Here is a 57,671-nt window from a genome sequence, read left to right as displayed (position 1 = left end):
ATTTTTTCTGGCGACTTATTGGAGTTTTGCGGTGAATTATACGGTGGCTGGTGGTTTGTATTTTGTGGTTGCGCTTGCCTCTTTGAAATTGCTTCCGCGCTTATCCAAAAAACAGGTTTCGCTTGATGATAAGCCCGTCCAATTACCCTCGTTAACACCTGCGATTAAACGATCACTAGTGTTGTGTGCGATTGCATTTTCATTGATGTGGGGTGTGAATAACGCCTACCTGATCAGCCTGCCTATTCACCTGAAAGATAATTTGCAGTTTGCACCCCAGTGGATGGGATGGGTGATGGGAACAACGGCAGCGTTGGAAGTGCCTTTTATGTTATTGGCCGGTTATTACGCAAGCCGTTTTCGATTGATTAATTTGATCCGCTGCGCTGCTGTTGCAGCCTTGTTGCTTTATGTGGGGGTCTATTTTGCGAGTGAGTTGTGGCATTTATTCATATTGCAAATTTTCAATGCTGTTTTTATTGGTGTGCTGGCAGGGTTGGGTGTATCTGTCATCCAGGATTTGATGCCAGGCCGATCGGGTGGTGCTTCTGCGCTTTACACCAACACGACACATGCCGGTAATTTACTAAGTAGTTTGATGGTAGGGGTGGTCGCCGATTTTTACGGTTATCATCAGGTGTTTTTAGTTAATATCCTATTGGTTGTAATGGCGTTATGGGTGTTTGGCAAAGTTAAAAGCTCTCGCGATTTAACTCAGGCCGCAACACCATAGGCTTTACAAGTCTTCATCTTCGTTGAGCAGTTTTTCCAGATCCTCGACGCTCATCGCAAATAACCGGTGGCGCAATTCGGATTCGATTTGCGGCATCATTGCGGTTATTACCTCATCGATTAAATGCTGGCGTGGTTTGTTGGTTTTATGTGCGATATTTTTCGTTGCGCTGATAATTTTTTTTGCGGTCTCATATTCAAACAAGGGCGGCGGATTATTGCCGTGTAAACGCTCGCGAATATGTTGAGGTAAAAACGGGTTTTCGCCACTGGCTTTGGCAAGTGGTTTTGTTGTTGTGTTCTGCGCAGGTTTTGTATGGTGATGCTGAGGGTGCAAATGAGATGCAAAACCGTGCCTTTTCTGTTCTGGATGATTACTTTGTTCTTGATGACTGTGGTGTGACTGCGCTGCAGTGGATGCTGTAGTTTTGATAGCAGCATCAGTGTTGTCGAACAAGGATCCCTGACCAGGTAAAACCGATTCGTGTTGAGTAAAAGAAAGGGATGATGGCGCAAATGGATTTTCTTGAGGTTGCGCCTCTACTGGCCATTCATCCGCTTCCAGTTCTTGCAAAATGGGAATGTCATCCTCTTCCAGCAATAACCCTTTTATGGACTCCAGCTCCTGCAAAATTTCAGCTTTGGTTTTATGTGTATTGGTCATCTGATTTGCCTTCCATCACATTTTTTCGCGCGGGTTATTTTGTTATTTTTCGCTCAGCTTGTATCGCATGATTAGATTACAGTTTTCTGGTTTCTATCGGATAGCCGCGACTTTTATAAAAGCTGAAGCGTTCACGGCTGGCAGCTAACATAGCTGGTTCCTGTATAACAACCTCTGCCAGACGCGCAAAGCGGCTGAAATAGGTTGGTGTTGTCTTGCTCAAGTTAAGCAACAAACCTTGATGATCGCCAGCTTCAGCGTTGTAGGTGATCTCTACCGGTGAGGGTTTACCTGAATTAATCAGCTGGTGAGGGATAAAACTTTCAGGTTTGAACGTCCACAGCAACTCATCAAACTGGCGCGCTTCCGCTTCGGTATCCATGGCAACCAATACTCGCATTCCCATGCGGTGGGCTTTGTCAGCCAAACGGCAGGCGAACAACCAGCGTGCATCGCTGGTTGTTTCCGGCAGGATATAAAAATCAACTTGCGTCACAGTCAAACCTGATTCATTAAATATTGCACAAGCATGGAAACCGGGCGGCCAGTCGCACCTTTGGCACCACCGGAGCGCCAGGCTGTACCTGCGATATCCAGATGAGCCCACGCGAATTTTTTGGCGAAACGTGACAGGAAGCAAGCTGCTGTCACGCTACCTGCTTCGCGGCCGCCGATGTTAGCCATGTCGGCAAAATTGCTGTCGAGTTGTTTTTGATAGTCGTCCCACAATGGCATATGCCAGGCGCGGTCGGCCGCTTCCTCACCCGCTTTCAACAATGCTTTGGCAAGCTCATCATTGTTGCTGAACAGGCCGGTAGCGTGATTGCCGAGTGCAATTACACAAGCGCCTGTAAGTGTTGCAATATCAACCACTGCTTTGGGCTTGAAGCGTTCGGTGTAGGTGAGCGCATCGCACAGCACCAGGCGACCCTCGGCATCGGTGTTCAGAATTTCAATGGTTTGGCCCGACATAGAGGTCACTATGTCTCCGGGCTTGGTTGCACTGCCGTTCGGCATATTTTCAGATGCTGCAATAACACCAACAACGTTGATGGGTAATTGCAACTCCAGCAGTGTTTGGATTGTGCCCAGTACACTGGCCGCGCCACACATATCGTATTTCATTTCATCCATGCCTGCGCCAGGCTTGAGGCTGATGCCGCCAGTGTCAAAGGTGATGCCTTTTCCTACCAAGGCGACAGGCGCTTGCTTCTTTGTGCCGCCTTTGTACTCCAATACGATGAGTTTGGCAGGTTGGTCGCTGCCGGCTGCAACGGACAAGAGTGAGCCCATGCCAAGCTCTTTCATTTGTTTTTCTTCAAGTACATTCACGCTCAACTTTGCTTGTTTGTGAGCGAGACGCTTTGCTTGATTGGCAAGATAAGTCGGGGTGCAGATATTGCCGGGCAAATCGCCCAGTTCACGCGCAAGATTAACGCCTTTTGCGATGGCTTGGCCAAGTAGCAATCCTTTCGTTGCTCCTGTTGTTTGTGCTTTGGTGGCACCAAAGATGACCTTTTTCAGTTTCAGGCTGATATCGGTCGGTTTGCTTTTTAGCTTGTCAGCACGGTAATCCAAAAGGCTCAGATTTTCCGCAATCTGGCGGGCTTGCCACTCAACAGATTGATCGGTGACGCTGATTTCAGCTAGTGCCAGGGTAACTTCGCTACAGGGCGTTGGGCGCAAGGCTTCGCTTATTTTTTGGATAGCTTTGCGGAAATTCTCAACACTGATGTTGCCATCTTTCGGGGCTCCTACACCCAGAACCAGCAAGCGTTCTGCAGCAATGCCCTGTGGGTTTAATAGCAACAGGCTTTGTCCGGCTTTGCCTTGAAAACCTTCTCGCTTCAGTAGTGCCTCCAGTTGTTGGGCGTCGGCGCTATTGATTGCGCTTGCGGAGGGCGACAGCTTCACCCCTTCATAGCATCCAACAACCAGACACTGGGTAGTGTGTTTTACCGGGTCAAGTACTTTGCTAGAAAACTGGATGACGTTGTTTTGGGTATTGGCTGGTTTAGTAGACTTTTCTGAGGCTTTTTTGGTGGTGGCTTTGGCGGAAGTCATAAGTAATCCTTGGTGAAGAATACAGGGGAAAATTCGCTCAAGACAAAACGGGCGCTGTACGTGATAATGCCACAATTCGCATAGGGGATGGCGGCAAAATTCAACCTGAATCGGAACCATGCCGTCTGGTTTGTGTCACTTTCCCTGTATGTTTTTATCTCGGTCAATATTTTTCAGAACGCTTATTGTATTGCTGGATAACTTTTGAGCAGTGCAGCGTTTCAGGTTTCATATCAGGATTATTATTTTGATTATTTTTCGTTATCTCTCACGGGATTTATTGATTACCAGTCTGGCAGTGACAGCTGTTTTACTGACGATTTTTTTATCAGGTAAGTTCAGCGATTATCTTGATGATGCTGCTCAGGGCAAGTTGGCGGTAGATGTGTTATTCACGATTATTGCCTACCGTATGCCTAACTTGTTGGAATTGATTTTACCTTTGGGGTTTTACTTGGCAATTCTGTTGACCTATGGACGAATGTACATTGAAAGTGAAATGGTGGTGCTATCAGCAACAGGCATGAGTCAGTGGCAGCTAGTGCGTATTACCCTCATACCGGCTGCACTCGTTGCGATTATTGTTGCTGCGTTTAGTTTCTGGGTAAGTCCATTGGGCGCGCAACTCACAGAACAAACATTGGCAGAGCAACGCAATCGCAGTGAATTTGAAAGTCTGCAAGAAGGGCGTTTCCAGTCGATTGGACAAGGGCGCATCATGACGTATGTGGAGCAAGTGAGTGATGACAATAAGCGTCTTGAAAAAGTATTTGTTGCACAGCAAGACGGCCAGGCAAGTTCTACAATTGTTATTGCAGAAACCGGTGCACAGGCCTACAAGCCCGACTATGGTCAGCGTTATTTGGTGCTACACAACGGGTATCGGTATGAAGGTCGTCCGGGGACCAGCGAATTTAAGATAACCCGGTTCAGTGAATGGGGGCGGTACTTGCCTCCGACAACCAGCGTGGCGGAGTTTGAAAGTGAGGCGGATGCCAAAACAACAGCACAGCTGTTGGCCGCTGACGACATTGAAAGTAAAGCGACTTTGCAATGGCGTATTTCTATGCCATTGATGGTGTTGATTGCCACGTTACTTGCTGTTCCGTTGAGCAAGACCAATCCGCGTCAGGGGCGTTATTTAAAAATGCTGCCTGCTATTTTGATTTATGTTTTTTATCTTTCGTTTTTAATCAATGCGCGCGGAGCAATTGCTGAAGGTGATCTGCCCGTATGGTTAGGCGTTTGGGTTGTACATATTCCATTTTTATTGATCGCACTATTAATGCTTAATTGGCAGGTGTTATTGCAGCCTCGCACTAAAGCAACGAGGTCTGCCCATGCGTAAAATTACGGCTTATATCTCGCGTACGGTTTTTTTCGCAATCGCGCTAACGCTCTTGGTATTTATTTCATTGGATTTTGTGTTTGGCTTAATTGGCCAACTGGAAAAAGTCACTGAAACCTATACAGCATTGGAAGCTTTTTATTATATGGCGTTGACAGTGCCACGTCGTCTGTACGACCTGATTCCTTATGCGTGTCTAATTGGTTGTTTAGCTGGATTAGGTCTACTTGCTAGCACCAGTGAACTCGTCATCGTGCGTGCAGCGGGTGTATCGGTAAGGCGCATTGCCTGGATTGCACTTCGTCCAGCTTTGGTTTTCATTATGATTGCATTAATGTTGGGTGAGTTTGTTGCCCCTTATACCGAACAAATGGCGGATAACCGTCGGCATTTTTTGAAATACAACGTAACCCAGCAGGCACCACAAAAAATGTGGAACCGTGAAGGCAATGAATTTATGTACGTGAGTGCGGTACTGCCTAATGGTGTTATTTATGGTTTGACGCGTTATCACTTTAATGATCAACACCAATTGGAATCAGCAAGTTTTACAAAAGAAGCGGTTTATCATCAGGGATATTGGCAGGAAAAAGACATTTCTATTACCCATCTTGAGCAAGATTCAATCCGGATAGAAACAATACCTGAACGACGCTGGGAAACGCCATTGACACCCAACTTATTCAATATTCTGGTGTTGGCACCGGAAGATATTTCCATGCGCAACCTGCATTACTATACCAATTACCTGAATGAGCAAAATCTTAAATCCAGTAATTACAGTTTGGCATTTTGGCAAAAATTCTTACAGCCAATTGCCACTGCCAGTCTGGTGTTAATTGCTATTTCGTTTGTATTCGGTCCTTTGCGCAGCGTGACAATGGGGCAGCGTATTTTTACTGGTGTGGTGTTTGGAATTGTTTTTGTGCTGTTGCAAAAATTGTTGGGGCCGTCGAGTCTGGTATTTGGCTTCCCTCCGTTAATTGCTGTGATGATTCCTATATTGCTATGCATCGCACTCGGAATTTATTTACTCAACAGAGCGCGTTGATTGTTTATTTTTCGAGATTTTTTGCAAGCAGTAAGGTACGGGTTTTGCTGATTTTGTCGTGCAATGTTTGGCGTTCCGGATTGGCATACATTAGCCAATAACCAATACCGAATAACAGCAGCGAGAATGGAGCAACAATACAGCGAATGATGCACTTGCTGTAATCGGGCGTGTTTAGATCGGAATCATTTACAATTTTCATTCGCCAGGTTTTCATTCCTAACGTTTGGCCGGACTTGTGCCAGAAATAACAAAAAAAGAATCCGATAGTCACAATCCAACCTGCAAACACGATCCAACCCCACATTCCCCAGCTGATGCGCGCTCCCATTGTGGGTGTTCCATTAATCGCAACATTAAGTCCAGTGGTGATTGCACCGTATAAAATGCTAATGGCCATCAGCAGTAATGAGTCATAAACCATGGCAGCAAAACGGCGTAATAAGCTGGGTGTGGCGTATTGAGGTGTTGTGTTCATAAAGTGCATTCGCAGGAAAGGGCAATATTACAATGTGAAGTGCAGTGCCCAGGGGCTGGTTGCTGTAACGGTTTGGCCAAGGCCGATATAACCACTGCCTTGTAGTGGTAATTCTTCACGGCGCAAATAAATAGGTGTTTGTTCATCGATATAAACGTAAGTGCCGTTAGTGGAATGATCAATCAGCACATATTTTCCGCGCCGGAATTCAATGTGGCAGTGCTCGCGCGATGCCAGATCATTTTCAATTAATAATTGTGCTTTGTGCGGATCGCGCCCGATATGAAAAGGTGTCTGCTCTGGCAGGAGCGCAATTTTTTTATCGTTGACACACAATTCCAATTGGAATTTATCAACAAAACGGGTGACATCATGAATAGGCATCACCATGGTTGCACGATTTTCTTTGCCTGAGTGTTGCCATTCCAGACGATAGATCAGCGTCTTCTCGGTTTCACCTTTGATGTTGATCCGGTCAAACATTTGGCAATCGCGGCGCAGTGAATCTTCAAGGGTATCGACAACCGCTTGTGTTACGACGATCTGGTTGGCGCGTGCGATGTGCGCGACATGGGCAGCATCATTGACGATATCGCCAAATACGTCATCGTTGGTGATCAGTACCTCGCCGTAGGCGATACCAATGCGGATACCAAGATCTTTAAGACGGGGTTCTTTGATTGCGCGTTGTTGGATAGCAATAGCGGCTTCACAAGCCTGGGTGCTTTCATTAAAGCGCGCCATAATTTCATCGCCAATCGTTTTAACAACTGTACCTTCGTGAACGATGGTAATGGCCGTCATGAATTGCACGGTTTCATCGATAATGGCTTTGGCTGGTGTATTGCCAAGCCTTTTATAGAGGGCTGAACTGCCGGAGACATCGGCAAACATAATTGCTTGGTGTTGGCTGTGCTGGCTCATGCAATCTATTGCCTGTCACGTATTGTAGGTAAGGCTGCGTATGATAAGCACTTTGCCGGTATGTGCCTATAGTTCATATGGCTCTTTCCCAAGTGCCTGCAAGTTGTTAAATTCGCCCCCTTATTTTTTTGTGGTGATGAGTACCCATTCATGCTGACGCCAACACAAATTCATGAATTCCATACCAATGGCTTTTTGGTCTTGCCTGGATTTTCAACCGCTCAATTTTGCGATGGCGTGGTTGCGTTTGCGCTTGGTGAGTTGCAGCGACAAACCATGCCTATTGAGTTTGAGGCGGATGTTCAGTATCCGGGGGCACCTGCATCACGTTCTGCAGAAGGTGGTGCAACTGCACGGCGGTTGTTGATGGCAACAGCGCGAAATCCGGATTTACGTGCCTGGGCAACATGTCAGCCACTCAGTGTGGTGTTGCATCAATTACTAGGTGCAACCGTGTATTTATCGCAAGCGCATCACAACTGCATCATGACCAAGCAACCTGCGTTTTCCAGCATAACCGGATGGCATCGCGATAGCCGCTATTGGAATTTCGCTCGCGCTGACCTGGTGTCGGCATGGTTGGCGTTGGGTAATGAGCAGGCTGAAAATGGTTGTTTATGGGTGATTCCCGGATCACATAGGGTAGAGATAGACGCAGACCAGCTTGATGAGAAGCAATTCCTTAAAACCGATATTAAAAAAAATGAAAGCATATTGCAGCAAGCGATTGCGGTGCCGCTGAGGCAGGGCGATTTGTTGTTATTCCACAGCAATCTCTTTCATGCAGCAGGCAAAAATACGACGGATAACACCAAGTTTTCGATGGTGTTTACCTATCGCTCGGCTGACAACCCCCCTAAACCGGGCACTCGCTCTACATCGCAACCAGAGCTGTTGATAGATTAATTTTCCTCTTTCCCAAAGCGGCAAGCAGAACACAAAAAAGCGTAATCAGGTGATTGCGCTTTTTTTGTTTTTGTCCGGCTACATCACTTGAACGTTATTGCTGCTGAAAAAACATCCAGAAATTACTTGCAATAGCTTACTGTGCGGCGCATAGTAATTACTGTGTATTGCATAGTATGTGGAGCACTGTATGTCTGATGAACAGTTTGAGAAGCTTCGGCAGGAGCTGCGGCGGGGGATTTTAGTGTTGGCGGTGTTGGGCTCTTTGCGGCAGCCGCATTACGGATATTCGCTGCGCAAGCAACTGCAGGATGCCGGATTGGATATAGATGAAGGAACACTTTACCCCTTGGTGCGCCGTTTGGCGGATCAGGGTTTGTTGACCAGCGAATGGCAGCAAGGTGAGGGGCGGGAGCGGCGCTATTACCAGCTATCGCCGGAGGGGAGCTCGTTATTGGAAAGTTTGGGTAATGAGTGGCGGGCACTGAATCAACATGTAGGCAAAATTTTGGAGGTGAATGATGGAACTCATTGATCGCTATATGAATGCAGTGGCACAAGCACTGCCGGAAAGCCGTCGCGATGAAATTACCCGCGAGTTGCGCGCCAATATTCTCGACAAGCTTGAAGCGATTGCAGAAGAGCAGGGGCGTGAGGCGACAGAGGCGGAAGTATCTGCCGTGCTAAAAGCGCTCGGGCATCCACAAAAAGTAGCGGGTAGCTTTTTGACAGGGCAACAATTAGTCAACACGGAGTTGTTTCCGCTGTATAAGCAAGCGTTGCATTATGGATTGATACTGGTGTTCATTCTTGCTTTGATCCAATTCGGCGCGCACTTTCTGGGCAGTGGTGATATAGCAATTGCGGGCTTTATCTTCGAGATATTTAGCAAGGCACTGGTCATGTTTGCTTCAGTGACGGGTGTGTTTTATCTGTTGAGTAATCCTGTTGGTGGTAAGCCTTATTTTGATCCCTACCAATGTTGGGCACCCGAGAAGCTACCGCCGGTAACGCGTTCCTGGCAGAGAATCAGTGCGTGCGAGCAAAGTGTCGATTTCACAACCGATTTATTTTTCTTGTTACTGCTCAACTATGCGTTATGGATGCCCTCTGCCAAGCAGACTGATCTGGTGGTGAGATTTACCTCTGAGGTAGAGCATTGGATTCCCTGGTTGTCTGTCATTCTGATTATTTCACTGCTGTCAGGGTTATGGAACCTTGTGTATCGCTATTGGACGGTACCCAAGTTGGTGTTGGATGCGCTGATTAATCTGGCGAGTGCGGTAATCCTGTTAATTCTGAGCAGGGCTTCGCAAATTATTGTGGATACCGGCAATCCGTTGTCAGAGCGAGTGGATCTTCTGGGTATCGGCAATCAAGTTATAGGCGTAGGCCTTTTCTGGGTGGGCATGTGGTTGTTGTTTATGACTGGCTGGAGGCTATATCGCGCTTGGCAGTTGGCGCGTTAATTTGCATTTAGACAATATGGCGCGATAAAGCTGACTAAAAACAAAAGTGGGACTGATTTTGTAATAAGGGCGTAGATGAGTGTGAACTGGTTTGCGGTGTTCGGATGCCGCAAGCCAGCCAAACCAAAAATTTTTAGCAAACCGATACCAAGCGAACGCTCGTGGTGTTGTTTCTGTAGAAACTAAATCTGTCTTAATCGGCCACCGCAATGCGGATTCATTGCGGACTCTTCACAGAGTTGAGACAGAGAACTACTTAATCGCTAATAAGAATAATTAGCAGCTGGTCACTACAGTAATCAATAACCATAACGATGCAGGTATCCACCATGAAAACTCCTTTAAGGTGCTTAAGCCTTGGTGCTCTGGCCTTGGGTGTCAATCTCGCGATGACAGTCCCCGCCTCAGCCCAATCAACCCCTATCTGGTCGGACGAATTCAATGGGACGCGAATCGATAACACCATTTGGTCCTACAAAGTGGGCGGCGATGGGAATGGCAACGGCGAGTTGCAGCATTACACCGCGCGTAGCGAAAACTCCTACATTGAAGATGGCAAGCTGGTCATTGAAGCCAAACGCGAAGCCTATGAGGGCAAACAATTTACCTCGGCGCGTTTGCACACCAATGGGCGCATGTCATTTAAATACGGCACTCTGGAAGCGCGTATTAAATTACCGCGTGTCGATAACGGTTTGTGGCCCGCATTCTGGATGTTGGGGACTAACTTCGGTTTGGATGGTTGGCCAAAATCCGGCGAGTGGGACATTCTTGAAGCGGGTTATAAATCCGCACTGACCGATGGCACGGCCAATAAATCAGTATCAGCTGCACTGCACTGGTGGCACGAAAGCGGTACCTGGAGTGACTGGCTGCAAGCAGACCATGCGCAATCAACGCAACTGCCAACAAATTTTTACGATGACTACCACACCTATAAATTGGATTGGACTCCCTCCAATATCACCATCAGTGTGGATGGCAACCCGTACTTCACGATGGATATTACCGACCCGAACATGTCAGAATTCCGCGACAATCCCGCGTCGATTATTTTGAATCTTGCCGTTGGTGGTTGGAATTTTGTTGAGATTACTGACCCTGCACAAATCACTGCACCTTTCCCCGCAAAAATGTACGTGGATTATGTACGGCTCTATGCGAATGACAGCACTGAGCTGCATGTTGCCAACGACAATTTGCCAACGGGTAATTTTGGTATCAGTACCGAAACAACTCCAGTGTTGAACGAACTGAATTGGGGTGATCGCACCAATTTATATATTTGGAACAACATGACCAATATCGCCACCACACCTTCAGAAGGCAGTGGTGCATTGGCCTATTCGATTGCGGCTGGTGATTGGTGGGGCATGGGTTTGGTACATAAAGACCAAAACCTGCGCAATTACAAACACGGCTATTTGCATGTGGATATCAAAACCAATTCCACCAGCAGTTTTAGTATCGGCCTTGCCAGTACATCCGGTGGTGATGGCAAAGTGGATTTCAATGAAGGCGGTGATCAATATGGTTTAGTGCGTGATGGTGAATGGCATCATGTTGCGATTCCATTAAGCAAATTCGGCAACCTCGATTTTGAAACCATCAAAACCTTATTCAGCGTATTTGGTCCTGGCCCTTCAGCGCCGATGGAAATTGCGTTCGACAATATTTATTTAACCGAAAGCATTGCACTGCAAGCGCCAGAGTTTGGCAATTTTGGTATTTACACTGAAACGCCGGAGCACAAGAACGCTGGTGAATTTGCATTTGGTGTGAGTGGCGATTTATTCCTGTGGGATGACTCGCTCACATTAGAAAGCGGTGCAAATAAAGAAGGCAATTCAGGGTTGCATTTGAAATCAACCGGCAAAGGTTGGTACGGCATGGGCTTGACCGCGCGCGATGGTTTTAATCTCACCGCGTTTGATAATGCCAATGCAAAATTGCATTTCTCCATGAAAACCACGCACACTGGTGATTTCCAAATTGGTTTCAAAAGTGGTGCGTTAAATGAAATTGGCCAGAAGTGGATTAACTTCAAAGCGGGCAGTGACCCTTACGGTTTTGCACGCGATGGCCAATGGCATGAAATCCAAATCCCGATGAGTGAACTCGCAAAAGATTTGGATTTATTTGATGTGCGCCAATTGTTGCAAGTATTGGGTGCTGGTGAGACTGCTGGTATCAGCATTGATGACGTTTACATCTCAGGCGGCCAACAAGCAAAAGATCCCGGCACTAACGGAACCGAGGTCAACCGCGCGCCTTCTGCCGCAATCAAAACATCAATCCTCGGTGGAATTGCACCAGCGATTATTACCTTTGATGGCACCAAATCGGTCGATGTGAATGGTGATGCCTTAACTTACACTTGGGATTTTGGTGATGGCACAACCGGTACTGGTGCAACTGTAAATCACACCTACACCAACGAAGGTTCCTATCACGTCACACTCACCGTCAGCGACGGCGAATTAACGTCCCCTGCAAAAACATTTATTTTTGTCGATAAAGATTTTAGCAGCGCAAAAAGTGCGAAGCGCGGTTTGGGTTATGGCACACACTCAGTTGATGATATGACGGTCATGTCCAAAGGTATTAGCTGGTGGTACAACTGGAGTATCAAGCCGGATCTTTCCATCCAAAATATCTACCAACAATTTGGTGTTGAATTTGTGCCTATGGCATGGAATGGAAATTTTAATGATGCTGAATTGCGTGCGTACATTGCATCGCATCCGGATGTGAAATATATCCTCGCGTTTAACGAGCCCAACTTTATTGACCAAGCGAATATGACGCCCTCGCAAGCTGTTGCACAATGGCCGCGTTTGGAAGCTATCGCCAATGAATTTGGTTTGAAAATTGTCAGTGTGGCGATGAACTACTGTGGTAATTGCGTTACCGAAAACGGAACCACTTATTACAGTCCATTCGATTACTTTGATGATTTCTTCGAACTCTGCCCAACCTGTAAAGTAGATGCGCTTTCAATTCACGCCTACATGCCCGATGTAAATGGTATTGAGTGGTACGTGAATGAATTCAAAAAATACGGCAAGCCAATTTGGATGACCGAGTTCTCTGCATGGGAAACCGTAAAAACACTTGATGATCAAAAACGCATGTTGATTCAGGTAGTGGATTCATTTGAAAACAACTCTGATATGCAACGCTATGCCTGGTTTACTGGTCGTCGCAATGGGCATCCGTTCAATGGTCTGTTTGATTATCGCCAATCCGGTGTACTTACTGAACTCGGTAGTATTTACGTGAATATGCCGCTGCATGGCGATGCGAGCAAACATACCTTGCCAAAATTGGTTCAAGCAGAAAATTATGCTGCGCGTAACGCATTGCGTGTTGAAGAAACCAAAGACGTTTCCGGTTTCTTGAACTTGAGTGATGTCGGTGCTGGCGCTTGGGTTGAGTACAACGTAAATGGTGCTGCCAATACCTACGATATTAATTTGCGTGTGGCGAGTGCGGCGGCAGGTACTATTAATGTATTGGTCGATGGCGTACAGCGCACCACCATTAACGTACCTTCAACCGGTGGATTGCAAACCTGGGGTAATGCAACTGCACAACTTGCACTGACCAGCGGCGCGCACAAAATTCGCTTGGTGTTCAATCAGGCAATTAACTTGAACTGGATGAAGTTTACTATCGCAGGCACTGGCAGCTCGTCATCAAGCAGCGTTGCACCATCGTCATCATCCACAAGCTCAAGCAGCATTGCGCCTTCATCGTCATCCAGAAGTTCAAACAGTGTCGCAACAACATCGTCAGTTGCATCATCTTCAAAATCGTCTGTGTCCAGTGCTAGTAGTGTGATTGTGAATCCGGTTGGTAACCTTGCGTTAAATCGTCCAGCGGTTGCATCTACTACAGAAGGTGAAGCATGGGCGGCAAGTAACGCAGTAGATGCAAGTACAACTACCCGTTGGGCAAGTAACGCAGTTGATCCTACTTGGATCATGGTGGACTTGGGTGCGAGCTACAGTTTCAATCAGGTGGTGTTGCATTGGGAAGCGGCTTACGGAAAATCCTATGCGATCCAAACATCAACCAACGGTACAAGTTGGACAACCGTTTATGAAACAACAACGGGTGCGGGTGGTCGTGAACTATTGAATGTGAATGGAACTGGCCGCTATGTGCGTATGTACGGAACGGCGCGCGGTACCGGTTATGGATATTCGTTGTTTGATTTCCAAGTGAACAATAATCCTGTGGCATCAAGCTCTGTTGCATCTTCAATTGCGAGTTCAACTCCAAGCTCTGTTGCTAGCTCTATCGCCAGTTCTATTACCAGCTCTAATAAAAGTTCGGTAGCAAGTTCTGTCGCCAGTTCAGTTGCAAGCTCGGTTGTGCCATCGACAAACCTTGCACTGAATCGCCCTGCAGTTGCATCAACAACACAAGCGGGACTGCCAATTGTTAACGCATTTGATGGCAATGCCGGAACCCGTTGGGGTAGTGAGTGGAGCGATGCGCAATGGATTTACGTTGACCTTGGTGCAGCCTACGATATCAACAAAGTGGTGTTGAGCTGGGAAGGTGCCTACGGCAAAAGTTATGAAATCCAAACCTCTAACGATGCAGTAACCTGGAGCAGAATTTACAGCACGACAAATGGCAATGGTGGTGTGGAGACACTCAACATTACCGGCACCGGTCGTTATGTGCGTATGTTCGGTATTGCGCGTGGTACAGGCTACGGTTATTCATTGTATGAATTCGCTGTTCACGGCACTCCTGCTGTAGTGGGTAACAAAGCACTAAACAAAACCGCTGTAGCGTCCACCATTGAAGGCGCGAGCACTGCTGCCAATTTTGCAGTCGATGGCAACACCAACACCCGTTGGAGCAGCCAATTTCTGGATGGCCAGTGGATTTATGTCGATCTTGGCAGCACCATGAGTATTAACGGCGTAACATTGAAATGGGAAGGTGCTTACGCAAAAGCCTATAACGTTCAGGTATCTAACGATGCCAACACGTGGACTACCGTAAAAGCGGAAACTAACAGCGATGGTGGCTTTGATGATCATTTGCTTTTTGCAAGTGGCCGTTATGTGCGTATCCTGAGTGTGACCCGATCAAGTGGTTATGGTATTTCGCTGTGGGATTTTGAGGTGTACTAACCGATATTAAACAGCTCTGAAAAATGTAAACCGCGTGCAAGCAATTGCACGCGGTTTTTTTATTCCTTCATCCTGAGTGTAAAACGTCGTTATTACTGCTAACCTCCGCCTGCATTCAAAACTGAATATCTATAAAAGTAGGAAGGAACTATGCAAGTGTTATTCAAAAGAACAGCATTTATTCAATGGGTGACAGTGACAGTAATACTTTTTTCAGGACACTTTTTTTCAGAAGAGGTGTTTTCAGGAGAAGTGTTTTCAGAAGTAAGGTTTTCAAAACAGCAGCTTGCCGATGTTGCTACTACCCAAACAAACACCTATGCGCTACCCGTTCATTACAGCGGCCGTGTATTGGTTGGCAGCAATGATCAGCTAACAACCTATACTTACTCATGGCCCGGTGTTTATTTTGAAGCAGAATTTAATGGGCCAGTACTGGATGTCAGGTTAAATGATACTAACAACATTCTTAATATCATCATTGATGATAAAGAACCCATAGTGTTGAACCGGCCTGGCAAGACAACGTATTCACTCAACAACCTCGGTGAAGGGCGACACAAAGTTCGTCTTGAAAAACGGACTGAAACTCACGTAGGAACAGGCACTTTTGAAGGGTTTTACGTAAGTGCTAAAGAAAGCGTATTAGCGCCTGCATCACGGCAGCGAAGCATAGAATTTATTGGCGATTCATTTTCCGCAGGTTACGCTAACCTATCGACAAGCCGCGAATGTGATGGCGAAGTGATTTTTAGCACAACCAACACACATCAGACATTTGGTGCACTCACTGCAAAACATTTCAATGCCGACTATCAAATCAATGCGATTTCTGGCAGTGGCGTAGTACGTAATTATAATGGTGCTTTTCCAGACAAAAACTTTGTGCAGTTTTATCCTTATACATTACTTGGCGATACAACGAATAAATACGAAAGTGCGTGGTCTCCGGATATTGTTGTTCTTGAGCTTGGCGGAAATGATTTTGCTACACCCTTGAATCCGGGTGAAAAATGGAAAAATCGTGAAGCTTTGCAACGTGACTATATAGAAAACTACGCAGCTTTTATTCTTGATCTGAGAAAGAAAAACCCGCAAGCAGGTTTGATTTTAGTGGTGCCAAGTATGGGGTCAGACGAGTTGCTTCAGCAACATACTAAAGTGATCGAGGAGTTAAAAACCCGTGGTGAAACCAGAGTGCACTTGCTCACTACTGGCTCCATGGAGTTATCGAGCTGCCACTGGCACCCCTCGGTAAAAGATCACCAAGCCGTGAGTCAAATGCTGGTTGATTTCATCAACGCGAACCCTGAAATGTGGAAAGGGAAATAATCTTTCCCTTTAATGCGGTAGATGCTCTTGCCGGTATTCTGAAGGTGTTTGGCCTACATGTTTTTTGAAGAAGGTGTTAAATACTGATTTACTGTTAAATCCGATATCCAAATATATGTGGGTGATGGTTTTGGATTTATGCTTTGGATCGGCCAACATTTTTTTGGCTTCTTCAATTCGATAGCGGTTAATAAACTCATAGAAATTACTATCGAAATGGCGGTTGAACACCAAGGATAAATCGCGCGATGGGATTTTGAGCGTCTCGGCGAGCATATCCAGTGTAATATCTGGCTGCAAATAAGGTTTGTGTTCGCGCATCATGGCATCGATTTTTTCGGCAAATCCGGTGTTGAGTAGTTTTTCCTCAGTTGGCTTTTTGAGTGGGTCTTTTTGTTTGATGGTCACAAAGCCAGAGAAATAACGAATGCTGGTGAATACCAGCGCAAGCACCAGTACAAAGACAACGTAATAACCCGTTAACCCAATCACTTCAAACCAGTGTGGGTGAAAACCGATAAACAGGTGAAGTAATTTTGCGCAGGCGAGTGCGGCCTCGGTAACGGTGATAATCAAAAAGCCAATCACCAGTGATATCAACCAACGAATGTCTACCCGTTCAATATTTGAGTGAGTTGTTTTTAATTGGTTGCGATATTTGGCAATCAATACTAAACACGCCACACAATAGCCAATACGTCCAGCCTTACATAAAAAATCGACCAGTAAATAGCCAGGACTATACATGTAGATATCGTCATCAATCAGCAGTATGCGCTCTTCCAGACTGTGCGTATAAAAGGTGAGCCCGAGGAACAGGGCAAATAATCCCAATGGGATTAAATGCAAAGCATCGCGTTTGTGTAAGGTGAAATCGTGGTAGACCAGTGATTTGATATAAAAATAAAGCAGGGCTGCATCCAGATAATAGCCAAAGCCTATCCATAAAAATAAACGGGGATAATTATTGAGCGCGATCATTTTGAAATCGGCACCCCATAAAATCAGTTCATGGATTGGGATAAACGCATGCGCCAACAAAAAAGCCGCAAGAAAATAATTGCTTTTGTTGGCGGGAGGGTTAGTGACCAAGAGTAAGACGGCAAAGCAGGCACACTGCAAAGCCGTCATCATCAATACCAGATCGTGGATATTAAATACGGTTTCGTTCATAGCTGTGGTTGATCGTGTATAAGTTATTGTTGTAATTCAAGTTGCCAGTATATGCCAAGCGCTCTTTCCCAACGACATAAACTTATCAAAGTTTATGTCGTTTTCTCATGAAGTGCTGTGCCTTGTTCAATTAAGGCTGAAATTTTTCGTTGAAATAAGTCTGACAAATATTGCATGCAACATTTCTTTACAGTTGCGATCTCAAATTTTACAAACTTTCTAAGTCGTTGAGATGTCTGGAAAATTATTACTTTGAGCTGCTTCCCACTTGTCGGGTTCGAAAAGATGGGAGCGGAATCGTTCACCCTGAGGTTTATTCGAACGCACTTTTGATGTGCCGTCACTAGTATAGAGCTGCGTAATCTTGCCGGTGCTAGCGTCGGTATTACAAACAATAATTCGTTTTAGAGGTACTTCTGTGAACATACAAAAACTCACTATTAAAAAAATACTGTTGGCAGCGTGCATTGGGTTGGCCAGCACAGCATCGCTAATATCTATCGCAAATGCGCAACAAAGTTATTTGCGTGCGGATGGACAATACATCGTCAATGAACAAGGCGAGAAAGTGCTATTACGGGGCATGGGTTTAGGGGGCTGGATGCTACAAGAAGGTTACATGCTCAAACTGGGCAATCTTGGCCAACAGCATGTCATGCGCGCAAAAATTGAAGAGTTGATAGGCGCAGAAGCAACACAAGAATTTTACGATGCATGGCTTGCTAACCACACCACCAAAGCAGATATCGATGCAATGGCCAAGTGGGGTTTTAACTCGGTACGCTTGCCAATGCACTTTAATCTCTACACTTTGCCAATTGAACAAGAGCCCGTAAAAGGCCAGAACACCTGGTTGGAAAAAGGCTTTGAGATGACCGATCAATTGGTTGCTTGGGCGAAAGCAAACAATATGTACGTGATTCTGGATTTGCATGCGGCACCGGGCGGGCAGGGTAACGACCTTGCTATTTCAGATCGCAATCCCAATACGCCATCACTCTGGCAGAGTGAAGCCAACCAGCAAAAAATGGTTGAGCTGTGGCGCAAGCTTGCGCAGCGTTATGCCAATGAACCCACGGTTGGTGCTTATGACATTATCAATGAGCCTAACTGGGGTTTTGAAAATGCCGATGATAAAAACGGTTGTAAAGAAACCAAAAACGAACCGCTAAAAAAATTAATGGTGGACGTAACCAAAGCCATCCGCTCGGTAGATAACAAGCACATGATTATTATTGAAGGTAATTGCTGGGGTAATAATTACGCCGGTGTATTGCCGCAATGGGATAACAACATGGTGCTCAGCTTCCACAAATATTGGAACAACAACACCCTTGGCGATATTAAAAGCCATCTCGAATTACGCGAAAAGTACAACATGCCAATTTGGTTAGGCGAGTCCGGGGAAAACTCCAATCTGTGGTTTACCGACGCGATTTCCTTGGTTGAATCCCAGGGGATTGGTTGGGCGTGGTGGCCGCTGAAAAAACTCGGGTTCAATAATCCTTTGGAAGTAAAACCTAACGCAGGCTATTTGGCGTTGGTTGATTATTGGAATGGCAACGGCGAGAAACCATCCGCAGCGGTAGCCAAAAAAGCGCTGATGCAATTAGCGAATCAGGATATCCGTTTTGAAAACACGCAATATCACCCCGATGTGATTGATGCGATGTTCCGCCAAACCTACTCCAAACTGAATATGCCTTTCAAAGAGCATCGCATTACCAAATCAGGCGGTAATCTTGCCGCGGTAGATTACGATATGGGGCATAGCGGGATCGCGTATTTTGATAAAGATTCCGCCAACTATCACATCTCTGCCGGCAGTGAGCGTATGCCTTGGAACCGCGGAACGACTTACCGCAATGAAGGTGTCGATATCGCGTGGGATGAAACTAAAAAAGCCTACTTCATTAACCATATCGAAACCGGTGAGTGGACTGAGTACACCATCGAAGCTGATAAAGCGGGTAGCTACACATTAACTGCCCAAGTCAAATCCACAACGGATACCGGTCGCATCACCGTCAGTGTTAATAATGCGCCTTCGGTGAGCGAAGCAGCCATTAGCCAATCGGATAAATGGCAGTCGGTTGCTGTTGGCACCATTACTTTATTACAAGGCACTAACAAAATTCGGATACATGCCAAGGCGGGTGGCTATGAATTGTTATCGTTGCAACTGAAACGCTAAACGTGCATTTAATGCAATGATGACCATGCGAAAAATCGATATAGCGATTATTGAAGAGGCACTTCGTGGTTAACACGAGTGCCGATTTGCGTTTGGCGTAACATGGTACGCTTGTTCATTCATTCTGAATGCGGGCGCGCCATTATTAATTCGCTTTGTTGGAGTGTTGCTGAACTGTTACCAAAATCTGCATAAGCTGAATGCCAGGGCGCAATTTTTGTAACTATATTTCGCATAATAATAAAACATCCGTTTCAGATTAAATAAATGAAAGTGGGAAGTGCTTGCTAAACAGGTTCGACTTTCTGATTTTTATACTTATATTAAAATTACGCTAATTTAGCGTGTTTTTTTGTTTCTTTTCATTCTTTGAGTTTGCCTTACTTTTTTTTATACTGGTTTTCGTGCAACAGCGACTGTACACAATAATAAAAAAACACTGGGCACATTTTCTATTTAATCATCGATGTATCCCATTCCGTATGGTGTTTACGCTATGCGCTGGCAAGGCTTTACCTTTGTGTGGATAACCATTAACTCATCAATACGATAAAGGTACCCGTAATGAATAATAAAAAATTAACAGCATGGAAATACCTGCCCGCATTATTTTGTGCGTGTATTGGCTTTTCATCCGCAGCACAGGCAGTGGTTTTTCAAGCGGAAAATTACAACGCGTTTTACGACACGACACCGGGCAATACCGGCGGTGTTTTCCGTGGCGATGCTGTCGATATCGAAGCAACTAGCGACACCGGCGGCGACTATAACGTGGGTTGGATCGAAGCCAATGAGTGGCTTGCATATAATAATTTATCGATTCCAACAACAGGCAGTTACACCATCCGTATGCGTGTGGCATCGCCAAACGGTGCAACCGCGTCAGCGGATTTAAATGGCGGCGCTATTGTGCTGGGTGATTTTATTATTCCGGCAACAGGCGGCTGGCAAAATTGGACAACAGTTACACGTACGGTCAATATCAATGCGGGCACTTATAATTTAGGTGTTTTTGCAAAAACCAACGGCTGGAACTTTAACTGGATTGAAGTGGTATCCAATGGTTCTGGTACTGCGCGTGCAACCGTATTCCAACACTGTCCATACACTGGCTGGTCAGTTGGCTTGGATGTCGGCTCATACAATCTATCTGCGTTACAAGCACGCGGTTTTGTTGATAATGATATGTCATCTATTCGTGTGTCTGCCGGTTATGAAGCAGTGTTGTATCAAGGTGATAACTTTACCGGTACATCACGTGTTGTTACCGCTGATGATGATTGCCTGAATATCGAAGGCTTTAACGATAACGTGACCTCTGTGGTAATTCGTGCTGCGTCCAATAGCCGTCCACTTGTGTTTGCAGATGAATTCAACAGCATCAACAGCGCGAACTGGACGTTCGAAACCGGTGGTGGCGGTTGGGGTAATAACGAGCGTCAGTATTACACGGGTGGTCAAAACGCATTTATTCAGTTCGATGCACAAGCCGGCAGCAATGTGTTGGTGATTGAAGCTCGCCGTGACAACCCTGCGAATTACAATTGCTGGTATGGCCGTTGTGAATACACATCAACCCGTATGATTTCGCGCGATAAAAAGACCTTTAAATATGGCCGTATTGAAGCGCGTTTGAAGTTGCCACAAACACAAGGTATCTGGCCTGCATTCTGGATGTTGGGCTCTAACCTGGGTTCAGTGGGTTGGCCTGCCTCAGGTGAAATCGACATTATGGAGCACGTCGGTTTTGAACCCACGACTACTCACGGTGCAATTCACGGCCCAGGCTATTCAGGTAATACACCATTCATGGGTACGCATAATTTAGGTGAGTATGTGGATGTGAATTATCACGTGTATGCAGTTGAATGGGATACCAATGGTATTCGCTGGTTCCGCGATAACATCCAGTTCTATTCGGTTACCCGCGCACAAGTACAAAACTATGGCGCTTGGGTATTTGATAATCCATTCTTCTTATTGCTGAACGTAGCAGTAGGTGGAACCTGGCCAGGTAGCCCGGATACAGGCAGTGTGTTCCCGCAGCGCATGTATGTGGATTATGTCCGTGTTTATCAATAATTTTATTTCTCATTGATGATTCAAATAAAAACGGCAGCTCAGGCTGCCGTTTTTATTGCAGGTAAAAAACTAGCGCGCTGTTACCTGAAAAACTCCCGCTAATTGATGAAGCTTGGTGGCCGTATTTTTTAACCTGTCTGAGCTGGTGTGCAATGCACGAACGACTTTGTTCATGGTCTGGCTTGCGCTTGCAACTTCGCGTACATGATGCCCATGCTGTTGGCTATTACTGTCAATATGATGAATGATGTTGAACATGCGTTCTACAATGTGATGCAGCTGCGAGTTGTCAGTTGAGGCTTCTTCTGCCAGGCGCAAACCGCGGTCAACGTCGGCAACGCTTGCTTCCATATAATCTGCAGCAGATTGTGATTCCTGGCGAATTTTTTCAATTTTTTCCCCAATTTCCTGCGCGACAACCGCTGTCCTGCTGGCGAGATTACGCACTTCTTCTGCGACTACAGAAAACCCGCGCCCGTATTCACCTGCACGTGCTGCCTCAATAGCGGCGTTCAGAGCCAATAAATTGGTTTGGCTGGTAATATCACTGATTTGCGACACCATATTGCCAATTTCCAGTGTGCGGTTATTCAGCGTATGAATGGTGCGTGCCGAGGTATCCACGACATCGCGGATACTTTGTGTGCCGGTGCGCACAGATTCAAATTGGCTGCGCGCTTGTTCTACAACGGCTTCCATTATTTTTTTCATATCGCTGGCTGTGCCCGAGGCATTACTGATTTCCTGCAATTGGTTGTGCATCAGCTCCAGCATTTTTTCCATTGAGTTAGATACATGGTGAGACGATTGGTTTGCCTCGGTGTTGCGCTTTAACAAGCTATCGCTATTTTTCATTACTTCGTCAGCGGCTCGGATAACTTCACCGACGATATGATCAAGGTTATCGATAAAACTGTTTGTCCATTTTCCTAGATCGCCGGTTTCATCATTGGCAAGTTTTCGCGTATCCAATCGCTGTTGTAAATTGCCACCGCCCTCGGCAATAGTGTGGATTACTTCGGTCATTTTCCCAAGGCGTCGCGCTAAACGCCGCGGTGCGCGTTGTTGGAAAATAACGCCGCCAATAACCAGCGCGAACAACGTCAGCAGGTTAATTACAAGATGTGACCATGCCGTAAATGTATGAAGCCCTGCATTCAATAAAAATGCACTGCCTACGCAGGCCGCATAAATATTCATAAATTTAAATGTGAGTGAGCGGTGGCGATACACTTCTTCCAGATCTGCTTCACACATCATTCCCCATGTGTCTAACGATCCGGGTAAATGAAAAGTCACTCCTTTACCAACAACAGGAATATGGCGGTAATCCGAATAGCCTGGATAGGTGACAAATAAATTATTGCCTTTGCGAATAGTTTCGCGCACGCCCGGGTGTAAATCCTGTGTGGCGGGGTCGGTAAAACGAATTTCAAATTCAGTGTGCTGCCGTATTTTTACTACGCCCCAATCAGTATTGACTCCGGATTTTAAATTTTCCCCATGGGTAAATGTATCGTCTTCAAAACGCGAGCGGGACAGGGCGGTGCCATTTTTAATGGCGGGATCAAAAACCGATTTCACCATAAATAAATAATTATCACCGGACTCACTGAAAATATGCCCGGCCTCGCGTTGGATTAAATCACCAAGCACATCATTCGGAATTCGCGCGCACAGACAACCCTTGTCGCTCGCTGTTAATTCAATTGGCAAATAAAACATCAAGGTCACTTGATCATGAAAAGCAGAGCTGCGTTTTCCTATCGCCAGCGTTTGTTGGTCTTGATAAGGGCCATGTAAAAAGGGTGCAGATAAACCTGCAGACACTGCGCGGGAGTTTAGATCCTGTTTTCCTATCCGCTGATGGTAAGTTGATGAAATAACCACGCCTTGTTCATCAATTAAAAATAATTCTGTGCAATCGCCCATGGCTTGCCAGGCTTTGCGCAAAATGGTTTCCGCCGAGTCATCTAATAGTTGTAACTGGCTGCGGCAGGATTCCAATTGTGCCCACTGCCGTTTTACCCATTGCTGCAGCAGTTTAATGCGGGTATTGGCGATACTTTCAAAGGTTTGTTCCATGATTGGATAGCGCTTGTTATTCAACCAACATGCCCAGCCCATAGCCAGTTTTCCTGTTTTGCCGGACCATTTCAACCAGCCGCGCTCTGCGGGCGATAATTGCATTAAATCGCTGTATAAATGCATAACTTTTCTTCACCTGTTTCCAGAGTTTGTAATAGTGGGATATTGCTTTTAATTGTTGTAATAGGTGCCACGCAGAATGTGTGCCAGCTCGGGGGAGCACTGTTTATGCAGGTTTCAGCTGATAATTGAGGGCAAAAATGGTGCATTTAAGCAATTTATTGTGGTGCAGATATTCCAAAATGGTGCAAGCGAGAAGCGAGAGAGAAATATAAAAAGTGAAAGATTTAAAAGTGAACAATTAATAGCCATTAGAAATGGCTATTGTTGCTGAGATGTAAATTATTGATTTTGCTTTTGCCCAACAATTTCAGTAGCAGGTTACGCAGGAGGCGTAAAACCGGATAAAAAATATGCGACAAAAATTTTGATTTGAATAACCAATAATTCATCCGGTTAAAAAAACCGGAGCGGCTACTGATCAACGCCAACGCATGAATTGCATCAGAACCATAATAAAGTTGGCTGCCCATTTTCAAAACCATGCCTTGGTCAATGTCCCAGCCTAATGCGGTAATTTCATCCATCACCGCACTGGGCTCGCGTGCATCCAACAGTATTAATTCGCCAACATCTTCACGAATACGCACCACCTGGCAATAGTTATCGCAGGCAGGGCATTCTTTGTCGTATACCAGGATGATCGGTGTAGTCATGATTGCGTTTAGATTGCAGTATCGCTACTGCCATTTAATTCGAGCAGCTCGGCGACTTGTTTTTCAAGTACTTCAATACGCTGTTCCAGAGTATGAATTTTTTCTTCCAATTCTACGCGTGAGTCACTGCTGGTAGATTTGCTGGCCGCTTGCGCTGCAATTGCACTTAAGTCCGGTTGCCCGCAGAGCAAGTGGGTGTAGCGGTCTTCGCGTTGACCAGCTTGCCGTGGGATGTGAATAACTAGTGGTTTCGTTTTGGCACAAAGCTGCTGCAATTTTTCTTCTAATGCCCGTGGCGAATCAAACTCAAACATGCGTTGCGTGCGTGTTAAAATTTCAGATGCCGTTTGTGCACCACGTAAGAGTAAAACGGTGAGTATCGCTTGAGTTGCTTTATCGACACTGAGTACGCGTGTCAGGCGCTGGTCATAGCGTGCGGCGCGGGTTCCATAATCTACCGTAATGAATTGACGATCTTGTAATTCACTTACACAGCGTTGAACGGTGCCATTGTCGTAGTTGCTGACCGGTTCGCGGCTGGTTTTTTGGTTGCAAGCCAGCACCAGGCTATTGAGTGTTAAAGGGTATTGATCCGGTGTTGTCAGTTGTTTTTCCATTAGCGAGCCTAATACGCGCGCCTCTATGGCATTGAGTAGGGTATCTTCACTTGCAGCGGTTGTACTGGTAGGTTCCATAATGTCTTAGGCTTCGTATTGAATAAAGGCTTCGGCTTCTTCGTAAATTACTTCATCGATCAATTGCTCAAGACTTTTATTGTGGCAATCAATCACTATGTCTGCGTACTTTAAGTAGAGTGGGCGACGTTCGGCATACACGTCTGCAAATGATTGGTTTGCTGGGCGAGCTATACCGCGGGTATCCATATTATGGATACGGTCTTCCAGTATATTCAGTGGCGTATCTAAAAAAATAATTGGCCCGAAGTGTTTTAAGTGTTGCATTGCGGCGCTGCTATAAACAGCGCTGCCACCTGTCGCAATAATATGGTTGGGATATTGAGCGGTGAGTAGCACTTTCTCTTCTGCTTCGCGCAGCGCGAGATGGCCTTGCTCGTTGAGTATATCCTGCAGGGTTTTACGATGTTCCAGTTGGATCAGTAGATCAGTATCGACAAAATCTTTAGCCAGGCTCTTGGCCAACAACAAACCCAGTGTGCTTTTTCCTGCTCCGGGCATGCCAATTAAAATTACACTTTGATGATAAGGATTCATAAGCTTGCTCCTGCAATAAATAAATGGCGGCGGTACAAGGCAAACATCATTGGGTTGCGTGAGGGATGGCTATAGGAATTTGTTAACTATAGCCGATTACCGGCCCTGCGGGGATTAGCTGTTGCACAGGTCTTCAAAGGCATCGACCACAGCCTCTTCATCCTCTTCTGAAAGCGTTGCCAGATCCATAATGCAAGGTTCGTTAATACCAAGAACTTCTTCGATTTCCTCAAACGGCAGGTTGGCATCCAGTGCGCGCTTGACGTATTGCCGCACAGCGGCATGAATTGCATTTTCATCGCCACGCGCGTCCTGTAGATCAGTCACTGTGGTGTTGGTTAGCCATTCAATGAAAGCGGTGTGCTCTTGTTCGGAGTTATTGGCGTTGGCATCGTAGTTCAAGGTAATCCCCTTATTTCAATTTATGCAAAAGGGATTATAAAGGATTTATCACTGGACGAGCGCAGTATCTTGCAAGTCAATCTGATGGAGCAGGGCGGTGCATTGGCTAAATGCCGTTTGCTCATGGGAAATATTTTCAACGGCACGTTCCATCAAGTTTTTAAGATGAACCAGTTGGTCGTGAATTTGATCTTGCATTACGCTGATTTCAATGAGCGACCAGCCTTCGTTATTATCTTGCTCTTGCGGACTGCGGTTGCGCAAATTTGATAGCCATTCTTCCTGTTCTGGTTGCAGTATGCCACTGCGCACTACAGAAATAGCAAGTCTGCCCATAACAGCGCTAATTGATCGGATGATTGGTGTTTGCGGGAGTGAAAATAATTGTTGCGAAAGGCTGCGTGCATGTGTGAATTGCTGGCGTAATTTTTGTTGCCGGTTAAGTAGTTCCTCTACAGATGGTAGTTCTAATAGATTTTCAGTTGGTGCAGGCGCTTCTTTAAATAAAACCGTGGCGGCATCGTAAACAGATTCAAAATAAATGTTATCGCTGAGTTTGAGTGCGGCGAGCAACATGCTGTGCGCATGTACACCGTAATCCTGATAGCGGCTGTGATTAAAAATAATATTGTCGGTTGCGGCAATAATTTGACTGACAATCGAAATTTTGTCTCCAAACAATTGGCGTGGATAGCCTGTTCCATCAATCCGCTCATGATGATCAATAATAGCCAGGCTAATTTCCTTGGGAAGTCCGGGCACCATCGTCATGAAGCGTTGTGTAATAAGTGGATGTGCCTGCAATGCTTTCCATTCGTGGGCGCTAAACCCATGGCTTTTTTCGCGTAATTCCGGAGCTAGATAAAGGAACCCCACATCGTGAAATAAGCCAGCAATGAACGTGGCTTGTATGTCTGGCAGACTGAGGTTCAGCTTCTTCGCAATAGCAACTCCGGCCAATGCGCTAAATATTCCTTGAAAATAAATGTGCTTTGCACGCAGTGCCATCACTGTGAGGTTTTGTTTAAGTAGGGGATATTTTTCGTAAAACAGACATACTAGCCGCAAGGTTTTTTGATAGCTCTCGTTGTTGGTGACAGCGTACAAACCCGGTAAGTTTTTGGCGAATTTATTCAGGTATTCAAATAGCTGATGAGCATCAAGACTATTGGCAATACCTACGCACTGTTCTAGAGGTTTTATCAGCTTATGTTGGAGCAGGATTTGCGAGCGCTTTTCGTCCAGCGTGGCACCTTCAGAAAGAAGTAAAACCCCTTGCTGGTTAAAAATATCTTGCGTGGTAATGACAGGTTGCTTTTTATTAACTTCAATAAGGTTTAAGCAATAATTATTTTGCTGGCTATCGGTCATTATTCTATCCAGATGCTATAAGCCTTACTTGGCACGAGTGCAATCTTAAGCCTATGAGGGTACTTCTAGAGGATAGAACATCAAACACATAACGCCAGAAAAAAGCTTATTAAATAACGGGTTTATCGTGTTTTTATCTTATCAGTGATGCAATGGTTTGGCGTAATAAGCTGTAATTGTGGTGATGGCGTTTATGTGCATGGGGCTAGTTATTGGCCCCATGTTCTTTAGTCCTGGGTTATTGCATTGACAACAAAATAGATCAATGGAGAATTATTTTTTTAATTGGCTTGCCCATTCAATCAGGGCGGCCAGCTGCGTTTTGATATTTCCTTGCGTTTTTTCATCCACCAGATTGCCGTCGGCATCAAACGCGTTAGTGAATGCATTGGCAAACACTTCCGGTTTGTTAAGGGGGTGTAAATTCAAGCATACGCAGACCTGACGTAGATGGTATTGCGCGCGCGATGTACCCATGCCACCTCCAGCGCCCATGAGTGCGACTGGCTTTCCACTCAGGAGCGCATTTTCTGGTTCGCGTGATGCCCAGTCCAATACATTCTTTAAGGCAGGAGCAATCGAATAGTTGTATTCGGGGCAGCCTAAAATCAGGGCGTCTGCGGTCTGTATTTGTTGCAATAATTGCACAACCGCTACCGGTTTTTCAGTGAGATCTGCATTGTAAAAAGGTATGGCAGAAAGGTCAGCGATGGTGATGGTACTGCCTGTCGGAGCATTGGCTTGTGCGTAACGCAGCAATCCCATGTTGGTGGATTTTTTACGTAGACTTCCACAAATGGCCAGTATATTCATATAGTTACTCCTGAGTTTATATCGTGACTTCTGAATTTATATCGCTACAACGAGTTCGATCATTAGCTTCAATATTTGTTGTAAATAGTACGAAGTGATTGTTTATTGGATTTATTAGTTTTTGCATCGCCACCGAAAAAATCCGCCACTGGCGTGTATTGCTGAGGCGTTATAGGTATGCATGGTGCGATTAACTGCCGCAGTGACTCACCGCGGCAACCAACTCATGAGTGAGCTTTTCTGGATTTGGCTTTGTGGGCAGTTTTTCCCTGCGCTGATTTAGCCGGTAGCCCGTTATTGATGATCATGAGTTGAAAAGCACCAAAGAAAACGGCCATCAGCCCAAGCAAGGCGGTGAATACAAACGCGCCGCCATCAGCGACAAAATACATGGCAACGATTAATAAGAAGCCAAATAGAATAAAACCCATGCCCAGTTTTTTTTGTGTATGCATTTGTTATTGCCTCGCTAGTGATTGACTTACATCAGTGAAGTATTGGCAAGAGATGTGAAAAAGCAGCCATCCGCTTAAGGTTCTTTATCGGCAGGAGGGCTGCCATCACAGCTAATTAATGTTAGCACTAGCAACACAATATGCACGCTATAAAACAGCAAATCATTGGATGTCATAGACTGGGGCCTGCACAGCTTTTTCGGTGTGAGTTTCTACTGATAATCCTATAAAAATCAGTGAATTAAGGCTTTTAAATAATTATTAATAAAGATTAATAATGAACCGCCCCAATGAGGCTGTGGTTAGGCGGGCAGACACTGGACAAGCGCGGCGGTAGCCATTAAGGTCGCCCAGGTTTTTTGTAGTGAATCTTTTTTGTGGGTAGGTCATGTCGGAATCTGTACATCAGCCTTTGATGGGCACTCAACAATATGTAATCAATGATTGGCGTGTGTGTACGCGCACCAACGTATTGTCCCGTGGTGACACCCGTGTTGAATTGGAAAACCGGTTGGTATTACTGCTGGTATTTTTAATTAACCATCAGGGAGAGGTGCTAAGTAAAGACCGGATTATCAAAACCATTTGGCAGGGCAAGGTGGTGAATGACGATAGCTTGGCTGTTGCAATAAGCCATCTGCGTAAAGCCTTGGGCGATAATTCCCGTACACCGGAGTATATAAAAACAATTCCTGGTGTTGGTTATCAGTTAATCGCCAATGCCGGCGTTTATTCGCCTGCAGATGATCCGGAGCAGCGCGCCGCGTTGGTTACCATGGGAGCCGAACGACCTTTCGCCACTATAGTGCAGCGCAAAATAGGGCTGCTTATTCTCTCGATATTGACTCTCATGAGCTTAGTGGCGGGTTATTTGTATTGGAAGACGGCACAACTACCCGGTCAATCGGTTGCGCCTGTGTTGTCTTCGGCTCAACTGGATAGTGAAAGCCAGCAGCGTTGGGAGGCAGCTCAACAACATATCGCCACGTGGACGCCGGAGTCGTTCAAATTGGCGATTGGGGAGTTGCGTACTTTATTGCAGCAGGTGCCAGACTTCGCACCTGCTTATACCGCTATGGCGAATGCCAAAATCAATCTGGTGCCGGACAAACTGACCGATGTTGGTCATTGTGCGGAAATATTGGGTTTACTGCATAAATCTCTGTCATTGCATGCGCAACAACCTGATGCGTTGGTAATGCGCGGCAATATCCTGTTTTGGTGTGCGCATGATTACAGTGCAGCAGAGCGTGATTATCTGCAAGCTATGCAGCTCGCTCCCGACAATGATGCGGCTCCCATGCAATATGCACAATTGTTGTTGGCTCAAGCGCAATTTGAGAAATCATTGCGGTATGTTGATAAATCCCGACAATTAAATCCGCTGAATTATTCAGTGCCGACAGTCGTCTGGGTTTATCAGATGCAAGGGCGTGATGATCTTGCACTGAAAGAGTTGGAGCGCATTGATAGCGCAGAGCCGGGCGATCGATACTTTCACATTTCTGCGCAACGTGTTTTTGCCCGCCTTGGCCGTGAGCGTGAGTCTTTCGAGCACTGGTTATGGCTGATGCGCGATTCTGGTTATAGCGAGCCGGATATACAGGAAGTGCAATCGGTGTTTGCATCCGGTGGTTTATTAGCGGTGAATCAATGGCTATTGGCGCGTCAGGATCAGGTTGATCTTGGGCAATATTCCCCGCCATTATCCTGGGCGCGTTATGCCATTGCCGCGGGTGATCTGGAGCGTGCAATGCAGCATTTGGAGCAGGCATTTTCTGCAAAACAATTACCATTGCTGTGGGGCAATGTTGATCCTGCTTACGACACGGTGCGCAATAATCCACGTTTTCAAATCTGGATGAAACAATTGCAGCAGGCTGAGCCTGTTCACTAAGTATGGAGGTATTGAATGTGTTTTGTGATTCAACACCTTAAGCTTTCTTAAAACTCCTTCATTGTTGTTTTCCTCCCGCATTTTTTAAGCTTCTGATCAATAAATCGATCAGAGGCAAGCGTATGAAAAAGTGTTTAGTGTTTACGGCTTTTATGGTGGTGGTTGCATCGCTCCACGGCTGCAATGTGTTTACATCTCGCACAACAGGCTTTGAAAGTGATCTGGCCAGAATTGAAAAAGGCCAACCAATCCATTTGGATTTGGCCTGGAAATACGCACTGAGTGCTCCTGTTGTTGCTACGCCTGTCGCGAGTGGAAACCAACTATTGGTCGCAGCAGAAAATGGCAACCTTTATTCATTTGATTTGTTATCGCAAAAACTTTTGTGGATTTATCGTGCAGAAGGCGCAATTGCAACTACACCAGCAATTGCTAATGGAGTTATCTACTTTTTGAGCCGCGATGGTTTTTTGCAGGCGCTGGATCAGCTGACCGGTAAACGTTTGTGGCGTTTTGCCACGGGGGGAGAGGCGCGTTTTGCCGTTGTGGGCAGTTATGGGATGGTTCCTGAAGCAGGAGCGATACCTGATCCGTGGGATTTTCAATGGTCGTCCCCTGTAGTTGAAAAAGGAAAGGTTTATTTCGGCAGCAGCGATAAAAAACTCTACGCACTCGATGCTGTGAGCGGCACAGAAGTGTGGTCATTTACTGCCGATAATATGATCCACTCGGCACCGGCCATTCATAACGGAAAACTCTTTTTTGGCACCTGGGGAAGTAAAGTGTATGCATTGGATGCTGATACCGGAGCGGAGCTGTGGCAATTTCAGGCAGGTGTTGATGCGGGATTTGTCATGCAAGGCATTAGTGCATCCCCTGCGTTGGATGAACAGTATGTTTACCTTGGTGCGCGCGATGGTTATGTCTATGCATTGCGCCAGACAGATGGCACTACTGTATGGCGTTACGATGCGCAATCCAGTTGGGTATTGGCGGAAGCAGCATTGGATACAGAACATGTTTATGTCACCACGTCGGATACGGGTTTATTGCTGGCATTGGATAAGCGCAGCGGCAGTGAGCAGTACCGCGCAGACACGCGTTTTTGGACTTACACTAAACCGCTCTTGGTTGACGAACGTTATGTTTTTGTTGGCAACATGTTGGGTGAACTTTATGGCTTTGATAAAAAAACAGGAGCTGCTTTATGGTATTACCAAACATCGGAAGGGCGTGCAGACATAAACGATATTATTAACGATGAAAGCGGAAAATTACGCGCAGAAAAAGTGTTTTCGCCTAATGTCCAGTTGCAGGCGAGCGTAGAGTGGGTCAAATCATTGGGGGCATTTGTCGCATCGCCAATTTGGGTCAACAATCAACTGATTGCAGTGACGGCAACTGGCGATGTCTTGCTATTTAAGAATAATAAATAAGCTTTAGATGTTTTCTTGTTTGTGCTCTTGTTTGGATTCTTGTTGTAACAGTCTGGGGATGCTGATGCCTAATAACAACAAGGCTGCAAAAATCACCAGGGGACCACTGCCGTAAATCATGAACGGCGTCCAGTCTTTTACCGCATGGATTTCGCCGGTGAATGTTTGTGCTGTAAATGACTTGCTTTGGCTGATGATCTTGCCGTGATTATCAATAATCGCACTGGGGCCGTTGTTGGTGCTGTAAACCAGATAGCGGCCCGTTTCCAATGCGCGCATTTGCGCCATCTGCATGAATTGCTTTGACTGTATTGAATCCAAAAACCAGCCCAGATTATTTACGTTGAGTAATACCTGGGTTTCTTTGGCGGCGTGCGCAATTAAATCCGGGTAAACAATTTCATAGCAGATTGCAGGTGTAATGCGCACACCTTTGGCGATTAATCCATGTTGATCCTGTGGTCCCAAATGAATAAACGAAGTGGGTAAATTAAAAAATTCGATGAGTCCCCGCAGCTGATTTTCCAGAGGAACATATTCCCCAAAAGGAACCAGTCGGCGTTTGTGGTAAAAGCCGTAGCCTTGCCCAAGACCCGCAATAGAGTTGTAGTATTTGCGCTCTTTATGGTCAGCAAAAATAACGCCGGTAAATAGTGCTGCATCGTGTTCCGCTGCTTTGCTATTCATCTCTTCGAGGAACGGCAGAGCCTCTTGATAAGTGAGAGTTGTCGGGATTGCTGCCTCTGGCCATACAACCCAGTCGTTGTTCCATAAGTCGCTGCTGAGGTCACGCAATTGGTTGAGTGCAGTGATGGTCGAGTTTTCATCAAAACTGAGCTTGGTGCTTTGATCAACATTGGGTTGCACTATACCAATTTTTATAGGCGTTGCATCTGGCACTGCCCAGGTGATGGTTTTAAAGATCGCCCCACAGCCCCACAGCAATACACCGCAACCCGTTGCAATAACGAGTAATGTTTTATTGGCCGATTCGTTTTTGTAGTGCCATATCCATTCAGCAATAAGTCCGGCGGTCAACATCGTAATAAAACTGATCCCCATAACACCGGCTAGCGGAGCCCATCCGGCAAGAAAACTATCCAAATGTGCGTAACCCAAATATAACCAGGGAAAACCGGTTAAAAGCCAGGTTCGCATCCATTCTCCTAGCAGCCACAAAGCGGGTAGGGCGATGATCAGCGAAAAACGGGAATGGCTAAACCAGCGACCAAAAACATAAAAAGGAATACTAAAAACCAACGCCATAAAACAGGCAAAAATCAATACCAAAAAACCTGCAAACAGCGGAGATGCTCCACCAAAATTATGGATGCTTACATAAATCCAATGGATTCCGGCTGAATAAAATCCCACACCAAATACAAAACTGCGGAGCAGAATTGTTTTTATCGATTGCTCTTTCAGTAAAAGCGCCAGTGCAACCAGGCCAACAATGGCAACTGGCCAAATGTTAAATGGGGCGAAGCTAAGTGTTATTGATGCGCCGCTGATTAGCGCGATTAACAATGTGAGGGGCGGTGACAGGCGCAGTATTTTTTGGTGCATAGTATTATTATCGGTTGGTTGTAGGCTTAAAAAAATCCCGCCTGATGGCGGGATTTTCTGTTACGGCTGAATGCAATTCATTGCCAGAGAAGTTATTCAGGCAGTATGGTCATTCGCAACAAATGTACTTGGCGGTTGTCGGCATAGAGTACACGGAATTGCATATTGTCTACCTGCACAACTTCATTGCGCTTGGGTAGATGACCAAACTCCTGCATTAAGATACCGCCAATAGTATCAAAATCGTTATCACTTAATTCAGTTTTGAAAAATTCGTTGAAATCTTCGATGGGTGTAAGCGCCTTGATGATGTAATCATTTTCGCTCACCCGTTTGATAAAGTCTGTTGCTTCTTCCTGGTCGGTTTCATCTTCAATTTCACCGACAATCTCTTCAAGAATATCTTCAATAGTCAGCAGGCCAGTAATACCACCATATTCGTCCATCACTAACGCCATATGGTTGCGGTTTTCGCGGAATTCGCGCAGCAAAATGTTAACCCGCTTACTTTCCGGCACTATCGTGACCGGGCGCAAAATGGTTTCCAGATTGAAGTTATCGGTACCGCGCAATGCAAGCGGAAGTAAATCTTTTGCCAGCAGGATGCCTTTTACGTCGTCAATGTTTTCGCCAATCACCGGAAAGCGCGAGTGGCCAGACTCAATTAACTGAGGGAGATATTCTTGCGGGGAGTCTTCCAGGCGGATAGCGACGATATGGGAGCGCGGCACCATAATTTCGCGTGCTTGCAGGGAGGATACATCCAGTGCTCCCTCGATAATACTCAGGGCTTCCTGATCGAGTAACTGGTTGTCGGCTGCATCTTTGATAATTTCTAACAGTTCATCACGGGACTTTGGTTCCGCGCTGAAAGCATGGAGTACTTTATCCAACCACGAGCGTTCTTGTTTGTCAGCGCGCTCGTGTTTATCGGTGCGTTCGTGTTTTTCAGTAGTGCTGCTACTCGGATGGTCGTCCGACATGATGCTAATTCCCAAGGTTTTTATTCTGCTGTAAGTTCTTGATAAGGAGCTGGATAGCCCAGCCCGGTGATAATTTCAGTTTCCAGCGCTTCCATCTCTTCGGCTTCGGCATCCTCAATATGATCAAAGCCCAATAAATGCAGGCTGCCGTGCACCAGCATATGCGCCCAGTGTGCCGCCAGGGTTTTATCCTGCTCAGCCGCTTCGCGTTCAACGACAGGGGCACACACCACTAAATCGCCCAACAAAGGCACGCCCACTTCTTCGGGTATATCTGCCGGAAAAGACAAGACGTTGGTGGGATAGTCTTTGCCGCGATACTCGCAATTCAATTCTTGTCCTTCCTCTTCATCAACGATATAGAGGCTCACCTCGGCATCTTCAAGCTTCTGGCTATCCAGTGCAGCGCTAATCCAGCGTTCCAGTTCGGCGGCAGACGGCACCTGCTGGCTTTTGCTGTTGTTTTCGATATCTATGCGGTAGCCCATGATTAGCGCGCATCATCCGGTTTTGGATTTTTCTGCTCAAAGGCGTCATAGGCCTCGACAATCCGCTGGACAATAGGGTGGCGTACAACATCTTTGGACGTGAAATGGGTAAAGCTGATACCGTTAACGTTATCCAGCACCTCAATAGCATGGCGCAACCCTGATGCCATGCCGCGTGGCAAGTCGATTTGGGTTGGGTCGCCGGTAATGACGGCAGTAGTTCCAAAACCAATACGCGTGAGGAACATTTTCATCTGCTCACGGGTGGTGTTTTGGCTCTCATCCAGAATGACAAATGAATTGTTCAGGGTACGGCCGCGCATGAACGCCAGGGGGGCAACTTCAATCACGCCGCGTTCCATGAGTTTACCTACGGTATCAAAGCCAAGCATCTCAAACAGGGCGTCATACAGTGGGCGCAAATAAGGGTCTACTTTTTGGGCAAGATCGCCCGGCAAAAAGCCGAGTTTTTCACCTGCCTCTACAGCAGGGCGCACCAATAAAATACGTTCAATCTCATTTTTAAGAAGCGCTTCTACCGCGCAGGCAACGGCAAGATAGGTTTTGCCGGTACCGGCTGGGCCAATGCCGAAATTGATGTCGTGTTTTTGTACGGCGCGCACATAGCGTTGTTGGTTGAGTCCGCGCGGTTTGATTGTGCATTTTTTGGTGCGAATCAGAGTGATTCCGCCCTCGTCGGCGCTGGCTTTTTCTGCATGGACAGCATCGGTTACTACGTCATCAATCGCAGTAAGCCCGGCGTTATCGAGTTGTTGCATAAGTTGTTCTATTCCTGAGGTTTGCAGGGCGAGATGGACTTCATCGGGCGTGAGTTCACTGTGCCCGGTAAATTCATAGAGGTTGCGGAGCAATTCGGCGGCCGCCCGTGTTTTATCGGCGGGGCCAACCAGTTGAAATTCAGATCCACGATTGCGTATTTCAATATCGAGGCGGTCTTCAATCTGTCGCAGATGCTGGCCAAGCAGACCATTAAGATTGGCAAGGCGACGGCTATCACTGGGTTCCAACGTTAATGGTTGGATGACAATTTCGGGTGGGTTTATAACCTTGGTGTTCAAGTGGTTAATAAGCTCTTGTGACTCGTTGAAAAGTAAGACTAAACCATTACTCGGCATGGATAAAGCCTAAAATGTAGCTGAATGAGTGCTTAACTATTGGATAACTTTATATTTTTTTTAAATATTTAATATAAGCTACTGTATTTAAAGTTATTTTTGGTTTTAGTGGAAGGGGGCAATTAATGCCCCTATCCATAACTTTACGCAATGCTTTCACCGGTTTTTCAGGATTTAACCTGCAGGTTATTTACGACACCTTTGACGTTATCATGCTTGGCGGCAATTGCTTGTGCCAGCGCCTTCTCTTCCAGGGTTCTGACGTGTCCGGAAAGCGTGACCTTGTCATTAAGTGTGTCTACATCAATTGAAAGCCCTTTAATATTTTCAGATGCAAGCAGCTCTGTCTTGATAGCTGCGGTTGTCGAGACGTCGGCAACATATTGCGCAAAACTTCTACCTTTAGGGGTAGATGACACTGCTGTTTTGGTGGGTTTCTCAACAACTTTGAGATTGTTACTGACTGAATCAATACCTTCGACACCCAAGGCAATATTTTCAGCGAGCTCCTTTTCAATATTGGAGTGAACTTCTCCGTCGAGCGTCGCTCTATCTTTATCTACTTGAATATCAATTTTGCTGGCGCTGAGATGTGCATTGAGGATTAATGCTGTTTCCAGCTTGCTCTCAATCCAGCCATCCTTAAATGCCGCTTTGCTGTCTTGCCAGGTTTGTTTGCTGTCTTGTTTAAAGTCGGCCCAAAACTCTGCAGCACTTCTTTTTTCTGAGTAAGTTCTTTCCTGGTACGTTTTTTCTGTATTGTTGTTGGCAGAGGTCGACATAGATGCAATTAATGCCAGAGTGCTTAAAGAGATTGCCGTAGAGCGCAAAGATAATAATGTTGTTTTCATAACTTTCTCCTTTAAGTAACCGTTTTTTCAGAAAAATGAAAAATAGGTGTTTTGAAAATATGCGATAAGAAATATCACATTTAGAAACATTGCTGATTTCATGCCAATTTTTAGAGTGGCGGTTTTTAAATAATTATTAATTGGCTCTTTAAAAGGATAAATAAAAAATTATGAAATTAATTAATCAAGTTATTTTGAATTTGTATTCTATTTTTCGTGTAATATTTTCTTTATTTTGAATATTTTTCAATGAGTTGTTATGGAAAATATTTAATTTTTCTATGACGGCCTTTTGTTTGTTGGTTTTTTATAAAAATAATAAGTTGGCATGTTCGTTGAAGGGATTAATGTGAACACCAAAAAAGGAGAATATTATGCTTTATTATTCATTAGTATTTTTTGTGGTTGCTATCATAGCTGGATTGTTGGGTTTTGGTGGTATTGCAGGTGCGGCAACAGGTATTGCACAGATATTGTTCTTTGTGTTTCTCGTGCTTTTTATTCTGTCGCTTATATTTGGTCGTCGTCGGCTCTAGTGATTGTTAATAGCTAGTCATTGATGATGGCTAATGCGATATCTTGATGAAATGCATAATCTGAATAGTATCTACTTTTTTATCAATGAGAGGTAATAATTATGGCTACGCATACTTCTGTAAAAAGTACTGAAAATGGTAAGTTGGATGATATTTCTATGTCGGAAGCGATTGCCCAGTTTAAAGAAGCAACTTCCAGTATCTATGATGCGGTTGGTTCAATAGGAAGTGCCACTGCAGCCAATGCCAAAGTGCGTTTAAATGAGGGAAAAGCGCGCGCAATTGAGTTGGAAGAAAAAGCCGAAGAAGTGGTGAGAGGCAAACCAATGGTAACTGTGGCAGTTGCGTTTGCTGCAGGCTGGTTGGTGTCACACTTGTTACAGCGCCGCTCGTGAGTTTGTTGCCATGAAACATTCTGGCCGAAGTGAAATTTCTCACGGGGCGTTCGCGCCCCGTGAGAGATTTAATCCTGCCGATACCGATGAAAAGCTTCTTGATGATGAATCATTAATGAGTGCTTCCCGGCTGGAGTCGGATGTGGCGCAAACTATTGGTTTGGGTGAGCAATTTATAAGTGTCATGAGTGGTATTTTTGATTTGGCTCGTGCGGAGGCATCGCTTGCTGTACGTACATTGCCTAAGTTGATGATGTTGTGGCTGTTAATGATGCCGATCATATTATTAACCTGGTGTGCATTTTCTGCGCTTGTTTCATGGTCGGTGGTGGCGGTCACCAATCAGATTGGATATGGATTGCTTATGTTCTTTATGTTGCAGGTATTGTTATTGATTGGTAGTCGTTGGCTGTTTGTGAAATACCGCGAGCGTATGGCTTTTCCATACACGCGTAAACAAGTTACTGATTTTGTACGGAGCGTTCAGTATGAAATTAATCACAGAGATAAAACAAAAGAATGATCGATTGTTGCTGCAGAGGGCTGAACTGCAAAAACAGTTGCACATAAGGCTTAATGTTCCGGTATTTACCTCATTTATTATTACATTTGCCGTCGCCCCGTTTATCATTGGTGCTGTGGCTGGATTTACAGTAACCCCTTCAAAATTTATAAAGAATAAGTTTTATTATTCTTTATTTCCCTATTTAAAAATGTGGCCTCTGTTTTAGTTGGCATCTAAATAGTGAATTGCATCGCTAAGTTGATTATATAGACTGCTTTATTTTATCTGACTGATGCTAGAATGAGCCCGGATGCTTAGTTGGCCAACATGAGGGTATTGATAGTGGCAGAAGTCTTATTAGTTGATGATGACAAGCGATTTCTTGATGCAACAGTACAATTACTCAGCTTACTGGGTCACCATGTTACGGCGACAGATTCCGTGACCCAAGCGCGGGAATTAATGGGGTCGAATCAGTATACGCATATGATTTTGGATTTGATTCTTCCTGATGGTAGTGGGCTACATTTATTAGAAGCTTTACCTGCGCAACATAATACCAAGATAACATTAATCACTGGTCATCCCTCTATTAAATCAATAGTCAAAAATTTATATGGATCCAATATAAGCTATTTGATTAAGCCAATTGATTTACAGCAATTGGAATCTTTATTTGAAGAAAAAATATCTTCCAGCCAAAAAACAAAACCCTCCGTTAATTTACATTTCAATCATTTGGTGGGTGAATCTGCACCTATGCAGCGTGTCTATGAAATGATTGAGCGGGTCTCGGCAACTAAAGCCAATGTAATGTTGTTAGGTGAAAGCGGAGTGGGCAAAGAAATGGTTGCCGCCGCAATTCATTATGCCAGCCAAATAGAAGGCGCATATGTTGCCGCTAATTGCGGTGCCTTTTCCCGCGAGTTAATTAACAGTGAATTATTTGGCCATGAAAAAGGAGCTTTTACTGGAGCGACTCACCGTAAAATAGGTGTGTTTGAGCAAGCCAATAAAGGCACACTGTTTCTTGATGAAATCACCGAAATGCCCATTGATTTACAGCCCAATCTTTTGCGTGTGTTGGAGACCCAAAAGGTGACTCGTCTTGGCTCTACATCAAGTGTCGATATTGAGTGCCGTGTTGTTTCAGCAACCAATCGCTCAGAACAAGATATGGCGGTAGAAGGCTGTTTGCGCGAAGATCTTTACTTTAGATTGGCAGTATTTCCTATTCACATACCGCCATTGCGTGCACGTAAAGAAGATATTCCTTTGCTGGTGCAGCACTTTTTATCAAATTTTAATCTGGAATATGCGGGTGATATAGGCATCAGTGATGAATCGCTCAAACGTCTGATGGAATATGATTGGCCCGGTAATGTGCGTGAACTGCGACATGCTATCCATCGCGCCTACATCATGGCAGATCAACAGCGGCAGCTATTGGTATTGCCCGATAATTTGACATCACCTTTTTCAAAAATTACTCCACAATCCCAAGCCGGCATTCGTGTTGGAAAAACAGTGGAAGAGGTGGAGCGAGAGTTAATTGAATCCACCTTGAAACACTTTGATGGCGACAAAAAACAAGCTGCAGATGTTTTGGGTATCAGCCTCAAAACACTGTATAACCGGTTGAATAGTTACAATGATGTAGAAGTATGAGGAGTGTATGGACGGAGAAAAGAATCGCTTTGTACATGATTTACGTAATCCATTAAATACCATTTCAGTGAATGCAGAATTGGGCAAGCTAACCCTTGAGCGCACAGGTGATATTCGCAAAGCAATCAGTATATTTGAAATTATTTTGTCCGAGTGTCACCGCTGTAGTCAATTGTTGGATACGCTGCAGGATACAACATTTGTAAAAACCGACGCTCTCAAGGATGAGGGCTAGTGATGGAGGGAAATCAGGCCGCCAATAACAGTTCATTAAACCAGTTTATTATCAATAAACTACCCAATTCAGTTTGGGTAATGGCACTTGCCGCAGCCATTACTTTTTTTGTTGTAAGTGCTGTTCTTGCATATCGTTCTATTGACCTAATTACCCAAAATAACATCAGTATTAACAATACCTCACTCACGATTAACTTGATTAAAGATTTGAGTCGCGAATTAGTGGCGGCGGAATCAAGTCAAAGAGGTTACCTGTTAACGGAAGATGCAGATTATCTAGCTCCTTATCATAAAACATTGCGAGTGGTAGATGACCTTCTTGACCAGCTTGAAGCTGCAACGCAAGAGCATTCCGTTCAACGTGCTCGTTTTGAGGCACTTAAAAAACATGTGCTCAATAAAATCGCTGAAATGCAGAGGATAGTGGTGTTGACGGATCGGGAGAAAATACGTGCCGCAGTGCGTGAAGTGAAAAAAGAAGAGGGAGTTGAATTAATGCGAACCATTTCCCTGCTGCTAGAGGAAATGGAAAACGAAGAATTATCGCAGCTAAACAGAAATAAAATAGTGGCTGCCGAGAATCGTCAATTTATTGTTGTTGCTTTGTTATTAGCCAATTGTATTGGTTTATTTTTATCGATGGGGATTTTTTATATCTGGTATCGCAATGCAAGCGAAGTTGCCGAGTTGAATGTGGCGCTATCAAAAGCCAATGTGGAACTGGAAGAGAAGGTAGGCGTGCGCACCCAAGCGTTGTTGCAATATTCGGAAGAGTTGCAGCGTAGTAATAGGGAGCTTGAAGAGTTTGCTTTTGTGGCATCACATGACTTGCAAGAGCCATTAAGAAAAATTCGAGCCTTTGGCGATCGGCTGCAGCAGAAATTTTCCATCGAATTGGGTGAGGTGGGATCTGATTATGTGTTGCGTATGCAGGCTGCATCGGAACGTATGTCGGCACTCATAGATGATTTGCTTAGTTTTTCGCGTGTGACGACCAGTCAGCGTTCATTTGTTCCCCAAAATTTGACTGAAATTATACACAGGGTTATGGATGACCTTGATTACGCAATTGAAGATAGTGGCGCGCAGGTGCATATAGATCCACTTCCGGTGATTGAAGCAGACGGAAGCCAAATTGCACAAGTGTTTATGAATTTAATTGCCAATAGTTTGAAATTCCATGCGCCTGGACATAGACCGATTGTTACTGTGACAAGTGAAGCGAATTTGGCTTCACCTTTGGCTGATGATGCGCGTATGTGGTGTCGTATACAGTTTGCAGATCAAGGGATTGGTTTTGAATCTCAATATGCAGAACGCGTGTTCAGTTTATTCCAGCGACTTCATGGGCGAGATGAGTATTCTGGCACGGGTATAGGCTTGGCGTTGTGTCGAAAAATTATCGAGCGACACGGCGGTATCATTACCGCCCGGAGTGAGTCGGGAGAGGGAGCTGTGTTCACATTATTTTTACCTATGACACAAACTACTATAGAACCTCTAAGTGATCTGCTTACAGATGCTTAATAGCAGAATGATGTCGCTATTTCATCAACCAGGATGTACTTATGAATATTCCTAAAAAAGCATTAGTGATTTTGATGGCAGATGACGATGCTGATGATCGTTTATTAGCGCAAGAAGCAATGTACGAAAGCCGCGTATTGAATGAGCTACATTTTGTAGAAAATGGTGTGCAACTTTTGAATTACTTACATGGGGATGGGCAATTTAGTGATAGAGCCCAATATCCGATGCCGGGCTTAATTTTATTGGATTTAAATATGCCCAAAATGGATGGGCGCGAAGCGTTGGCAAAAATTAAAGCCGACCCACGTTTGCGACGAATTCCCGTTGTTATTCTCACCACTTCAAAAGCAGAAGAAGACATGGTCAAAGGTTATGACCTTGGTGCTGCCTCCTATATTCCCAAACCAGTTACATTCGATGCGTTAGTTGAATTAATGCGCACACTGGGTAAATATTGGGTTGAATTTGTAGAGCTGCCCTGATCGATTAATTAGATGTAATGGATTTATTAAGCTTGATAGAACTATTAGGTTTAATAGATTCTTAGGAGAGCCCTGTGCAAAATGCAACGTTACTAATTATTGACGATGATGAAGATGATTTTATTCTCGTTAAAGATTTATTAACTGACATTAGCAAAGCCTACGTTTTGGATTGGGCTCCAACCTATGAGGCAGGCCAAATACTCTTGCAGGAGAACCGGCATGATCTCTGTTTGATGGACTACAAATTGGGAGCACATGATGGTATCGAATTATTAAAGTTTGCCCATGAAGTTGGTTTTTCCGGACCTGTTATTTTATTGACAGGAATGCATCAAATTGAGGTTGATCGCCAAGCCTTGCAAGCAGGGGCAGTTGATTATTTAGTCAAATCCAATCTGAACGCAGAACAACTTGCCCGCGCCATCCGTTATGCTTTGGCACGAAACGAAGTAGAAAAAGAGCGGGTGGAGCGATTAAAAGCGGAGGCGGAGAACCGATCAAAGAGTGAATTTTTGGCTCATCTTAGCCACGAATTAAGAACTCCCTTGTCAGCAATTTTGGGTTTCACAGAGCTGCTGTTAAATAAAAGTAATAATTCTGAAAACTCAGCCCATTTGCGTATCGTTCATCGCAATGGAAAGCATTTGTTAGGTTTACTTAACGATATTTTGGATCTTTCCAAAATTGAGGCGGGTAAACTTGAGTTTGAAAAACAGCACGTTGCGCTGTCTGCGTTTTTAACAGATATTTATTTTTTAATGCAAGGTGCTGCGCAGGATAAAAATTTACAGTTGCGAATAGAAGCTCTCCAGCATCTTCCTGTCACTATTTATACTGACCCTATGCGGTTGCGCCAAATTTTGTTAAATCTGATGGGCAATGCCATTAAGTTTACTTATCAAGGCGGAGTGGTTTTAAAAATTGATTGGGTTGAAGAAGACCAACAAAAGAAACTGCGCTTTTCAATTAAAGATTCAGGAATCGGTATTTGTGCTGAATCACTTAACGTGATTTTTGAACCCTTCGTGCAATCAAAAAGCGCTCAGGTGCATCCTCGTTCTGGCACGGGTTTGGGGCTCAATATCAGTAAGCAACTGGTTGAACGGTTAGGTGGGAGCATACAGGTTGAAAGTGTTGTCGGTGTTGGTAGTGAATTCAGTTTTACGCTGCCTGTAGACGAGGCTGAATGTGCGGCAACAGAAATGCTAAGCCTTGATTTTGAGGTGGAAAAACAACACAACATACAAATTCCCGCTTTCTGTGGCCGAGTATTGGTTGCCGATGATCTTCGGGATATTCGTATGTTAATCGGGCATTTTATTCAATTGACAGGCGTAGAAGTTGTTTACGCAACCGATGGTGCAGATGCTGTTCGTATTATCAATAGCGATAAATCTCATGGGAGGAAATTTGATTTAGTGTTGATGGACATCCACATGCCGGTAATGGATGGGCATCAAGCGGCAAAACAATTGCGTTATGAAGGGTTTACTTTACCGTTAATTGCACTGACCGCGGCCCATATGAAAGGAGACATGGACCGCTGTTTTGAATCGGGCTTTACCGCGTATTTAGGTAAACCGCTGGATCAGGCACAACTCTACAGTTGTATGGCACGATTTTTACCACGAGCCAATCCCGTTTTGTCTGGACAAGCGCAGGCGTTGTCTCGTGGAAAATCGATTTTGGTTGTGGAAGATGATGCAGACACCTTAGCCGCTATGACCGGTTTACTGACCTTGCTCGGTTGGGATGTCTGCAGTGCGCAATATGGAGCAGATGCATTACGTGAATTGGATAAGCAGCGTTTACATGCTGTTTTAGTAGATTTACATTTGCCGGATATGAATGGTTACGAATGTGCTGCTCGCATTCATGAACGCAATCCGGATGTACGTATTATTGTTGCCAGCGGTGAAAACATTAATCCACAGCGGGCATCTGAATCAGGTATTGCATCCAGTTTGTTAAAGCCGGTTTCCCTTGCACAGCTTGAAGCAGTTCTGCAATAAGAAAACTGTTTAGTCAATGACAAGTCAAAATAGAGAGAGCAGGTTTGGATTGTTGTATTTGTCAGGCGATTGCGTTGTAAATTTTGCAAAAATTTCTTGCCTTGATTAACTGTTATCTTTTGATAATAACCTCTTTCCCTTGCTATTACTGGTTTTTACAAAGTTGGCACGTTATACGCTATATATTTTGTGTCGATTCAAACAATACAGAGGGATATTTTATGAATTATCTAACACGTGTATTTATCATCGCTTTGTTAGCTTTCCCATTAGCCGCATGTGATTCCAATGATGGAGCTGCAGAAAAGATGGGCGAAAATGTTGATGAGGCGCTTGATAATACCCGCGACAAATTGGATGACGCGGCCGATGAAATCAAGGATGGTATAGAGGATACTTGCGAAGAGGTATCCGACGAGAACTGTTAATTATTATTAGCGGTTCTTGTAAACAAAAATCCCGCGTTGGTGTTACCAGCGCGGGGTTTTTCTTTGGGTGCTTTTGTTGCTGAGGTTTTTACTTTACCCAATCGGCATCCAGTTCAGAGCTGATCAAAGTGCCGCGCAAGGAATTGGTCAGCGCCTCTTCAATCAGGATGTCCGCAAACTTTCCAATCAGATCGGCATTGTCGCAGCGGAAGTTCACCACGCGGTTGTTTTCGGTGCGGCCGCACAACTGGCCCGGATCTTTTTTGGAATAACCATTCACCAGAATGCGTTCGGTGTTGCCTACCATACGACGGCTAATCGCCATGGCTTGTTGGGTGATGCGGTCTTGCAAAATCGCAAGGCGCTGTTTTTTCACATCTTCCGGTGTGTCATCCGGGAAGTCTGCAGCCGGTGTGCCCGGGCGGGCGCTGTAAATAAAGCTGTAGGATGTATCAAAATCCATATCGTGAATCAGCTTCATGGTTGCTTCAAAATCCGCATCGGTTTCACCCGGGAAGCCGATAATAAAATCTGAAGAGAAGCTGATATTCGGGCGATTCTTTTTAATACGACGCAGTTTGGATTTGTATTCCAATACAGTGTGGCCACGCTTCATCGCCATCAGAATACGATCAGAACCGCTCTGGACGGGTAAATGTAAATGACTAACCAATTCCGGAACCTGGTTGTAAACCTCGATCAATGAATCGGTAAATTCAACCGGGTGCGATGTAGTAAAACGGATGCGGTCAATACCATCCACGGCCGCGACATAAGTGATCAACTCAGCCAGATCTACAACCGTGCCATCGGTTGCTTCACCGCGATAAGCATTGACGTTTTGGCCGAGCAAATTGACTTCGCGCACACCTTGTTTTGCCAAATGGAGAATTTCTGCCATTACATCGGCAACGGGGCGGCTGACTTCTTCACCGCGGGTGTAAGGCACAACGCAGAAGGTGCAGTATTTGGAGCAGCCTTCCATGATAGATACAAACGCGCTTACGCCATCGGCATCGGGTTGCGGCAAATTGTCGAATTTTTCAATTTCGGGAAAGCTCACATCCACCACGACAACGCCGTTGCTCTTTTTGGTTTCCATCATTTCCGGCAGGCGGTGCAGGGTTTGCGGGCCAAAAATCAAATCCACATAAGGTGCACGCTCGGCAATCGCCGCACCTTCCTGACTGGCTACACAGCCGCCCACACCAATCACCAGCTCGGGGTTTTTCTTTTTCAGGTTTTTCCAGCGACCCAGTTCATGGAACAGCTTCTCTTGCGCTTTTTCGCGGATGGAGCAGGTGTTGATGAGAATGACATCTGCTTCTTCCGGGTTTTCAGTGGCCACCATATTGTGGGATTCGCCCAACAGATCGCGCATACGGGATGAATCGTATTCATTCATCTGGCAACCGTGGGTTTTGATGTAGAGTTTTTTGATCGGCGCTTCAGTGGTGGACATCGAACTACTACCTGCTTGGATTTGGCTAACCGGTGCGTTGTGCTGGTTAAAAAGCACACAGAAAATAAGGCGGGCATTATAGGCGGTTAACGGCACGGAATCATCATTTGTTTGGCTCATTACGGATTCACTGAGGCGCACAAGGCCGGATTCGGGTAAGATGCGCGCCCTCGTGCTTATTACCCTATGCAGGTGCTCCATGAAAAAGACATTCAAACTTAACATCGAAGGCAAACATCCCGACCGTTTGTTGGAGGCGATCAAGCATGAAGTGCGCAAATACGTGAAGCGCGAGCGCCGTAAAACCCTTCCACAAGGTGTGGATTTCTGGGCGTTTGATTGCAAATTTGGTGAAACAGAGGCGACCGCCGAAGTAGTTCGGTTGGGCGAGATCACCAAAAAAATGGATGAAGTAAAAGCCGCCGGTGGCGAGAGCTTTTATGTGGAAATCCTCGCGGTGCACGGCATGCGTAAAGCGCGCAACGAGTTTGATGAGTTGGATGAAGATGAAGACTTAAATGATTGATTTTTAATCACTCATTGATTGTTCGTCAGCATAAAAAAGCCGCTTCCGGATTTCCGCAAGCGGCTTTTTTATTGGCTGTCAGTTTAAGGTTTTTAATCTCCCCCAGCCCTTCTTTGTTAAAGAGGGGAGTAAGCTCCTCCCTTTGAAAAAGGGAGGTTGGGAGGGATTTAAGCAGGGATTATTTCTTCTTCGGGCGAGTCGAGCGGCCGAGGGTGCTGGCGGGGCGCGCATCTTTAGAGCCTGCACGTTTTGGTTTGGATGTCGTTTTAGCGGTGCTTGCGCCTTTGCCCGATTTGGCTCCCGCTTTGGCAAACGCGGATTTTTTTGGATCGCCTGCTTTGGATCTACCGGCAGGTTTGGCGGCCAGCTTCATTAAGCCAGTGGGTTTGGAAACCACTTTGACGACTTGCTCGGTCACTTCAAAGCCTTTGATTTTTTCGCGCTTGATCTTGGTGCCAATCACTTCTTCAATCAGCGAGATTTTGTGTTCTTCTGCTGGTGTCACCAACGAGATAGCCACACCTTTTTTACCGGCGCGACCGGTACGGCCGACGCGGTGTACATAATCTTCAGTAAAGAAAGGCAGGTCGAGGTTCACAACGTAATCCAGGCCTTGGATATCCAGCCCGCGTGCAGCCACTTCGGTGGCGACCAATACCTGTAGTTTGCCTTCTTTGAATTCTTGCAAGGCGCGGCGACGCGAGCCCTGGGTTTTCTCGCTGTGGATAACGGCGGCATCGATCTTATCTACTTTCAGTGCTTTGGTGAGATTCTCCGCCTCTTCGCGGGTGCTGCTGAATACCATCACCTGATACCAGTTTTGCTCGCGCAGCAACTGGATAAACAGCTCGTATTTACGCGTGCTGTCCACTGGGTAGAGCACGTGGTCAACCGTCTCCGCGACTGAGTTGCGCTTGCTTACCGTAATCAGGGTGGGGCGGTTCATTGCTTGCTTGGACAGATTGGTCACCAGCGGCGAACCGGTGGCCGAGAAAAACAGCGTCTGGTGTTTACGCGTAATGCTGGTGAGGATGGCGTGGATATCGGTGACAAAGCCCATATCCAGCATACGGTCAGCTTCATCCAATACCACAAAATCGACTTTGGCGAGGCTGATGTTTTCCAGTTCGATGTGTTCTTTCAAGCGGCCAGGGGTGGCGACCAGAATGTCTACGCCCGCGCGCAATTTAGCGCCTTGGCTGGTTACTTTGACGCCGCCATAAACGCTGGCGATTTTGAACGGTGTGAACTGCGCAAACTCCTGCATTGCCTTGGCGATTTGCTCCACCAACTCGCGCGTTGGCGCAAGAATCAATGTGCGCACAAAACCGGCTTCGGTGCCTTTGGGCTTTTCCAGCATTTGCTGCAGTACCGGCAGGCTGTAAGCCGCGGTTTTACCGGTACCGGTTTGGGCGGTAGTGAGCAGATCTATACCGCGGCGGGCGGCGGGAATGGCTTGTTCCTGTACCGGAGTCAAGGTTTTAAAGCCAATTACCTTAACGGCACGGAGGAGTTCGGGCGCAAGGCCAAGGGACGCGAAATTCATAATTCAATCGACTGGAAAAACGGAAAGGGCGCGCAGTATAGCGTTTAAACAGCCAATCCGGCTAACACCTCGCTTTTCTTGGCCATCTTATAACCACAAGACGTTTTTCGCGCCTGCTTCAGGCCAAAGTCATCTTTGGAAAATAGTAAGCTATGTATATTATATATTTAGCTTTTTATGAGGATGATCTATGAGAGCCTATGATCCCGATTCTGAATTAAGTATGGCTGAATCAAATACAGCTGAACCCCATTCAATGGGGACTTTGATTCCCGAGCAAGAAAGCCTCGGATTCCTGCTGGCAGATAACGTCCGGCTTACACGCCGCATTGCAGGCCAATACTTTGAGCAGTACCAACTCACCTTATCTCAGGCCAAAGCCTTACTGGGTGTGCGTCGCTGGCAAGGAATCCGGCAGGTAGATCTGGCCGATTTTATGGATATCCAGCCGATCAGCCTTGCGCGCCTGCTGGATCAGCTAGCGCAACAGGGTTGGATTGAACGTCGCCCCGACCCTAAAGACCGCCGCGCTTTCCAGCTGTATTTAACACCTGCCGCTGCGCCCATCGTGAAAATGATCACCGCCGCATCGGCTGAGTTCCAGCAGCGCGCCCTTGCTGGCTTAACCGCTGAACAGCAGCAAGCGCTGTTTGTGGGATTAAACAAAGTGCATGAAAACCTGATGGCGATGAGTAAAGGCCAGCAGACAAGAGACGAAAGTGAGGTAAGTGAAAAATGACTGATGCATTCAAATCACGCCGCTTTTTATTACTGGTAGTGATTCCGTTGTTACTGGGATTGCTCGGCGTAGCGATTTATTTGTCCGGCGGCCGTTATGCCACCACCGATAATGCCTATACCAAAGCCGATGTGCTCAGCATTCGCCCGCGAGTTGCCGGTGCGGTCGCCGAGCGCTTGGTGGCTGAAAATGACAGTGTGAAAGCAGGGCAGTTGATGCTGGTATTGGATCAAAAACCTTATCAGGTTGCTCTTGCGAAGGCCGATGCCAAATTGGCCGAGGTGCGCACCAACCTTGCAGCCTTACATGCCAGCTACGATGAAAAACAATCCGAGTTGCAACTGGCGATGGCCAACCGCGACTACGCCATTACCGAGCAGCAGCGCCAGGCCAATCTGGCGACACGCAAGCTGGTTGCCAAAGCGGCGTACGATGAAGTGAGCCACACCCGCCGTGTTAGCGACCAACAGGTGATTACGCTTGAGCGCGACCTCAAGCGCATTGCGGAATCCCTGGGTGGCGATGCGGATGCGCCCATCGAGCAGCACCCCAGTTATCGCGCAGCACAAGCCGAAGTTGAGCAGGCGCAACTGAATCTGGATTACACCCGCATCACCGCGCCAAAAGACGGCATAGTCACCAAGCCGCCAGAAGTCGGTGAATTTTTAGCGGTGGGTAGCGCGGTGATGTCATTGGTGGCCAGCGATAACCTGTGGATAGAGGCGAATTTTATCGAGACAGATTTAACCCACGTGCGCGTTGGCCAGACCGTAAAAGTGCATGTGGATACCTACCCGGATATCGCATGGGAGGGCGAAGTACAAAGTATTAGCCCCGCAACCGGTGCCGAGTTTTCAGTCATCCCCGCGCAAAACGCGACCGGCAACTGGGTGAAGATCGCCCAGCGGGTGCCGGTGCGCATCAGTATCAAGCCCAACCAGAATGCTCCGGCGCTACAGGCAGGTTTGAGTACCCGTATCGAAATTGACACAGGTTACAAACGTTCGCTGCTGGGCTTATCTATTTGATCAAAAAGAATTGATAAACCACAGGATTTGATTAAACGCCAGCGAGGTAAAACGCTGTGTCACAGGCAACACTTGACCATACACCCGTCGCCGCCAGTACCAAACCTGCTGTGAATGCAGGTTTGATCACCGCCTCGGTGATGCTGGCGACCATTATCCAGGCATTGGATACCACCATCGCCAACGTTGCTTTGCCCCATATGCAAGGCAGCATGTCAGCGACACAAGACCAAATTTCCTGGGTGCTTACGTCTTATATTGTCGCTGCAGCCATTTTCTTGCCGCTCACCGGTTTTTTGTCCGATCGTTTTGGCCGCAAGCGTTTGATGCTCTGGTCTATCGCCGGTTTTACCATCGCCTCCATGCTCTGTGGTGCGGCGCAGAATTTGTCGCAAGTGGTGATATTCCGGTTGTTGCAGGGTGTATTCGGTGCAGCGCTGGTGCCGCTGTCGCAATCGATTCTGTTGGATACTTACCCCAGAGAAAAACACAGCCAGGCGATGGCGATGTGGGGAATGGGCGTGGTGCTGGGGCCCATCCTCGGGCCGACGCTGGGTGGTCTGCTCACCGAACATTACAGTTGGCGCTGGGTGTTTTACATCAACGTGCCGCTGGGGATATTGGCGTGGTTGGGCGTAATGGCGAGTGTGAAAGAAACGACGGTCGATAAAAGCCGCCATTTTGACTTGCTGGGCTTTGCGTTTTTAAGTTTGGGCATCGGTGCCTTGCAGATGATGCTGGACCGCGGCGAAAGCCAAAACTGGTTTCATAGCCCGGAAATTATTGCTGAATGTGTCCTGATGGGTTTGGGGTTTTACTGGTTTGTCAGCCACATCTTCACCTACAAACAGCCCTTCATCGAACCGGCGATTTTTAAAGATCGCAACTTTTCCATCGGTTTGATTTTTATGTTTGTAGTGGGGGTTATTTTGCTCGCCACCATGGCGCTGTTGCCCCCGTTTTTGCAAAACCTGCTGGGGTATCCGGTAGTGGATGTAGGCTTGGTGATGGCGCCGCGCGGTATGGGTGTGATGTTTTCGATGATGGTCGTGGGCAGGATCGCAGGCAAAGTCGATCCGCGCTACCAGGTGTTTTTCGGGTTATTGCTGACGGTCATATCGCTGTGGGAAATGACGCTGTTCAACACCAGCATCACCAGCTGGGACATCATCCGCACCAGCGTTGTACAAGGGGTTGGTCTGGGCTTTATTTTTGTGCCGCTCTCGGCCATCGCCTTTGCAAGCCTTGAAGGCCGCTACCGCAACGAAGGCACAGCGCTGTTTAGCCTGACGCGCAACATCGGCAGCAGTATTGGTATATCGGTGGTGATGGCGGAATTGCAGCAAAACATCCAGAAAAACCACGCCGCCTTTGCCGATTACATTACCCCATACAATCAGGCGCTTTCCAAAGTCGGGGAGTCCGGTCATTGGGATATCAGCACCACGCAGGGGTTGATGGCGATCAACGGTGAAGTCCAGCGGCAGGCCGCCACCTTGGCCTACTTGCAAGATTTCCAATTGATGATGTGGGTAACCATCGCCGCCTTGCCCTTGCTTCTATTATTGAAAGCACCGCAAAAACACGCCGCACCGGTCAATATCGTTGCGGATTAACGCGCGTCATAACCGAATCGACTAACTGGCCTGTATGAAAAATGTTCAGGTGAGGCGAGAATAGCAAATACTTGTGGTATCCTGCGCGGCCTCGCAGGGTGCCCGAATGCATCGCCCTGTTTTTATGATTGATCCAGTGATACAGCGAGTTACCAAGAGAAAGTTATGGCAACCAAACCCGTTTATAAAGTGATATTCCTTAACCAGGGTCAGGTCTACGAAGTGTTTTGCTCGGCGATTTACCAAAGTGAGATGTACGGCTTTATTGAAATTGAAGAGTTTGTCTTTGGTGAGCGCAGCGGGCTGTTGATCGACCCGGCAGAAGAAAAGCTCAAAAATGAATTTGCAGGTGTAAAACGCTCCTACATTCCGATGCACGCCATTGTGCGTATCGATGAAGTGGAAAAAGAAGGCCCCGCCAAAATTATCGATATCAAAGGCGGTGCCGATAAAGTCACTCCCTTTCCCTACGCCGGATTTATGCCTAACCCTCATTCAGGCGAGTAGCCGGTAAAGAGCGGGGCGAATAGTTTCATTTCATCCTACACTTGCCTAATAACCCCATTAGGCAAGTGTTATGTCAAAACCCTCCAGCATTTCCGATTCATTCCTCACCACCAATCTGTCATCCACTGATTTATTTTTAGCGATAGATCAGGGCGGCCAAAGCAGCCGCGTTGCGGTTTACACGCACACCGGACAACACATCTGCAGCTATTCCGCCGCATGCGCCACGCAGCATCATGTTGTGGAAGATGTTGTGGGCGATTCTGCGTATCCGCATATTGAACAAAACCCCGACGAAATTCTGTCCGGCATTCGCGAGTGTTTGCACAACATCCAACAACACCTTGGCGATGATGTAAAACGCATTAAAGCTGCGAGTTTTGCAGGGCAGGGCTCATCGCTTTTATGTTGGGATAATAAAACCGGTGAAGCGCTTACGCCGGTATTGAGCTGGCAAGATATTCGCGGCGAGCCCTATTTAAATGCCGTTTCGCTCACGCATACGCAAGCACAACAATTAACAGGTTTGCGTGTATCGCCACATTACGGCGCAAGCAAAATGCGTTGGTGTTTGGACAATAATGCGCGCGTTGCGCAAGCGCAAAAAGATAATCGCCTCAGCATTGGGCCGATTGTCAGTTATGTGTTCTGGCATTTGCTGGATACCCGCGCTCGCGGGTATGACGGAGTGTTTGTCGATCCCGGCCACGCACAGCGCACATTGCTGTGGAACCTACAGCACAATGCGTGGGATCAAACGTTATTGGATATGTTCAACATTCCACGCGCGGTATTACCGCAATGCCTTTATCACAATAGTCACTTCGGTAACCTAAAACTGGGCGATCATTTAATTCCCTTCACCGCCAGCGCGCGCGACCAAGGTGCATCACTTTTTGCGCGCGGTTTGCCTGAGCCAGATAGTGTGTACATTAATATCGGCACAGGCGCATTTATCCAACGCATTAGCGACAATTTGCACGCGCCAGACGGTTTGCTTATCAGCCCGTTATGGTTTCCGTATCAAGCCAATTTTTCGCAAACGTTTTTATCATCACCTATGCAAGTTGCATCGCCAACCTGTTATGCAAATGAATGTGAACATGAGCCAGTGCACAAGCCTCTCTACGCATGGGAGGCAACCGTAAACGGCGCAGCGTCTGCAATGGGTTTTATAAAAGAACAAACCGGTGTGGATATTACGCCGCAAAAAATGGAACAAGCGCTGTTATTAAATCCGGCAGGCGATTGTTATTTTTTAAATGCCGTGGGCGGATTAAGCGCACCTTATTGGCGAACCGATTTGCAACCGCAGTTCAGCAGAACATTATCGCCAGAGCAAAAAATTCTCGCGTGGATTGAATCGGTTATTTTCCAAATTGTTATCAACGTGCAATTAATGAATCAGTTGGGCGCAACCAAAAAAATCATCATCAGCGGCGGCTTCAGCAAAGCCGACGCCGTCTGCCAAAAAATTGCCGACCTCACCCACGCCAACGTTCACCGCAGCGACAACCCGGATGCAACCGTACAAGGTGCCGCCTGCATGGCCGCCGGTTTACCCACAACTTGGGTACCTCCATTACAGGAAGATGTATTCACCCCACAACCAAACACCGCATTACAGCAGCGTTTTGAAATATGGCAGCGGGCGATGGGGGATTGGTTGGCCTAGTCACAGCCTTAATCAGGAAACCAGATATTTGCTTGAATCTTAATCAAATAGAAGGTTAAATTGTGCCACCACTTGATGGCACAATTGAGGTTTTTATGGAGATGTTCACAGTACGCGACCTGCGTAACCGCACCGGAGAGCTCATCCGCGAGGCAGAGCTCGGGCATTTATCGCTGATCACCAAGCATGGCCAACCGGTTTTTGTCGCGGTGCCATTCGATGAAATGCTCCTGCAATCCGGCGTGCGGGTATCAATGGCATTGCATTTATTTGCCGACCACAAAATAGGTCTGGCTCAAGCTGCGCGTGTGGCCGGTGTGTCACCCTCTGAGATGATGGATCTTTTAGCGGAACGCAAAATCCCGGTTACCGATTATTCCAAGGACGAATTAACCCATGAGCTTGAGCAATTTAACGACTAACCAATTATTAGTTGCCGATACAAGCCCATTACTCGCATTAGCAAGAGTTGGGTTTCTTGAGCGGCTTCCACAACTATTCGGAAAAATCTACATCACGCAAAGTGTGTTAGCCGAATGTATGCATAAGCCTTCACGTTCCGATGCGCAGCAGGTGCAGCGAGCCTTGGATAACGCCTGGTTGATTCCTGTCGATGACCCGATTGTGCGCACATCGTTACTTACGCTTGACCGAGGTGAGCAAACCGCGCTGGAGTTTGCACTACAAAATAATGCGGTTGTTTTGATCGATGAAAAAAATGGTCGTGAGATTGCAAAGAATCACCATCTAAAAATTATCGGTGCGATTGGAGTTTTATTACTGGCAAAGAAACATCATCAGATTCCCGCCGTAAAACCTTTGCTCCAAGCACTTCTCGCATCGGGTTACTTTATTAGCGAGCAACTCATTAACAACATTTTGGAATTAGCGGGCGAGCAAAATTAGCAAGTATCGTAATCGTTCATTCAAGCTTGGCTAGCTTATAGTTCCACACGGTTGCACCGTGTAATAACGTGTAATATGATCTGGCGCAATAAACCGCATAGTCTTTGCGGTTTCAGTCATAGGAATGACCACAGCAGTATCAGCAGAGTAGGGAAAGCACTATGGAAATTTGGATAAGCTCTGACTTGGCTGCTATGGAATTATGGACATTAAAAAGCATTTCTTTTTACATCGTCATCTGCCCCTAATCTCCTCGCTTCTCTCCACGCAGTTTCAATCAGCTTTTATTCACTTCTTAAAATTCCAACGCAATTTATTTATATGCATTTGTAGGTTAAGGCGAGTCGCGCAGACTGAGCGTGCGAACCCCAACAGATTGAAGGGCGGTAATGTGCCCACAGCGGACAGTCAGCCAAATGAGCGCGGCAACTAATTAAGATTGTTTGTGCCGTATCACTCCGCAATTAATTCGGAGTGATAGTTAATCCTATGATTTAGCACGAGCCAAATCGATTTATGGTTCATCTACTTTTTGGAGTTATACGAAACCACAACGAATTAGTTGGAATAACGTTCTGCGGGTTATATAGTTGGTGCAATTTAATAAACTGTTAGGCCTTTGGAGAAAAAATGCAACCTCTTTTCGAAAGTCTTTCCATTGTAGAGAAAGAAGTTTTTAGTCTATACAAGGGCAATTCACCTTTTGACAAAGAGCAATGTTTTGCTGACCATATCAACACAACATTATCTCAAAAATCAAACCTTCCTTCTCTTTGGGAAGATAAAGCAAAATTATTAGACTCTCTAATTATTAATGCAACCGAGAGCCAAGAAGTAATGCTTTATCGCGCTACAGTGGACGCCTACTTGCCTCCCATAGGCGCTGATGGAACATTTACCTACTTGGCTTATATGTCTACGAGTACCGAAGAATACAAAGTACAAAGGCATTTTGCATCACCATTAAGAGATGTTCCCGCAGCGCTCTTAAAGATTAACTGCCCTGTAGGCACACCTATATTAGATATGGAAATCAATGCTTCTTTTGGAGGGCATGAGCGAGAGTTTCTTTTCGCTCGAAAATCAATGTTTAAAGTTATTTCTAAAAAAATCGAATCTGATCCAGCGAAAATGTCGGAAATCATGGGAATGTACGCTAAAAATTATTCACAGCTTAATATATATGATCTCCAGTATATTGGCATGGCCTACAAGTCGTTGCAGCCCCATTCACTGCGCTGCTTGGGCAGAATTTAAGTTGCGGCTTTGTGGTTTTGCTGCGCAAAAGTATCCCACAAAACCACAACTTAAAAACTGCTGCTGAACTCGGCGTTATAGCTATCGTTGAAATATCTAGGAGTAGTCTTGAAATCAACAAAGTATCAAGTTTTCTTAAGCTCAACTTACTCTGATTTAGCAGATGAACGGGAAAGTATCATCAAGGCTATCTTGGAGATGTACCATATACCCATCGGCATGGAGATGTTCAGTGCTGAAGATGAGGATCAGTGGGAAATAATTAGAAGAACCATAGAGGTGAGCGATTACTACGTTCTTGTTTTAGGTTTGAGGTATGGGTCAAAAACATCTGAAGGGATTAGTTTTACTCAAAAAGAATATGAGTATGCGCTAGAGAAAAATATACCGATCCTTGCATTTGTGATGAAAGACACCGTGTCCTTGTCAAAGGGCAAGCGGGATGATGATCTCTCAGAAATAAATGCATTTAGAGAGTTGGTTTTAACGAACTCTAAAATGGCCCAGTTTTGGGAGTCAAAAGATCAGCTTATAAAAAGTGTTTCTATTTCACTGATGAAGCAGATTATGCAAAAGCCTGGTATAGGGTGGATTAGGGGAGATAACGCTCGTACTGAGGAAGCTCTTTCTAAGGAGCTGACGGCTCTTAGCAAGGAGAATAGAGAGCTGAGAGAAAGAGTGACAGAACTTGAGTCAAAGATATCGTTAAAGATTCCAGCTATTGGCGTTGATATAGCACCTCCGGTTGTTGATGAGCACTTCAATTCGTATATAAAGACTGAAATGCCAGAGTCATTGAGATTCGAGGACATTGAGGAGCATCTGCTCGAGTTTATTTCAAAGCAAGACATTGAAAAATACAACAGCTCGATCCCTAGCCAGAAGGATTTAGATGATTACAACAAGGAGTGCGAGACGTTTTATAAAATTAAAAATTATTCCTCTGCGCTAGTCATAGAGGTTTCCAATAGCGGTTCTGCTAAAGCAAACAATATCTATGTAGATATCGAGTTCCCAGAAGGGGTTCTTATCTACGAAATAGGTGAAAAACATAGTGAGCCGAAAAACCCTATCCCATTTAATCCAATAGAACGCGCTCAATATAAATACGAAGAGAAATTGAAGGAGAAAGCTGCTGCGTTATCAGGTTTGCATTCTCGGCTTGGCCTACGAAATGAATTTATGGGGTTTTCAAGTATAGTTCGACCCGAGTTTGATTTACCGAATATCCGCCCTATTAATCAACGATGGTGGACAAGGTTGGAAGGAAGAAAAATGACGATAAAGATCGATGACTTGCTCCACACAAGACGCATGACGTTCGATGATGAGTACATGGTAGTCCCTCTGATAGCGGGCAAGATCGCTATTGAAGTTCGCGTAATCTGTGAAGAGTACGATGACACAATAAACACGGTTGTTGAGCTAAATATCTGAAAAAGCTATAACAAGCGACTGTTGTGAAAAATAGGAAAATGTGGCGTCAAAACAATTCTAATCCTTAGCAAAATATCCTGCCTTCAATGTCCGCAATTGGCGTGCGCCG

General features: G+C 45.8%; 53 protein-coding genes (1 of these 53 running past the window's edge). 32 read left to right on the top strand and 21 right to left on the bottom strand.

The window, feature by feature from the left end; genetic code table 11:
* Positions 1-733 carry the 3' portion of a sugar efflux transporter gene (locus tag B2739_RS00285; RefSeq protein WP_331343881.1) on the top strand. Its footprint begins 506 nt before the window's first position, so the window shows 733 of its 1,239 coding nt (coding positions 507-1,239); its start codon lies beyond the left edge, outside the window; it ends in the stop codon at positions 731-733.
* A 3-nt stretch (positions 734-736) separates the two neighbouring features.
* Here B2739_RS00285 and B2739_RS00280 read toward each other — a convergent pair whose 3' ends face one another.
* The 3 genes from B2739_RS00280 to B2739_RS00270 all read right to left on the bottom strand — a co-directional run bounded on the left by B2739_RS00280 (position 737) and on the right by B2739_RS00270 (position 3,460).
* A complete protein-coding gene (locus B2739_RS00280; RefSeq protein ID WP_331343880.1) occupies positions 737-1,396 on the bottom strand; it encodes a hypothetical protein in 660 nt (219 codons plus the stop codon).
* A 76-nt stretch (positions 1,397-1,472) separates the two neighbouring features.
* On the bottom strand, positions 1,473-1,892 hold the full coding sequence (locus tag B2739_RS00275; protein WP_331343879.1) for a DNA polymerase III subunit chi: 420 nt from the start codon (positions 1,890-1,892) through the stop codon (positions 1,473-1,475).
* 2 nt (positions 1,893-1,894) lie between these two features.
* Positions 1,895-3,460, bottom strand: a complete 1,566-nt coding sequence (locus tag B2739_RS00270) for a leucyl aminopeptidase (RefSeq protein WP_331343878.1) — start codon at positions 3,458-3,460, stop codon at positions 1,895-1,897.
* Between the two features lie 247 nt (positions 3,461-3,707).
* Here B2739_RS00270 and lptF point away from each other — a divergent pair, with 247 nt between their 5' ends.
* Positions 3,708-4,808, top strand: a complete 1,101-nt coding sequence (lptF, locus tag B2739_RS00265; RefSeq protein ID WP_331343877.1) for an LPS export ABC transporter permease LptF — start codon at positions 3,708-3,710, stop codon at positions 4,806-4,808.
* Positions 4,801-5,859 (top strand): LPS export ABC transporter permease LptG, encoded by a 1,059-nt coding sequence (lptG, locus tag B2739_RS00260; protein WP_331343876.1) that lies wholly within the window; start codon positions 4,801-4,803, stop codon positions 5,857-5,859. The genes lptF and lptG overlap by 8 nt, the downstream gene beginning before the upstream one ends.
* Before the next feature lie 4 nt (positions 5,860-5,863).
* On the opposite strand, the gene B2739_RS00255 is transcribed toward lptG, so the two are convergent.
* On the bottom strand, positions 5,864-6,337 hold the full coding sequence (locus B2739_RS00255; protein WP_331343875.1) for an RDD family protein: 474 nt from the start codon (positions 6,335-6,337) through the stop codon (positions 5,864-5,866).
* 27 nt (positions 6,338-6,364) lie between these two features.
* Positions 6,365-7,261, bottom strand: coding sequence for an adenylate/guanylate cyclase domain-containing protein (locus B2739_RS00250; RefSeq protein ID WP_331343874.1), 897 nt, complete (start codon positions 7,259-7,261; stop codon positions 6,365-6,367).
* A gap of 150 nt (positions 7,262-7,411) precedes the next feature.
* On the opposite strand from B2739_RS00250, the gene B2739_RS00245 reads away from it, so the two are divergent.
* The 5 genes from B2739_RS00245 (at position 7,412) to B2739_RS00225 (ending at position 16,124) form a co-directional block, all read left to right on the top strand.
* Complete coding sequence (locus B2739_RS00245) at positions 7,412-8,167, top strand: phytanoyl-CoA dioxygenase family protein (RefSeq protein ID WP_331343873.1); 756 nt, start codon at positions 7,412-7,414, stop codon at positions 8,165-8,167.
* A gap of 190 nt (positions 8,168-8,357) precedes the next feature.
* Positions 8,358-8,702, top strand: a complete 345-nt coding sequence (locus B2739_RS00240; protein ID WP_331343872.1) for a PadR family transcriptional regulator — start codon at positions 8,358-8,360, stop codon at positions 8,700-8,702.
* Positions 8,686-9,636 carry an HAAS signaling domain-containing protein gene (locus tag B2739_RS00235; RefSeq protein WP_331343871.1) on the top strand — a complete coding sequence of 317 codons (951 nt, stop codon included), beginning with the start codon at positions 8,686-8,688 and terminating at the stop codon, positions 9,634-9,636. The genes B2739_RS00240 and B2739_RS00235 overlap by 17 nt, the downstream gene beginning before the upstream one ends.
* A 329-nt stretch (positions 9,637-9,965) precedes the next feature.
* Positions 9,966-14,792 (top strand): discoidin domain-containing protein, encoded by a 4,827-nt coding sequence (locus tag B2739_RS00230; RefSeq protein WP_331343870.1) that lies wholly within the window; start codon positions 9,966-9,968, stop codon positions 14,790-14,792.
* Between the two features lie 150 nt (positions 14,793-14,942).
* Entirely contained in the window at positions 14,943-16,124 is a 1,182-nt protein-coding gene (locus tag B2739_RS00225) for an SGNH/GDSL hydrolase family protein (RefSeq protein ID WP_331343869.1), read from the top strand.
* A 9-nt stretch (positions 16,125-16,133) separates the two neighbouring features.
* On the opposite strand, the gene B2739_RS00220 is transcribed toward B2739_RS00225, so the two are convergent.
* Positions 16,134-17,297, bottom strand: a complete 1,164-nt coding sequence (locus tag B2739_RS00220; RefSeq protein WP_049629601.1) for an AraC family transcriptional regulator — start codon at positions 17,295-17,297, stop codon at positions 16,134-16,136.
* A 418-nt stretch (positions 17,298-17,715) separates the two neighbouring features.
* On the opposite strand from B2739_RS00220, the gene B2739_RS00215 reads away from it, so the two are divergent.
* Together B2739_RS00215 and B2739_RS00210 are read left to right on the top strand one after the other, a co-directional pair.
* On the top strand, positions 17,716-19,491 hold the full coding sequence (locus B2739_RS00215) for a cellulase family glycosylhydrolase (RefSeq protein WP_331343868.1): 1,776 nt from the start codon (positions 17,716-17,718) through the stop codon (positions 19,489-19,491).
* Between the two features lie 564 nt (positions 19,492-20,055).
* Positions 20,056-21,573 (top strand): family 16 glycosylhydrolase, encoded by a 1,518-nt coding sequence (locus tag B2739_RS00210; RefSeq protein ID WP_331343867.1) that lies wholly within the window; start codon positions 20,056-20,058, stop codon positions 21,571-21,573.
* A gap of 69 nt (positions 21,574-21,642) precedes the next feature.
* Here B2739_RS00210 and B2739_RS00205 read toward each other — a convergent pair whose 3' ends face one another.
* From B2739_RS00205 to B2739_RS00170, 8 genes are all read right to left on the bottom strand, one after another.
* Positions 21,643-23,784: a methyl-accepting chemotaxis protein gene (locus tag B2739_RS00205; protein WP_331343866.1), complete on the bottom strand. Its 2,142-nt coding sequence runs from the start codon at positions 23,782-23,784 to the stop codon at positions 21,643-21,645.
* A 248-nt stretch (positions 23,785-24,032) separates the two neighbouring features.
* On the bottom strand, positions 24,033-24,437 hold the full coding sequence (locus B2739_RS00200) for a DCC1-like thiol-disulfide oxidoreductase family protein (protein ID WP_331343865.1): 405 nt from the start codon (positions 24,435-24,437) through the stop codon (positions 24,033-24,035).
* Positions 24,438-24,445: 8 nt separating this feature from the next.
* Complete coding sequence (locus B2739_RS00195) at positions 24,446-25,132, bottom strand: YceH family protein (protein ID WP_331343864.1); 687 nt, start codon at positions 25,130-25,132, stop codon at positions 24,446-24,448.
* A gap of 6 nt (positions 25,133-25,138) precedes the next feature.
* Positions 25,139-25,669, bottom strand: a complete 531-nt coding sequence (locus tag B2739_RS00190) for a shikimate kinase (protein WP_331343863.1) — start codon at positions 25,667-25,669, stop codon at positions 25,139-25,141.
* Between the two features lie 114 nt (positions 25,670-25,783).
* Positions 25,784-26,071, bottom strand: a complete 288-nt coding sequence (locus B2739_RS00185; protein WP_331343862.1) for a hypothetical protein — start codon at positions 26,069-26,071, stop codon at positions 25,784-25,786.
* Between the two features lie 48 nt (positions 26,072-26,119).
* Positions 26,120-27,442: an HD-GYP domain-containing protein gene (locus tag B2739_RS00180; protein WP_331343861.1), complete on the bottom strand. Its 1,323-nt coding sequence runs from the start codon at positions 27,440-27,442 to the stop codon at positions 26,120-26,122.
* Between the two features lie 273 nt (positions 27,443-27,715).
* Complete coding sequence (locus tag B2739_RS00175) at positions 27,716-28,255, bottom strand: NADPH-dependent FMN reductase (RefSeq protein ID WP_331343860.1); 540 nt, start codon at positions 28,253-28,255, stop codon at positions 27,716-27,718.
* A gap of 224 nt (positions 28,256-28,479) precedes the next feature.
* Entirely contained in the window at positions 28,480-28,710 is a 231-nt protein-coding gene (locus tag B2739_RS00170) for a hypothetical protein (protein ID WP_331343859.1), read from the bottom strand.
* A gap of 388 nt (positions 28,711-29,098) precedes the next feature.
* Between B2739_RS00170 and B2739_RS00165 the strand changes: the two genes are divergently transcribed.
* Complete coding sequence (locus B2739_RS00165; RefSeq protein ID WP_331343858.1) at positions 29,099-30,607, top strand: winged helix-turn-helix domain-containing protein; 1,509 nt, start codon at positions 29,099-29,101, stop codon at positions 30,605-30,607.
* A 122-nt stretch (positions 30,608-30,729) separates the two neighbouring features.
* The gene (locus B2739_RS00160; protein ID WP_331343857.1) at positions 30,730-32,043 is read left to right on the top strand and encodes a PQQ-binding-like beta-propeller repeat protein; all 1,314 of its coding nucleotides are present in this window, start codon (positions 30,730-30,732) and stop codon (positions 32,041-32,043) included.
* Positions 32,044-32,046: 3 nt separating this feature from the next.
* On the opposite strand, the gene lnt is transcribed toward B2739_RS00160, so the two are convergent.
* The 5 genes from lnt to B2739_RS00135 form a co-directional block, all read right to left on the bottom strand.
* Positions 32,047-33,609, bottom strand: coding sequence for an apolipoprotein N-acyltransferase (gene lnt, locus B2739_RS00155; protein WP_331343856.1), 1,563 nt, complete (start codon positions 33,607-33,609; stop codon positions 32,047-32,049).
* A gap of 92 nt (positions 33,610-33,701) precedes the next feature.
* Positions 33,702-34,592 (bottom strand): HlyC/CorC family transporter, encoded by an 891-nt coding sequence (locus tag B2739_RS00150; RefSeq protein ID WP_331343855.1) that lies wholly within the window; start codon positions 34,590-34,592, stop codon positions 33,702-33,704.
* A gap of 20 nt (positions 34,593-34,612) precedes the next feature.
* Positions 34,613-35,080, bottom strand: a complete 468-nt coding sequence (gene ybeY / locus B2739_RS00145) for an rRNA maturation RNase YbeY (RefSeq protein WP_331343854.1) — start codon at positions 35,078-35,080, stop codon at positions 34,613-34,615.
* A gap of 2 nt (positions 35,081-35,082) precedes the next feature.
* Positions 35,083-36,159, bottom strand: coding sequence for a PhoH family protein (locus B2739_RS00140; protein ID WP_331343853.1), 1,077 nt, complete (start codon positions 36,157-36,159; stop codon positions 35,083-35,085).
* A 224-nt stretch (positions 36,160-36,383) separates the two neighbouring features.
* A complete protein-coding gene (locus B2739_RS00135) occupies positions 36,384-37,067 on the bottom strand; it encodes a BON domain-containing protein (protein ID WP_331343852.1) in 684 nt (227 codons plus the stop codon).
* A 374-nt stretch (positions 37,068-37,441) separates the two neighbouring features.
* Here B2739_RS00135 and B2739_RS00130 point away from each other — a divergent pair, with 374 nt between their 5' ends.
* The 10 genes from B2739_RS00130 to B2739_RS00085 all read left to right on the top strand — a co-directional run bounded on the left by B2739_RS00130 (position 37,442) and on the right by B2739_RS00085 (position 44,863).
* The gene (locus tag B2739_RS00130; protein WP_331343851.1) at positions 37,442-37,603 is read left to right on the top strand and encodes a DUF1328 domain-containing protein; all 162 of its coding nucleotides are present in this window, start codon (positions 37,442-37,444) and stop codon (positions 37,601-37,603) included.
* A gap of 101 nt (positions 37,604-37,704) precedes the next feature.
* Complete coding sequence (locus B2739_RS00125; protein WP_331343850.1) at positions 37,705-37,998, top strand: hypothetical protein; 294 nt, start codon at positions 37,705-37,707, stop codon at positions 37,996-37,998.
* Between the two features lie 10 nt (positions 37,999-38,008).
* Positions 38,009-38,521 (top strand): hypothetical protein, encoded by a 513-nt coding sequence (locus tag B2739_RS00120; protein WP_331343849.1) that lies wholly within the window; start codon positions 38,009-38,011, stop codon positions 38,519-38,521.
* Positions 38,487-38,729 carry a hypothetical protein gene (locus B2739_RS00115; protein ID WP_331343848.1) on the top strand — a complete coding sequence of 81 codons (243 nt, stop codon included), beginning with the start codon at positions 38,487-38,489 and terminating at the stop codon, positions 38,727-38,729. Before B2739_RS00120 ends, B2739_RS00115 begins: the two co-directional genes overlap by 35 nt.
* Before the next feature lie 101 nt (positions 38,730-38,830).
* Positions 38,831-40,171, top strand: a complete 1,341-nt coding sequence (locus B2739_RS00110; protein WP_331343847.1) for a sigma-54 dependent transcriptional regulator — start codon at positions 38,831-38,833, stop codon at positions 40,169-40,171.
* Between the two features lie 7 nt (positions 40,172-40,178).
* Complete coding sequence (locus B2739_RS00105; protein WP_331343846.1) at positions 40,179-40,406, top strand: histidine kinase dimerization/phospho-acceptor domain-containing protein; 228 nt, start codon at positions 40,179-40,181, stop codon at positions 40,404-40,406.
* A gap of 2 nt (positions 40,407-40,408) precedes the next feature.
* Positions 40,409-41,935, top strand: a complete 1,527-nt coding sequence (locus tag B2739_RS00100) for a sensor histidine kinase (protein ID WP_331343885.1) — start codon at positions 40,409-40,411, stop codon at positions 41,933-41,935.
* 41 nt (positions 41,936-41,976) lie between these two features.
* Entirely contained in the window at positions 41,977-42,420 is a 444-nt protein-coding gene (locus B2739_RS00095) for a response regulator (RefSeq protein ID WP_331343845.1), read from the top strand.
* Between the two features lie 74 nt (positions 42,421-42,494).
* Entirely contained in the window at positions 42,495-44,435 is a 1,941-nt protein-coding gene (locus B2739_RS00090) for a response regulator (RefSeq protein ID WP_331343844.1), read from the top strand.
* A 221-nt stretch (positions 44,436-44,656) separates the two neighbouring features.
* Complete coding sequence (locus tag B2739_RS00085) at positions 44,657-44,863, top strand: hypothetical protein (RefSeq protein ID WP_331343843.1); 207 nt, start codon at positions 44,657-44,659, stop codon at positions 44,861-44,863.
* A gap of 88 nt (positions 44,864-44,951) precedes the next feature.
* On the opposite strand, the gene miaB is transcribed toward B2739_RS00085, so the two are convergent.
* A complete protein-coding gene (gene miaB / locus B2739_RS00080) occupies positions 44,952-46,325 on the bottom strand; it encodes a tRNA (N6-isopentenyl adenosine(37)-C2)-methylthiotransferase MiaB (RefSeq protein WP_331343884.1) in 1,374 nt (457 codons plus the stop codon).
* A 199-nt stretch (positions 46,326-46,524) separates the two neighbouring features.
* Between miaB and B2739_RS00075 the strand changes: the two genes are divergently transcribed.
* A complete protein-coding gene (locus B2739_RS00075; protein ID WP_331343842.1) occupies positions 46,525-46,851 on the top strand; it encodes a DUF6172 family protein in 327 nt (108 codons plus the stop codon).
* Positions 46,852-47,029: 178 nt separating this feature from the next.
* Here the strand turns inward: B2739_RS00075 and B2739_RS00070 are convergent, their stop codons facing one another.
* Complete coding sequence (locus B2739_RS00070) at positions 47,030-48,397, bottom strand: DEAD/DEAH box helicase (RefSeq protein WP_331343841.1); 1,368 nt, start codon at positions 48,395-48,397, stop codon at positions 47,030-47,032.
* Between the two features lie 190 nt (positions 48,398-48,587).
* Here B2739_RS00070 and B2739_RS00065 point away from each other — a divergent pair, with 190 nt between their 5' ends.
* From B2739_RS00065 to B2739_RS00025, 9 genes are all read left to right on the top strand, one after another.
* On the top strand, positions 48,588-49,136 hold the full coding sequence (locus B2739_RS00065) for a MarR family transcriptional regulator (RefSeq protein ID WP_331343840.1): 549 nt from the start codon (positions 48,588-48,590) through the stop codon (positions 49,134-49,136).
* The gene (locus B2739_RS00060) at positions 49,133-50,164 is read left to right on the top strand and encodes an HlyD family secretion protein (RefSeq protein ID WP_331343839.1); all 1,032 of its coding nucleotides are present in this window, start codon (positions 49,133-49,135) and stop codon (positions 50,162-50,164) included. The genes B2739_RS00065 and B2739_RS00060 overlap by 4 nt, the downstream gene beginning before the upstream one ends.
* Before the next feature lie 56 nt (positions 50,165-50,220).
* A complete protein-coding gene (locus B2739_RS00055) occupies positions 50,221-51,780 on the top strand; it encodes a DHA2 family efflux MFS transporter permease subunit (protein ID WP_331343838.1) in 1,560 nt (519 codons plus the stop codon).
* 165 nt (positions 51,781-51,945) lie between these two features.
* The gene (locus tag B2739_RS00050) at positions 51,946-52,287 is read left to right on the top strand and encodes a DUF1820 family protein (protein ID WP_331343837.1); all 342 of its coding nucleotides are present in this window, start codon (positions 51,946-51,948) and stop codon (positions 52,285-52,287) included.
* Positions 52,288-52,357: 70 nt separating this feature from the next.
* Positions 52,358-53,962 carry an FGGY family carbohydrate kinase gene (locus B2739_RS00045; protein ID WP_331343836.1) on the top strand — a complete coding sequence of 535 codons (1,605 nt, stop codon included), beginning with the start codon at positions 52,358-52,360 and terminating at the stop codon, positions 53,960-53,962.
* Positions 53,963-54,024: 62 nt separating this feature from the next.
* Positions 54,025-54,384: a type II toxin-antitoxin system prevent-host-death family antitoxin gene (locus B2739_RS00040; RefSeq protein WP_331343835.1), complete on the top strand. Its 360-nt coding sequence runs from the start codon at positions 54,025-54,027 to the stop codon at positions 54,382-54,384.
* Positions 54,359-54,868 (top strand): DUF3368 domain-containing protein, encoded by a 510-nt coding sequence (locus B2739_RS00035; protein WP_331343834.1) that lies wholly within the window; start codon positions 54,359-54,361, stop codon positions 54,866-54,868. The genes B2739_RS00040 and B2739_RS00035 overlap by 26 nt, the downstream gene beginning before the upstream one ends.
* A 630-nt stretch (positions 54,869-55,498) precedes the next feature.
* A complete protein-coding gene (locus B2739_RS00030) occupies positions 55,499-56,125 on the top strand; it encodes an ADP-ribosyltransferase (protein ID WP_331343833.1) in 627 nt (208 codons plus the stop codon).
* A gap of 108 nt (positions 56,126-56,233) precedes the next feature.
* Positions 56,234-57,562, top strand: coding sequence for a DUF4062 domain-containing protein (locus B2739_RS00025; RefSeq protein WP_331343832.1), 1,329 nt, complete (start codon positions 56,234-56,236; stop codon positions 57,560-57,562).
* The last annotated feature ends 109 nt before the right edge of the window (positions 57,563-57,671 follow it).

This window comes from Cellvibrio sp. UBA7661 (assembly GCA_002483365.1).
GTDB lineage: Bacteria > Pseudomonadota > Gammaproteobacteria > Pseudomonadales > Cellvibrionaceae > Cellvibrio.
This window is presented reverse-complemented; position numbering and strand designations above follow the sequence as displayed.

Bases quoted from the DNA above. Each gene is read 5' to 3' on its own strand.
- B2739_RS00280 (WP_331343880.1), bottom strand. From the start codon at position 1,396: ATGACCAATACACATAAAACCAAAGCTGAAATTTTGCAGGAGCTGGAG.
- B2739_RS00270 (WP_331343878.1), bottom strand. From the start codon at position 3,460: ATGACTTCCGCCAAAGCCACCACCAAAAAAGCCTCAGAAAAGTCTACT.
- lptG (WP_331343876.1), top strand. From the start codon at position 4,801: ATGCGTAAAATTACGGCTTATATCTCGCGTACGGTTTTTTTCGCAATC.
- B2739_RS00255 (WP_331343875.1), bottom strand. From the start codon at position 6,337: ATGAACACAACACCTCAATACGCCACACCCAGCTTATTACGCCGTTTT.
- B2739_RS00250 (WP_331343874.1), bottom strand. From the start codon at position 7,261: ATGAGCCAGCACAGCCAACACCAAGCAATTATGTTTGCCGATGTCTCC.
- B2739_RS00245 (WP_331343873.1), top strand. From the start codon at position 7,412: ATGCTGACGCCAACACAAATTCATGAATTCCATACCAATGGCTTTTTG.
- B2739_RS00240 (WP_331343872.1), top strand. From the start codon at position 8,358: ATGTCTGATGAACAGTTTGAGAAGCTTCGGCAGGAGCTGCGGCGGGGG.
- B2739_RS00235 (WP_331343871.1), top strand. From the start codon at position 8,686: ATGATGGAACTCATTGATCGCTATATGAATGCAGTGGCACAAGCACTG.
- B2739_RS00230 (WP_331343870.1), top strand. From the start codon at position 9,966: ATGAAAACTCCTTTAAGGTGCTTAAGCCTTGGTGCTCTGGCCTTGGGT.
- B2739_RS00225 (WP_331343869.1), top strand. From the start codon at position 14,943: ATGCAAGTGTTATTCAAAAGAACAGCATTTATTCAATGGGTGACAGTG.
- B2739_RS00220 (WP_049629601.1), bottom strand. From the start codon at position 17,297: ATGAACGAAACCGTATTTAATATCCACGATCTGGTATTGATGATGACG.
- B2739_RS00210 (WP_331343867.1), top strand. From the start codon at position 20,056: ATGAATAATAAAAAATTAACAGCATGGAAATACCTGCCCGCATTATTT.
- B2739_RS00205 (WP_331343866.1), bottom strand. From the start codon at position 23,784: ATGCATTTATACAGCGATTTAATGCAATTATCGCCCGCAGAGCGCGGC.
- B2739_RS00200 (WP_331343865.1), bottom strand. From the start codon at position 24,437: ATGACTACACCGATCATCCTGGTATACGACAAAGAATGCCCTGCCTGC.
- B2739_RS00195 (WP_331343864.1), bottom strand. From the start codon at position 25,132: ATGGAACCTACCAGTACAACCGCTGCAAGTGAAGATACCCTACTCAAT.
- B2739_RS00190 (WP_331343863.1), bottom strand. From the start codon at position 25,669: ATGAATCCTTATCATCAAAGTGTAATTTTAATTGGCATGCCCGGAGCA.
- B2739_RS00180 (WP_331343861.1), bottom strand. From the start codon at position 27,442: ATGACCGATAGCCAGCAAAATAATTATTGCTTAAACCTTATTGAAGTT.
- B2739_RS00175 (WP_331343860.1), bottom strand. From the start codon at position 28,255: ATGAATATACTGGCCATTTGTGGAAGTCTACGTAAAAAATCCACCAAC.
- B2739_RS00170 (WP_331343859.1), bottom strand. From the start codon at position 28,710: ATGCATACACAAAAAAAACTGGGCATGGGTTTTATTCTATTTGGCTTC.
- B2739_RS00165 (WP_331343858.1), top strand. From the start codon at position 29,099: ATGTCGGAATCTGTACATCAGCCTTTGATGGGCACTCAACAATATGTA.
- B2739_RS00160 (WP_331343857.1), top strand. From the start codon at position 30,730: ATGAAAAAGTGTTTAGTGTTTACGGCTTTTATGGTGGTGGTTGCATCG.
- lnt (WP_331343856.1), bottom strand. From the start codon at position 33,609: ATGCACCAAAAAATACTGCGCCTGTCACCGCCCCTCACATTGTTAATC.
- B2739_RS00150 (WP_331343855.1), bottom strand. From the start codon at position 34,592: ATGTCGGACGACCATCCGAGTAGCAGCACTACTGAAAAACACGAACGC.
- ybeY (WP_331343854.1), bottom strand. From the start codon at position 35,080: ATGGGCTACCGCATAGATATCGAAAACAACAGCAAAAGCCAGCAGGTG.
- B2739_RS00135 (WP_331343852.1), bottom strand. From the start codon at position 37,067: ATGAAAACAACATTATTATCTTTGCGCTCTACGGCAATCTCTTTAAGC.
- B2739_RS00130 (WP_331343851.1), top strand. From the start codon at position 37,442: ATGCTTTATTATTCATTAGTATTTTTTGTGGTTGCTATCATAGCTGGA.
- B2739_RS00125 (WP_331343850.1), top strand. From the start codon at position 37,705: ATGGCTACGCATACTTCTGTAAAAAGTACTGAAAATGGTAAGTTGGAT.
- B2739_RS00120 (WP_331343849.1), top strand. From the start codon at position 38,009: ATGAAACATTCTGGCCGAAGTGAAATTTCTCACGGGGCGTTCGCGCCC.
- B2739_RS00115 (WP_331343848.1), top strand. From the start codon at position 38,487: ATGAAATTAATCACAGAGATAAAACAAAAGAATGATCGATTGTTGCTG.
- B2739_RS00110 (WP_331343847.1), top strand. From the start codon at position 38,831: ATGAGGGTATTGATAGTGGCAGAAGTCTTATTAGTTGATGATGACAAG.
- B2739_RS00105 (WP_331343846.1), top strand. From the start codon at position 40,179: ATGGACGGAGAAAAGAATCGCTTTGTACATGATTTACGTAATCCATTA.
- B2739_RS00100 (WP_331343885.1), top strand. From the start codon at position 40,409: ATGGAGGGAAATCAGGCCGCCAATAACAGTTCATTAAACCAGTTTATT.
- B2739_RS00095 (WP_331343845.1), top strand. From the start codon at position 41,977: ATGAATATTCCTAAAAAAGCATTAGTGATTTTGATGGCAGATGACGAT.
- B2739_RS00085 (WP_331343843.1), top strand. From the start codon at position 44,657: ATGAATTATCTAACACGTGTATTTATCATCGCTTTGTTAGCTTTCCCA.
- miaB (WP_331343884.1), bottom strand. From the start codon at position 46,325: ATGTCCACCACTGAAGCGCCGATCAAAAAACTCTACATCAAAACCCAC.
- B2739_RS00075 (WP_331343842.1), top strand. From the start codon at position 46,525: ATGAAAAAGACATTCAAACTTAACATCGAAGGCAAACATCCCGACCGT.
- B2739_RS00070 (WP_331343841.1), bottom strand. From the start codon at position 48,397: ATGAATTTCGCGTCCCTTGGCCTTGCGCCCGAACTCCTCCGTGCCGTT.
- B2739_RS00065 (WP_331343840.1), top strand. From the start codon at position 48,588: ATGAGAGCCTATGATCCCGATTCTGAATTAAGTATGGCTGAATCAAAT.
- B2739_RS00060 (WP_331343839.1), top strand. From the start codon at position 49,133: ATGACTGATGCATTCAAATCACGCCGCTTTTTATTACTGGTAGTGATT.
- B2739_RS00050 (WP_331343837.1), top strand. From the start codon at position 51,946: ATGGCAACCAAACCCGTTTATAAAGTGATATTCCTTAACCAGGGTCAG.
- B2739_RS00045 (WP_331343836.1), top strand. From the start codon at position 52,358: ATGTCAAAACCCTCCAGCATTTCCGATTCATTCCTCACCACCAATCTG.
- B2739_RS00035 (WP_331343834.1), top strand. From the start codon at position 54,359: ATGAGCTTGAGCAATTTAACGACTAACCAATTATTAGTTGCCGATACA.
- B2739_RS00030 (WP_331343833.1), top strand. From the start codon at position 55,499: ATGCAACCTCTTTTCGAAAGTCTTTCCATTGTAGAGAAAGAAGTTTTT.